The following is a 54,030-nucleotide window of genomic DNA, read 5'->3' as shown; positions in this document are numbered from 1 at the left end:
CGTCTCGCCCTGTCGTAGACCGAGCGCGAGCGCCAGCATCCAGCGAGCGCTGTTCCGGCGCTTGTTGACCTCGATCAGCAGGCTCTGCACTTCTTCCAGCGAGTAGGGCTCAACCTCGTCCTCCGCCTCTTCCATGCGTGGCGGCTTCGCCAACGCGGCGGCGTTCTTCGCCACGTGACCGCGCCGTGCTGCCTCTCCGAGGGCGGTTCGGATGGTGCGGTGTGCCTGGTGAGCCGTGGCGGGCTTGCTGCCGCCTTTCTGCATCCGGCGGTACAGGCTTTCCAGGTGTTCGGGCTCCAAGCGGTCGATGCGGTGCTTGCCCAGACCGGGCACGAGGTGCACACGAACCGCCACCTCGTAGCCGTCATACGTGTTCTCGCTGATGACCGGCTTGGCGATGTTCTCGACCCAGTGCAAGAGCCACTTCTCGACCGTCCACGGCTTGCCGGGCTGTTGCGCCGAACCCTCGTCACGCTGTTTCTCCAGCTTGCGGACTTCGTCGACCAGGTCCTTACGCGTCGGCCGCGTCAGGTGCCGGCGGTAGGGCGTCCCGTCGTCCTTGTAGCCCATCGGCACGCGGGCGTGCCAACGGCCGTCCTTCCCGTAGTAGATGGCCGATTCGCCGTTGGCCCGGCGGGTGCGCTTCTTCTCTTCTGCCACTGGCAGACTCCTGTTTCTCGGTGCCGGGGTGGGGATAGGGGCGGCGGACTGCCCTGTCCGGGAGTGCCGCCGCCCCGGGCGTCGTCAAGCGGCTCGTTGGGCCGCGCGTCGGCGGGCGACGTATTCGGCGGGCGCGTCTGCGGGGACGCGGCGGAGACGGCCGACGGGGATGGACTCCAGCTCTCCAGAGCGGATGAGCCGGTAGCAGACAGTGCGGCCGATCCGGAGGCGGCGGGCAGCCTCCTCCACGGTGAGCAGCACGAGAGTGTTGTCGAATGTGTCGACGGGGGCCGTGTCCATGCAGAGATCTCCCTAGGACCGTAGGAAGGGACTTGGGGGTCTTTCGGAGGTTGCGGATGCGCGCGTCTGTCCGAGGTGTGGATTTCTGCGTCATGGCGTCATCAGCGTCACTTGTGGCTTTGACCTGCGGTTTTGCTTGACGCAGTAGCTAGGGCGTGCGTCATCGCAGCGTCACAGCGTGCGTCATCGGATGACGCAGATGACGCAGGATGACGCAGAGCAAACCGCCTGCGTCATGTCTGTTGTCGCAGGTCAGGTGCCGTTTTCCGACTCGCATGACCCACATGACGCAGCGTCTTCCTTCTTAGGACAAAGAAGGGGCTGCCTGTAGTAGTTCGGTGCGCCTCACAGAGCGAAGAAGGAGTCGCTGCGCGGCGCGTCCTTCGGGCGGCGCGTTGCGCCGAACAGCAAGAGGAGCACGCCTGGCCGGTGGTGCTCCTCTTGCTTGTCCGGGCGAGCGCCCAAACGCGGGTCAGAACGCCCGCTGCTGCTGGTGTGGGGCCGGGGGGAGCGTGCGGGTCATTTCGAGGTAGCGGCCCGCGCTGGTTCGGCCCGAGTCGACAAGGACGGCCCGGGCGGCCAGCGTCGGTTGGAGGCGCTTGAGCCGGTCCGAGAGGACTTTTCCTGTCGTCGGCCACCCCTTGGGCAGGGGACGGCCATCCTCGCCGCTGTAGAGGCGGCTGAGGCACGACAGCCACTCGGTGGACGTCATCCGTTGCGCCGTGCCCGGCTCGATGGTGTCGGCGTGCAGGAGGACGGTCTGCGCGAGGAGGTCACCCTCGATCACGTCGTCGTTCAGGTCGTCCAGACTCGCCCGGTACGCGGGCAGCGCCCCGAGCCCGGTCGCCGTGTCGAACTGCGCGCACAGGTGCGCGAAGTCCGCCATCCGCAAGTCGGTGGGAGTCTCTGCCTCGGCCGCGCGGACCCTGACCGTGAGGTCCAGGAGCGAGCCGAGAACGACCGGCAGCACTTCCGCGTACTCCGCCCACAGTTCCGCCTCGGTGCGCCGCACCGTGGGGCGCTCCAACCGCAGGGGCAGGAGCCGGTCCGCGAGGTCGGGCCGGATGACTCCCACGTCGATACCGGTCAGGAGCAGGGGCCGGCGGTAGCCGACGCGGAACACGTCCCCGTCGGTGAACAGGGCACGCTTGACGCTCTCGGCCCCGGTCACGATGCAGCACATCGCGTCCGACAGGTCCGGCGTCACGTGGGAGAGGTTGTCCAGCGCGGTGACCCATCCGGCCGCCACGGCGGCGATCAGGCTCTCCTCATCCTTCGGTGCCCGCCGCAGGTCACCGCTCATCCCCTCAATGATCCGGGTGAGCATCCGCCCACCCGTGGACTTGCCCGCACCCTGCGGCCCGGTGAGGAACGGCGCGGGCACGGGCACCGTCGGCCCGAGGCAGCCGATCAGCCACGCGATGGCCAGGCATTCGGTCTCCGCATTGGCGAAGTTGCACAGCCTCATCAGCAGATCGATGCCCTTGCCGTCGGTGTCCTTGGCCGGCAGGGGCAGTTCGCCGGTGAGCTGGGTCCGCCGCCAGCACACCTCACGCGGGTCGGGGGTGAGGATGTCCCAGCCGGTGGGGTGGATGCGGACGGACTTGCCGTCGTCGCGGCCCAGGTCCAGCCACGTCGCCCCGTCGAATCCGGGGGCCACGCGGATATTCACGGGCTGGACGTTCTCGGTCAGCGCGAGTGCCTCGATCAAGTCCAATGCCTCTTTGATTGCCGACCCGTTGAAGACACCGATGCCGTCCTTGAACAGGCCGACCATGAGTTCCTGTCGGTGGCTGCCCGTGGTGCCCTGGGAACGGATCGGACGGGCGACGGGGTGGCCGTTCTTCTGCGCGTACACGGTTCCGTCGGCAGTGCGGAAGTACCGGAAGTGCTCTTGGGCGTAGTCCGCGATGACCTTGCGGGCGGGATTCTTGTCGTCGTCAGACATGGCTCAGTCCCAACGTGGTCAGGGCGTTGGTCCACGCGTCGGTGCAGTGCCGGGGCGATTCGCCCTTGGCCTGTGCGGCGGTGAACAGGCGCGCGGTATGGGCGTCGGTGAGGCAGCCGCACCGGCCGTGCGTGGACAGCACCGCGAGGAACGTCCGGTAGACGGTGGCGTGCACTGCCTCACGGGCTTCGGTGATGCGCTGTTCCGCCATGGCAATGCCACGGTCCAGATAGGTCGGGGTGCGGTGAGGGCACTCCCCGCCCCCGACCAGTGCGGGCACGGTGACGGGCTGCGGTGCGGGCCGGACCGTGGAGGGTTCTTTCACGACCAGCGCGCGGACGGCGTCCGGCAGGGCCGTCATGGTGCCGGTTCCGAACCCGAGCCAGCGGGCGTAGGCCATGGTGGACTTGATGTCGACGCCGGGCCGTACGGCGTTGGCGGACTGCATGGCGCCCTGGTAGAGCCAGTGCTCACCCCGGGTGGTGCGCACGATTCGGGTGGCGGGCAGGCTCGCACGGGCCCACGCGATCGCGTCGGCGTTGTCGAGGTCGACGACGGTAAGGCCGGCTCCGCCCGGGTGATAGGCCACGGCTGCCGCTTCGCGCCACGCCCGCTGCCACGTGGGCGAGTTGATGACGTCGGGGTTGGTGGTCGCGGCGGCCCACGCGTGGCAGGGCCCGGGGCAGGCGCACGGCCCCGGCGTCTTCATGTTCGGCCGGCCGCCGCACGCGTTGTCGGCGCAGGCCCGGCAGTTGCCGAACGGCACCTTCCCCGCTCGTAACGGCAGTGTGGGCACGCCGTGGGCAGCGAGGCTGAGGGCGGTTCGCAGGTGCTCGCTCATGCGGCCACCGCCAGCCGGGGGGCGAGGGTGGTGAGGTAGGCGGCCCCGATCCACTCGGTGTAGGCGGGCGGGAGGGCTTCGCGTAGGCGCAGGTGGTCGGTGGACCAGTCGATTTCCTTGGCCGCGCGGATCTCCTCCACGGTGGCCTTGCCTCCGCCCTTGCCGTACGCGGCGACGTACGGGCCGTCGCGCCAGACGCCGTGGCGGTAGCCCCGGACGTAGCCCCGGTGTTGAGGGTGGGGCGGCTGGACGGTCGTCCAGCGGCCGAGTTCGAAGTAGCGGTGCATCAGCACCGCGAGCCCGAACTGTTCCCCGCACAGGCGGATGTCCTTGCGTACGTCGGAGCCCGCCACGTTCTCCATCACGTACGGCTGGCCAGTCGCTTCCAGAGCGGCGCGGGTCGGGGCGATGAGCCGGGGGTAGGTCCGGCCGATGGCGGCGTTGCGGGCGGCGTTGGTGCCCTTGGTCGGGGCTCCTTCTCCCTGGCAGGGCGGGGAGGCGTGGATGAAGTCGAACTCGTGGCCGTGCGCGCGGATGTACTCGATCGCGTCGCCCTGGTGGAAGGTGTCACCGCAGTAGTCCGGCTGTGCCTGGATGTCGACGCCGGTGATGTGGCAGTTGGGGCCGAACGCGCGCCGGTAGCCGGTGGTGGCGCCGCCGATGCACGAGAACGCATCGAGCACGCGGACAGGTTCGAGCCGGGCGAGCAGTCGCCCGATGTCGGTCGGTTGAGTCATGCTGGAGACCTCCACAGGTCTGTTGATGGCAGGTGGGTTGGCGGCGGCCCCGGTTCATTGGCGTGAGATGGGGGCCGCCGTTGTCGTTCGTTGGAGTGGTCAGGCCGCTTGCTGGCCGGGCAGGAGCCTGCCGTCTGCGGTCCTGTGCAGGGCTCCGCCGGCGGTGAGGGTCTTGATCTCGCGGGAGACGGTGCCCTTGTTGATGCCGGTCGCGTCGGCCACGTCCTTGGCGGTACGAGCCCCGGACTGCACAGCGGCCAGCACCTTGTCCCGGTTGGACGCCGTCCCGGACGGTGCGGCCGTCTCCTTGACCAGGTGCAGCGGCATGCGGGATCCCTGGCCGCTCGCGGTCTGCGCGGGGGTCCAGATCGACTTGGGCAGTGCGCGTACGCCCGCGTCGTCGAGGGTCCAGGTGCGCAGCATGCGCGGCCCGTAGCCCTTGAGGTAGCCGTGTCCTCGGTACTCGCGGCCGTCGGGGATCTGGTGCGGGGCGTAGTGGGCGCAGTCGTCCAGCGCGACCTGGGCCTGTGTCGTGCCGGCCACCCGCAGCGAGAACCGCGTGAGGAGGTTCGGCGCGATCAGCTTGTGCACGCCCGGCGCGCCGCCATCGGTCAGCGGGTACTGCGTGGCCCACCACAGGACGACACCGCGCGAGCGGCCCAGCGAGGACAGTTCGATCAGTCGTTGCAGACGGTCCTTGTCCTTGGTGATCAGGGCCAGGATCACCTGGCCCTCGTCCACGACGACGGTGAGCTGACGGCCGTCCCACACGCTGATCCCGCGCTTCTTCATGTCGACCTTGCGGCGGGTCATCTCAGCGTGCGCCTCGTCCACGGCGTCCGTGATCTCGTCGCGTTCCACGGCGACGCGGCAGACCGGCTCCCAGATGTTGGCCTCTTCGCCCTTGCCGTCGATGAGCAGCAGGTCACCGCGCAGGTGGGCGGTCCCCATCAGCGGACGGAACGACCAGGACTTGCCGGTGCCGGACGCGCCGGACACCAACAACCGCTCATCGAAGGGGATCAGGACCTCATCACCTGTCTCCGTGTCCAGACCGAGGCTCATCGAGAGCGGGTCGGACGGGATGCGGTCCGGGGTCCACAGCGAGGAAACCCCCGCGGCTGCCGACCGGGTGGCCAGGGTCAGAACCGCCCACCCGCCGCGCGAGGCAGAGGTGATCCGTATGCGCAGCGCGGTGCGGGCACCGAGCAGCGCACGGATGGAGTCGGCCTTGTCCGCGAGCGTCTTGACCGTCCACGTCCCGTCCAGACGGATCTCACACCGAATGCCGCCCGGCTCGATGGCCGGGGGCGTGGTCACCGTGCCCGACAGGCCACGATCACCGGCGTGCTCCACCCAGTACGACGGGTCAAGACGCTCCATGAGCTGACGCTCTTCCAGCGACAGCGACTCATCCATCGGCACCCGCAGCCTGCGACGACCGAGCGCGAGACCGGCCACGTTCGACCCGATCAGCAGAGCCGAGGTGGCGGCCGGCCAGACGGTCAGGTGCGAGGTGGACATGAGCGCGGACGCGACGACGCTGGGCACGGCGTGCACCGAGTGCGCCTGAATCGCGCGAGCCTTGAGCGTGCTCGGATAGTTCACCCGCGCGGCCTTGAGCTTGGCGCGGGTGTCACGCTCGTGCCGCGCGGCTGCCTTGCTCGCCACCCGGGCGGCGCGGCGACCGGCCGCCAGCGGATTGCGGGACGCGGCGCGCGCCGTGAGTTGCTGCGACTTGGCCGTGGCGTGCGTGGACCGCGCGGCGTTGTGATCCTTCTGCGCGGCCATGAGTGCCTTGAGGTGCTCCGCGGTGCGCAGCTTGTTACGCCGGTCCGCCTCAAGGTCCCAGCGGGCCGCGAACGGCACGCACACCGGGGCGAGTGAATCCAGTGCGCTGTTGGTGGTGTTGGTGGTGGTCGACCATGCTTGCTTCCAGTCCACGAAAGGGTCCTCCAAGACCGTGGATGAGGGCCGGTGCGCCGTTGCGTGGCGTCACCGGCCCGCCCGAGTTGCAGGGGGCGGCACTGTCGGTTGCGTCAACAGCACCGGTTGAACCCCCGCAACCACATCTGACCTGCGACGTTGCAGAGTTGAGCGATGGGGAGGGGTGGGGACCCTACGCGCACGCGCGCGAAGGGGAGCGGAAAATGCCGTCACGCAGCGTCTCCGCGAGGCCATGGGCGGCCGTTCACGACCCGGGGGGTCTCGACCCACACCGGAGGGGGGTTGGACGCCCTGCGGGCCGTCTAAGGCTTCCGTCGTTCAGGGGGCGGAAGAGGTCAACGCCCCTTGCGTCCCGCCCTCTTGGCGGCGGCCTTGCCGTCGCTGCCGCCCACCGAGCGAACGACGGTGACGATGCCCCAGACGCAGACGGCGGCGATCAGGGCGAGTAGCGCGAGGTTGGCGGCCATCGCGGTCAGCACGCCGACCAGCAGCGGGCCGAAGTAGACCCCGGCTGCCACAGTGCCGGCCCCGACGCCGGAGCCGAGTGCGATGCGCTGCACGGTACGGTCCGGCGGGGCGTGGTGGATGTGCTGGTGAACGATCTGCGGTGCGACCTGCTGCACCTGCAGAGCAGCCGGGTCGGCGTAGGTGTAGGTGCCGTCCGGGAGTTGGACGACAGTCAGCGTGCGGGAGGCGGGGAGCTGGTCCATGCCGTTCCTTCCGTAGGGCTGTCGCGGTAGGTGGTCAGAGTTGGTTCGGCGCGATGGTGAACAGCAGGACCGCCACCCGGTCCGCGCCCATCTGCTGCGCGGCGTAGGCGCGCACCTGCCGGTAGATGTCCTGGCGGGTGGCACCCGGCAGACTCGTGTCGAGGTCGACGGTGGCGCTGAACGTGCCCTGCGTCCCGTCAGCGGTCTGGACGGTCATGACGTAGTGGAACGCCGACGTCGCGGTAGCGATGCTCACAGCGGATCTCCTTGACGAGTTGGGGTGTTCAGGCAGCGCACAGAGCAGCGGGATACGCGCAGGTCACGCACATGCCGACCGAGCGTGGGATGCAGTACCCGTGATCCGTGCGGCAGACGGGACAGGTGCGGCGGGCGCGCATCATCGCTTCGTGCGCGCGCCACATGCCCTCGCTCATCGGCCGGACCGGCCGGGCGAAGTCGACGCAGTACAGGTAGGCGGTCAGCGGCTCGCGCCGGCGACGCGGCCGCAGGGTCTGCGCGGCGACTTCCTGACCACCGGGCTGCAGACCCTGTCCCCGCAGTTGGCGACGCGTCGCGTAACCGTCCGGAGCACAGCGCCAGGGGAAGGTGGGGATACCGAACCGCTCGCCGGTCGGGTCGAAGCAGTCGGCAAGCGTCAGCCGCTTCACGCAGCCACCGCCTCACGCTCCCCGTCGCCCCTTCCGGCGCGCTCGGCCTTGAGCGTGTCGCGCAACGTGCGGGCCTTGACCGGGGCAGTGCGAACCGCCTTACGGATGGCTTCTGCCGTCAGCTGCGCATCCGACCAATCGGCCGTCTTCTCACGGGCCTCGACAAGCAGTTCGTCCGCCGTGCGCTTCGGTCGCGCCGATCGAGCCGCGACGGGCACCCGACCAGTCGACCGACGCGGCGCAGGCCCGACCGGAGCCATCGGCTCGTTCGGCAGACCGAGACCAGCGAAGCCAAGCTTACGGGCGACCGCTTCCGAATCCGCGGACTCGGCGACCACCGGGGTCGGGTCGGCCGGGGTCGATTCCGACAGTTCAGAGGGCGACTGATTTACGGTAGCCTGCTGCACTTCCCCCTGGTTTGCGGCAGCGGTCGCAGGAGCGCGGAACATGGCTGCCAACGCGGCATCCGCACCGCTGGCGACCCGCTCTCGCTGGATGTCCAGCAGCCGCATGCCGAGCGAGTGGTCACCCAGCCCGACCTTGCGGGCCAGCTCCCACGACGTTCGCTCCGACCGGCCCCGAACCTTCTCATCCGGATGGTTCGCGGCCACGGCCCGGTGATACGCCAACTCCCGCACCACAGCAGCGGCGCGAGCCTCAGCCTCGGCATCACGGCCGTCGGTGTGGACCACGATGCGGCGGGCCAGGAACGCCATGCCCTCAGCCGAGACGCACATGCCCATCGGGGTCACCGCGTAGATCACGGTCCGGCCGGGGTCGTCACCGGCCATCGCGGCCATCGCCGACGCGGCGGCAGGAAGTGCCCACAGCCCGATCCGGATGATGCGCGGGGAGGACTGCCCCAGCATGGTCAGCCCCAGCAGGACCAGGGCCAGAACGGCGGTCGCGCCCTCACCGGCCGCGACCGCACCCAGCGCAGTTCCCTCACCGTAGGCACGGCTGATGTTGCTGAACGTCCCGATGCCACCGGCCACGCCGGTGGCGAGCATCGGCACGAACGCCGTAGCCAAAACGGCCTTCTGTACCTTCGTCAACGCCCTGCGTGTCTGCGTCATGCCGCATCCCCGGCAGTGGCCGTGCCGGCGGACCGGTTGGCCAGCTCCCGCCGCGCGGCAAGGACCTTGCGGCGGGCCCGGCGGATACGGCGCTGGTCCAGCTCGGTCGGGATCCGGTCGAGGGTCATGATCTGTGCGTCCAACAGCTCGACTTCCGCCCTGATGACGGGCATCTCCAGCTCGATCGCGTCCAGCTCGGCATCCGACGGCTCACCGTCGAGCGACGCGGCCGTAACAAGGGCCTGAAGTGCAGCGATGGTCTTCATGGGTCGTTGTCTCCTCACAGGGTTGGACGGCCCAAAACAGCGGCCCCGGTGTTCGAGCACCGGGGCCGCGCGCCGTTTGTTGGGGCGAAGCAGGAAGAATTCCGGCTCCCCTCAGCCCCGTCCGTACGACCTGTGGCCGGACGGGCGGGGGAGGCAACCGGCCGCAGCGCCGAAGCGCATGCGGTGTGGTTGAACGTGCGTGCGTCTCCTTCGGGGGCGACTCCCGTTTCACGGAAGAGCCGCTAGCCCGTTGTAGGCAGAGACATGACCTTTCGGTCTCGTGCCATCCGGTTGACCAGGGATCCGGTTCCCTCGGCCCCACCTGTCCGAGGCCCCTTCGGCGGGAGTCTGGGCAGCCCAAAGAAGGGCCTTCCCTCGCTGTCCTAGGACTGCGACCGCTTGGTAAGACCATGGCTCACAGTCCCAGGACTGTCAACAGTCCTGGGACTGTGTTTGACTGGTCCCATCGAGAGGAGCACTGAATGGCACCGAAGTGGCGAGAGCTGGCGGACAAGCTGGCCGCTCGTATCGCGATCGGGGAGTACGTACCGGGGCAGCAACTGCCGCACATTCGGGACCTCGTCGAAGCAGGCGAAGGGTCCAAGTCCACGGTTCACGCGGCGTACAAGGCGCTGGAGGCGGAGGGGCTGGTCACTTCCTCTCGCGGGCATGGCACCGTCGTCCGGCAACAAACTCCGCTCAAGCGGCTCGGTATCAGCCGGTACGACAAGGCGAAGTGGCGAGACGGTGACGAGGTGGCGTTCATCGCCGACCGTGTCGCGACAGGTCGCGCGTACCGTCGCGGTGAGCAGACGCAACAGGTCAGTCGTGTTGCGGCTCCGCCGGCCGTTGCCGCAGCGCATGGTCTTCCTGCTGGTGCTGAGGTGTATGCCCGCGCACGCCTCGTTAAGGAGGGCGAGCAGCCCACGCACACCCTGACCAGCTACTACCGACCGGAGCACGTCGAGGGAACACGGCTGGTTGATCCGACGCCGGGGCCGGCCGGACGTGGTGGTGGGTACCGGGTGCTGTACGACGCCGGGTACGAGATCGACCATATGAAGGAAGAGCTCTTCGCCCGCATCCCGACGGCCGACGAGGTGAAGCTGCTGCAACTCCCTGGAGGTGAGCCAGTGGTCGAGTTGCACCGCACCACGTACACGGCCGATGGCACCGTGGTGGAGTACGCGATCGGTGTCCACGCAGCATCGCGCTTCGCGTGGGAGTACGACTTCAAGGTGCCTGATTCAGCACGGGACGGAGGGGCAGAGCAGTGATCTCGACAGAGTCATGGGCGGACGCGCGCCGCCTGTGGGACTTCCACCAGATGCACCACGAGCCACGGCCGTGCTCGGTCGCGGTCGGCTTGGGCAGTCACGACCTGGGCGTAGCCGATACTGCGGTCGACCTCTACAAACGTGGCATGGCGCCGCTCATCGTCTTCACGGGGGCAACCAGCCGCACTACGCGGGAGCGGATGCCGCGCGGCGAGGCCGTCCACTATCGCGAAAGGGCGTTGGCGCTGGGGGTGCCGAGCGCCGATGTGCTTGTTGAACCGAACGCGCGCAATACCGGTGAGAACATCCGCTTCTCCAAAGCCCTTCTCGAAGAGTCCGGCGTGGACGTCTCGTCCGTCCTGCTCATCAGCAAGCCCTACGAGGAGCGGCGCGCCTACGCGACGGCTCGCAAACTGTGGCCTGGGGTCGAGATCGTGAGCGCTTCCACTCCGATGACATTCGACGACTACGTCGAGTCCATCGGGGATGCTCGCCTGGTGCTCGACATGCTTGTCGGCGCACTCCAGCGACTGCGTATCTACCCAGAACAGGGATTCATGGTCAGCCAGCCGGTACCGGACGATGTGGCGGCAGCGTACGAGCGGCTGTGCAGCGCAGGCTTCACGAGTCGGCTTGTGTCGGACGGTGCAGGGACGCGTCGTTGAGCCCCCCGGAATTTGGGGGTCGCGGTCCACCTGCGGCCAAGGTGGTTGCACCCTCGGGTCTGCGGACAGAGTACGACCAGCTCAGAGCCGGTTTCGTGCTCGCGAACCAACCGGTCTTGAGGACCGCCGGTGCCGGCGCGGTAGAACTTTCCCTACTTCATCGAGCAAGACCAAGGGGCCACTCGAGCGCATTGCGGGCAGGTCCAAACCTGCCCGAGTTGCCAACCAGCGTACGGCCCCATGATCATGCTTGACCCCTCACTGGGCAGGCCACCGGCCAAACGTGCTCCGCCGACCTAGCCCAGGAAGCCTTTACAGGACTCGTTCACCTGGCACCATGAAGAACCGAGCCCACCTTCCGCAGCGGAGCAGGAGTATGACTACACCGCCTGGTCAGGGACCCATCAGCGCTGAAGCAATTAAGCACCTTGAGTTGATCCAAGCAGTCGTTACTCGGCTCGCCAACGGTTCATTCTTGATTAAGGGATGGACGATGACCGTGGCTGGTATCTTTTTTGGTATCGCGGTCAACAACCTGAGTTGGAAAATTGCTACGACGGGATTGATCCCCATCGTAGGATTTTGGTTGCTTGATAGCTACTATCTACGCCAAGAGCGGCTGTTTAGAAAGCTGTATGACGGTGTACGGAGATCAGATCCATCCGTCGAGCCGTTCTCAATGAATATCACCCCGTATCATCAGGATGTTCCCTGGGGGAAGGTAATTCGCTCTCACACCATGGTCAACTTTTACGGAATGCTCTTCCTTGTGGCTAGCGCTTTTGCTATCGGGTCCGCAATCAAAGCGGCCCACGGCCGTTAAGCGTGTCCGGCCCCAAAAAGAATGATTGAATACGCCAGTTGCAGCTCAATGCCTAGCGCGGATTTCTATCGCTTCTTCGACCCAAATCGCCAAGCGGTCTTTGATGTGACCGTAAACATACTGGCTAGAGGTGAAGGGAGGATCATATGTCTTGACGATGGAAGACATGTTCGCGCCGCCAATCGTGAAATCCGAGAAGGGGTTCCTACCTTTAGCGGACTGAAGGCCTTCACGATTGAGAAGGTTGTGAATGTGGATACCCATCACACCCTTGCCATCATTCCACGACTTCTCGATCTCGTACTTAATCCACTTCCGTCCTACGGTTCCGCTTCCGATCAGCACGACCGTGCAGGATCTACCTCGGAGCTGCGAGTCGATCCAGTTCCTGATGGCCGACTCGCCGGCTTTCTTCACTTGCTCCCAGTCATTGTCTGAAGCAGGCCGGTTCCCTTCCAGGACGCCCATGTTCCTCACTTGGGAAACCCGCCAGTTGTCCGGAATGTAGTGGAAGCTGTAGAAGACGCTACGTGCCATATGGCCCTCCCCTTGCACCTGTGAAACGGAAGCAGGATACAAGAGTAGTGGCCGGAAGTACATGAATTGCTGACTGGTGGCCTTGGGAGTTTCGAGCGAGCCCAGCGGTCAGGCAACACGAAATGTTCTTGACGGTCGATACCTATCAGTAGTCTAGAACAAAAGCTCACATATCGAACGGAAGTTCACTAGTGGTGTCGCACCCTGATTCGACGTGCCCCTTCTGCGAGATTGCTAACGGGCGAGCGCCGGTGGTTCGAATTTACGAAACATCGAAAGTGCTCGCCTTCCTGCCCCTAGCTCCTGCCACGACGGGGCACACTCTCGTTATTCCCAAGGCGCACATTACTGATCTCTGGCATGCGGATATGCGCTCCCTGACGCCAGTGATGGAGGCGTCTCTGGTAGTGTCCCAGGCTTTGAAGAAGGCCTTTTCTCCCGACGGGCTGAACCTTATTAACTCAGCCGGAAGAGCGGCATCACAAACTGTGTTTCATCTTCACATCCATTTGGTCCCTCGGTGGAACGATGACCAAGTGGGTGACTTTTGGCCCGAGAGTGCTCACTGGGGAGAGTCGAAGAGAGCTACCGTAGCTGAAAGAATTAGGCGCAATATCGGAGGGGCTTGACTGTAGGTTTCAGGGCTTGTCGCGCGGGCGTCTGGTGGCTGCCAAGCGAGGGCGGTAAATCACTACATGAGGCCCAGGCCGGATTGGTTAAACCTATCTCCCCAGCTCATCTCTTGGATTTTATATTTCCGGCATACTGCCTCGGTGATCGTCCTCGGCACATCGACATTGAAGGGCCTCACACGGATGGACTCCAGCGTCGGAATCTCCAGTTCGTTGTTAAATGCATCCGAAAGCTCATCGTCCGTCCATGAAGATGAAACCCACTCGCCAAAGTAGGGCTGAGCTGTCTTCTTAACCGGTAGTTTTCTTTTCAGGAGCTCCTGAAGAAGACCTGTCACTGCGCTGTGATCGTGTTCGGTCTTGAATCGAGCAACTTGGTAGCGGCGGAGAACCTGGTTAACGCTCTCCAGCGCCATCTGATTAATATAGTTGCTCTGCATGGATTCCAGGCTATCCCTGACTAGATTCCTGGGAAATGGCGGCTTTGTGGCAGCCCAGTTACGAAGAGAAACCAAAGCAGGGTCCTGAATCTCATCACACACAGTAGCGTTCTTTAGCGAAGCGGTGATGTACTCGTAAACACACCATCCTCGAGTGAGGTAGTCCGGCGAGTCTAGGATGACAACGTTCTGAATCAGTTCATCCATGGACCGGAGAATCTGCTCAAATTCCGCTTCCTCCTGATTACTCCTAGGGAGTTGCGGGAAGGAGCTGTAGTCGTAGATCACCCAGCAGTTCTGTAATGCCTGAAGCCGTATGAGTTGATCCCCGGAAGGATCGGGATGTTCCTCTGCTTCCCATCTGTGCGAGATAAACACTACCGGGTGCGAGTAGTTACTTGTACTCACCTCGTGCACTATATTCCTCTCGCTACGCGTCATCGACTCTAGCTGCTGGCGAATGCGGTCGATCTCGTCTTTATGAACTGCGCGCGAAGGGCCTTTGTAAGTTACGGCAATAGTTCTCTTCCACCACCTAGCCGTGACATTAAGCGCGCCTTGCACTATGTTGCCTTCTTCGGTTTCAATCCATGTTTCCGGTATGAGCTCATACTTCAGTGGGATGCGGATCCTTCGGGCAAACGCGGACCTTGGCACAGAAACCCATTCCTCATGGTACTCAACAACTTCAGAGCAATCGATCTCCTTCAAGCGTTCCTGTGCCTGAAGAAGGTGCGCTACAGAGTCTCTCAGGAGACTGATTCGCCCGGCTCTCGTTTTGTACTCACGATATGTGACGCCTTCTGCTTCCTGACACCTCTTGAATCGACTCCACTGACGCAGCTCGTCGGCGTGAATCAGCTTGACGGAAGTCCAGAATGCGTTCGGCTGCTCATAAGAGGCGCCAAGTAACGCCTTCAACCCATGGGCAAGTAATAGTGCAAGGGGTCGAAATTTAGAGTCACCGCTGCGTGATGACATGGCCCCCTCAGTCGGCGGGTGTTATGGCGAACAGCGCCGCTGTTGAACGGACACAGTCGCTGGCAATCTGACGCGTTACGGTCGCTAGGGTATGTATTCTAGGCAAACTGGATTGATCCAGTACCGACTTTCGCCGAGTCCGCCCAGACTGGGCGGACTCGGTCTTCTGGTAGCGAGCGTTCCACCACGCGCGCCAGCCTTGATTGATCACGGCGGAGTCACCGCTGGTGTGCAGACCGCCGCGACCGCATCCAACCGCCAACGGCGCATGACGGCCCGAACGACCAGCCCACCAGACCCTCAATGACCAGCTAGCCAGTAGTTCGCATTGTGGGGGTCGTGGTGCCTACGCGGCCCATCGTGGCCAACCTCTGGCCAGGAAGACCGGTGATGAGGGCGACGCGGCTCGTCTGACGAGGTCAGTGCATTGCTGGGACGGTAGCTGGACTGGTCTTGAAAACCGCTCCACGCCCGGCTCTGGGGCGAACCTGAAGGGGCGACCCGAGCACCACTGACAGAGCCCAGGGCTCCGAGGCTAGTCCTCGGGGCCCTAGTCGGCTCCCGTACCTGAACCGGGTCATCACCCGAGGCCATGCGGCTGCACCACACCGGATGGCTCGTCACCCGCCGCACCGCCACGCAAACCCGCATCGGCCAGTGGACCCTGCCACCCGACCCCGAGCTGGCCTACTGCCAGCACGCCCTGCGCCGCGATCCCGAACACTTCCCCGACCCCCTGACCTTCAACCCAGACCGCTGGGTGGACAGCGCTCCGCCGGAGTCGCGCTTTCCCTTGGGGCAGGCAAGCACACGTGCATCGGAGACCGCTTCGCGCTCACCGAGCTCGCCACCGCCATCGCCATCGCCATCGCCATCGCCGTCGCCATCGCCATCGCCATCGCAACGATCACCCGGGAAGTGCGTCTCGAACTCGCCCCCGGCCAGACCGTCCGGCCTGTCGCCCAGGCCACCGTCCGGCCCAGGACGCTACGCATGACCGTTCAGCTGCGCAGCGGCTCCGATCGCCCGCCAGCAACCCCGCAGACGTAACTCGGCTTACTCGTAGCCGAATTCTGGCCGCGCACGGGCGTGAACTGGCGTTCCGGCGGTCTGGCCGGGGAAGACACTGCCCTCCGGAACTCGGGCGCCCCCGCGGACCGCTGTTGTCCGTGGGGGCGCCCCTGTGGCTGCTGCCGAGCGTGCAGACCAGTAGATCGGCGGGTCAGCGGGCCTGGGCAGCTGCTTCCGCCTCCGAGTCGGCGATGCCGAGGTTGGCGTAGGCGACCGGGTTGGCGTACTCCCACACCTTCACGATCTGACGGTCGGCGACGTCGATGCGGAAGATGTAGACGTTGTGGTAGACGAGCTTCTCCGCGCTGGACAGGATGTCGCCGCCTGCCTGCAGGAACACCGAGCGGGCGTCCTCGCTGACCGTCCAGACCTTGTCCAGGAAGGCGACGTGGTCGAACTTCGCCGCGACCGACTCGATGTAGGCGAGCACGGCGGCGGGGCTGTCGAAGACGTACCAGGGCTCCGGGGTGCCCGCGAGCGACAGCGGGATGACGAAGGTCGCCTCCTCCGACAGCAGGGCCGCCACTGCGGCCGGGTCGCGGTTCTCGAACGCGGTGATGAACGCCTGGGCGGTCTCGAGGGACTTCTGATGCGTGCTGTTCATGATCTTTCTTTCGTGGAGGTGCGGTACGGCCGCGGGACACGGCCGCTGGGGAAGGAAGTTCGAAGGGGTCACCAGGGCACGGGGCCGGTGGCGCCGAAGAAGGAGGCGCTGGGCGCGTCAGGGCCGGCGCTGACGGCTGCGACGATCACCGCCGCGCCTTCCTCGACGCTCTGGGTGCCCTGGTGGCCGTTGAGGTCGGTCGCGGTGAACCCGGGGTCGACCGAGGTGACGGTGATCTGCGGGAACGCCTGTGCGTAGACGGCGGTCAGCATGTTCAGCGCGGCCTTGGAGGAGTTGTAGGCCAGCAGCGGCGCCCAGGCGGGGAGAATGTCGGTGTGGGCGGCCGGGTCGGCGTTGATCGTCAGCGAGCCCAGGCTGCTGGAGACGTTCACGATCGCGGGACGGGCCGCGGCCTGCAGCAGAGGCAGGAAGGCGCGGGTGGTCCGCACGGCCCCGAAGACGTTGGTGTCGAAGACCTGCTGCAGATCGGCGGCGGTCAGCTCACCGGCCGGCTCGGCCGGCCCGGCGATGCCCGCATTGTTGACCAGCACATCCAGACGGCCGGCCTCGGCCCGCACCTTCTGTGCGGCTGCGGCGACCGACGCCTCGTCGGTGATGTCGATCAGCAGCGGGCGGGCCCCGAGGGCCTTGGCAGCCTGCTCGCCGCGGTGTGCGTCGCGGGCGCCAGCGTAGACGGTGTGGCCCTGCTCGATGAGGCGGCGGGCCGTTTCGAAACCGAGGCCCGTGTTGGCCCCGGTGATCACGGTGACTGTTGTCATGCCACTGAGCCTGCGCGCCGCGGAAAAGGACAGGGAGAGCTCTCCTCAGCGGGGGGTCGGCCAGTACCAGGCTGTTTGCACCATGCCCGGCGGACAATGGATGCGTGACCGACGATCCCGTAGCCCTCGGCCAGGCCCTGCGCCACTGGCGTGACCGCACCAGTCCTAAGGACCTGGGACTCCCCCTCGGCGGTGTCCGGCGGGCCCCCGGGCTGCGTCGCGAAGAGCTCGCCCAGCTCGCTGGACTCTCCGTCGACTACGTCGTCCGCCTGGAGCGAGGCCGCGCCACCTCACCCTCCCCGCAGGTCCTGGCCTCCCTCGCCCGCGCCCTGCGCCTGACCGAGACCGAACGCGACCACCTCTACCTCCTCGCCGGCCAGGCACCGCCCACCACAGGGCAGGTCTCCCCGCACGTCCCGCCCAGCGTCCAGCGACTCCTCGACCAGCTGAACGGCAGCCCGCTCAGCGTTCACGACGCAGCCTGGAACCTCATCTCTTGGAACCCCCTGTGGGCCGCGCTCATGGGCGACCCCTCACCCTGGCGCGGCAGGGAGCGCAACATCGCCTGGCGCCACTTCACCCACCTGCCCACCCGCGTCACCCACACCCCCGAACAGCAGAAACGGTTCGAGACAGCCCTCGTCTCCGACCTGCGCTCCTCCGCAGCCCGCTACCCGAAGGACGCGCACCTCACGACACTGATCACCAGCCTCCGCAGCGCCAGCGGACGCTTCGACGATCTGTGGGACTCCCACGCCGTCGGGTTCCATACCACCGACAGCAAGACCGTCCACCACCCCGACCTCGGCCCCGTCACCGTCGACTGCGACACCCTCACCGTCCCCGGCAACGACCTGCGCATCGCCATCTGCTCCGCACCACCGGCAACCACCACAGCCGCCCAGTTCGCCCTGCTCGGCGCCATCGGCACCCAAGCCCTGACCTGACCTGACATACCTCACAGGCTGAACACTTCAGACCAGAACCCGTACGACAGTCCACTCAGGCAGAGGATCGGCCTACGGGTAACCCGCTGGCGATCAAGGCGGTCCGGACCGCCTACCGTTCGAGGACCCGACTCCTTGGATGGGTGCCAGCGGGTTCACTGTGTTGTGCCGGGGTCAGTCGTTCAGCGTGGTGGACGGTGTGCCCAGCCGGCAGGTGCTTGCGGCGATGCCGTCCCGATGTGCGGCTTGGGTGCCGAATGCCCGGGTTGCCGCCCAACTGGCAAGCAGGGCGAGCTTGTCGGCGGACTCGGACTCTTCTTCGACGCTGCAGGCGCAGATGGACAGGCCCGCCTGCCGGGCATCTCGAACATGTCGATCGTGACCTCGATCTCGCCGACCGCTCGCGCTGGCCGACCACGACAGGCACCGGGCGCTGGTACGGAGCTCGGTGTGCGCCCCCTGATCACGCGTCGCAACACCGAGCACGGTTCGAAAAGGATCAGCTGAACGCGGCGAACTGCGCGGTGCGGCGGCGGCGTGCCGTGGCAAAGGGAACCACCTTTGAAACACGCCCTAGTAGCCCCGACCCCGCGCCAGTGGATCCCAGGTGAATCTGGGCGCCGTACCCACTGATTGGCCCTTCGCCAGCTCCGCTCGTTGTCCTGGTCTTTGTCCAGTGCACTGACGGACACTGTGGTTCACCTCCGTACACGCACCCCGTGTGAGCTGCCGCGCGAACTTCATTGAACGCTCGTGGACGGCCATGCGGACAGTTGGAAAGCGTGTTGGGGACAACCCCTCACGAGTTCGAATCTCGTATCCTCCGCCAGTGCCTCACCGGGCACGATGTCGAAGGGCCCCACCGTTCGCGGTGGGGCCCTTCGTCGTCCGTAGTCTCATCTACAGTCTCAACGCGCTTCCTCGGAGCCCGCCGGACCGCCCTCGTCGGTGGCCTTCGCCACCTCCCGGATGAGGCCGCCGACCCGCTGCGCCACGTCGGCCAGGATCCCGCCCGTCACATGCTCGTAGCGGGCCGCCATCGCCGTGGACGACCACCCCGTGATCTGCATCACGACCCGTTCCGGGACGCCGAGGATGAGCCTTGGTACAGCTGCTCAAGGGCTCGGCTGCGGGCCTGGCCTCGACCCGCACAGGTAGCGGGCCGCTCTCCACAGGTTCCGGACTTCGGCGAGGTCGCTGTCGGTGCGGAACTTCGGGGGGCCGGGAGGCGTTGGCACGAGGCCGGGCGGAAGGCGCGCGGACGACCGGAACGACACGGGCAGAAGCCGAGGTGGCACGAGTGGCGATGTGGGATCGGATCAAGGACCAGGCCAAGAATCTGCAGCAGCAGTCACAGGGGACGCGGAGCTCTGGCGGACACACGCGGCCGGGTTCGGGGTCCGCCGGCGGATCGCGGGCTCAGCTGGTGAAAACGCTCAAGTCCCAGCTCACCTCCCTCAAGACGGAGCTGAAGAGCGGCGCCTACCGGGACGCCAGCATGGCGATGTGCGCCCTGGTCGCCGCCGCCGACGGGCATGTCGACCCCGCCGAGCGGCAGCATGTGGAGTCGCTGATCCTGAACAACGACGTCCTGCAGAACTTCCCCTCCGATCAGCTGCGGCAGCGGTTCAACAAGCACGTCGACCAGCTGGCGTCCAACTTCCAGCAGGGCAAGGCGGAGGCCATGCAGGAAATCGCCAAGGCGGCGAAGAAGCCGACGGAGGCCAGGGCGGTCGTGCAGACCGGCTTCGTCGTCGCCGGTGCGGACGGATTCGTCGCGCCGGCCGAAGAGCAGATCCTGCGAGAGGCGTGCTCTGTGCTCGGCCTGTCCCCGCAGGAGTTCGGCATCTGACCACTGCCCACCGCGTCGCCTGTCGCCGTCGGCCGGCGGAGTCCAGGCAACGGGCAATTTGACGAAGGCCCCGAACCGTCCGCGGTCGGGGCCTTCGTCATGCTCCGTCCACGCCCTCCCCGTGCGGCTCAAGGGCCTCCCCCGGCCGGAGTCCGAGCGCCGGGGTGACATTCCGCGAGCAGGGGTAGGGCGGGCGGCCTATTCGCAGAGCGCGGTGTCGAGGGCGGCCTCGACGTGTTGGGCGGCGGGCAGCGTCGTGGGGAGTGCGGTGACGACGACCGTGGCCGCTCGCCCATCCGCGGTTACGGCGTTGCGGGTGGTGTAGCCGGGGGCGTTGCCGCCGTGGGTCCACGCGAAACCGCCGCAGCTCAGCTTGAAGGTGGCGAGGCCGAGCCCGTATCGCCCGTCGCCGACGGTGTCGAGGTCGGGGGCTTCGACCGTCGTCTTCATCTCCTTCAGCTGCTGCGGCTTCAGCAGCTTGCCGTCCAGCAGGGCGGTGAGGAAGCGGTTGAGGTCGCTCGGAGTGCCGATCAGCTGCCCCGCGGCCCAGCCCGCGGAGGGGTCGTTCTCGGTGACGTCCGTCCAGGGGGCGTCCGGCCCGGTCGCGAAGTAGCCATGCGGATGCGGCCCCTTGATCGTCTGGTCGCCGACGCCGGGCCAGTACGTGTGCCGCAGCCCGATGCGCTTGATTATCCGGCTGGTGATCTCCTCGCCGATCGGGCGGCCGGTGACTTTTTGGACGAGCAGGCCGGCCAGAACGTAGTTGGTGTTGCTGTAGCTCCAGCCGGTACCGGGAGCGAACAGGGACTTCTTCGCCAGGGCCAGGTCGAGCACTTCACGCGGCTCGAAATAGCGGTGCTGCTGCTTCGTGAGGTAGTCCTGCGCGACCTCCTCGTCGTAATCGGGCAGTCCGCTGGTGTGCTGGAGCAGTTGACGAACCGTGATCTTCCGGCCGTCGATGCCGTCGCCGCGGACCAGACCCGGCAGGAACTTCTCGATCGGCGCATCGAGGCCGATCCTGCCCTCGCCGACCAGTTGCAGGACGACGGTCGCGGTGTACATCTTGCTGGCACTCGCGATACGCACCTGACCATCGACCGGAACCTTGGACCCGGTCTTCAGGTCGCCCACTCCCGCGGTGTAGTTGCGGGTGTGACCGTTACTGTCGCGCAGCGAGGCCAGCGCCGCGGGGAAACCGTCGTCGCGTACGAGACCGTCCAGGCCCTTCTGCACCGCCGTGCGGGTCTTGGCGGTGCCGTGGTCGGCGTTCGCCGAGGGCGCGCCCGCCACGACGAGCCCGGTGAGCACCGCGAGCGCGGAGGCCACCAAGGCGCTGTGACGGCGAGTGCGGGACTGCGGTGTGCGGGGATGCGAGACAAGCTGAGACACGGACAACTCCCTGCTGGACGGCTCTTGTTGACTGCCTCCAGCTTGTCTCCGGCAAGATCACGCATCGATCCCGCGCACTGCCCAGCGAAGGTACAGCTGGCACTACCACCGCACTGGGGGGAGCGTCAGGCCCGGCGTTGGGCGTCGTCCAAGTAGTGCAGTACGGCGGCCACGCGCCGGTCCGTGCGGTCGGTGGGCGCCAGTTCGAGCTTGGCGAAGATGCTGCGGATGTGCTTGTGCACAGCACCTTCGGTGACGACGAGCCGCTCGGCGACTGCTGTGTTGCCAAGACCCTCGGCCATCAGCGCCAGGACGTCGCGTTCGCGGGGGCTGAGGCGGTCGAGGCGGGAGTCGGGCCGGGTGCGGGCGAAGAGCTGCGCGACGACCTCGGGGTCGATGGCGGTGCCGCCGTCCGCGACCCGGTGCAGCGCGGTCAGGAACTCCTGTACCCGGCCGACCCGTTCCTTGAGGAGGTAGCCGAGCCGGGCGCTGCCCTCGGCGAGCAGATCGGTGGCGAAGGCCTGCTCGACGTAGGCTGACAGTACGAGCACGGCCAGGCCGGGCTGACTGCGCCTGGCCTTCACGGCCGCGACGATCCCCTCGTCCGTGTGGGTCGGGGGCATCCGTACGTCGACGATGGCGACATCGGGCTTGTGCATCTCGACGGCGTCCAGGAAGCCGGCCGGGTCGCTGGCCGTGCCCACGACGTCGAGCGACTCCGCGCGCAGCAGCAGCGCCAGCCCTTCGCGCAGCAGCGGGTCGTCCTCGGCTATCACAACCCGCATGGCAGGCTCACTTCCAGGGTCGTCGGCCCGCCGGGCGGGCTGGTCAGTTCGAGTGTTCCGTCGTGTGCTTCGGTACGCCGGCGAATGCCGACGATCCCGGATCCGCTCTCGTCCGCTCCGCCACGGCCGTCGTCGGTGATCTGAAGCAACAGCCGGTCGTCGCGGCGGCGGACCCTGACGGTGGCGTGCTCGGCCTGGCTGTGCTTGGCGATGTTGGTGAGCGCCTCGGCCACCACGAAATAGGCCGTGGCCTCCACGGACGCCGCGCACCGGGTTGGCACGCCGGCGTCGATCCGGCACGGTACGGGACAGTCGGCGGCCAGGCCGGCGAGCGCGTCGGTCAGGCTCCGGTCGGCCAGCACCGGCGGCAGGATGCTGCGGACGACCTGGCGCAGTTCGGCGAGGGCCTGTTCGGCGGCGCCCTGCGCCTGTTCGAGCATGGCGTCGGCGCCGGCCGGATCGCGTTCCACGGCACGGCGGGCAGCGCCGAGCAGAACGTTCACGGCGACCAGGCGGTTCTGGGTGCCGTCGTGCAACGACCGCTCGATGCGCCGGAGTTCGGTGGCGTGCGCGTCCAGGGCGGCGGCCCGGGTCGCGGTGAGCTGGGTGACGCGCAGGGCGAGGTCGGTCCCGGCGTCGGGTGACAGCAGCCGACGCCCCGGCCACGCCTGCAGCCAGGCCAGGACCGGTTCGCAGCTCACGGCGACGGCGACCCAGCCGAGACCCAGCAGGCTGACGGAGAAGGCACTGGGCCAGTCGTGCACGGTTATCACGCCGAGGGAGTCCGTCGCCTCGCCCTCCGGCAGAAGCCGCCACCACAGCGGGAACGTGGCATTGGTCGCCGCGGTCAGCGGCAGCGTCAGACCGACCAGCCCGAGGAGCAGACCGACGGAGGCATGGCTGACCAGCCAGCGCAGCTCCCGCCGGGTGGTGCGATCCGCGATGGCGTCCCGCAGCCGGGTCGGTCCCGTGCCCGGCTCAGGGCCGATGACCTCCGGGCCCCACTGGGACAGCCGTGCGCGTTCCCGGTCGGTGACCGCGCGCAGGCCGCGCAGCGCGCTGGGCACCAGAAACAGGCCCACCCCCACGAGGCACGCCACCGCGGTGGCGGTCACCCACAACAGCATGATCAGGGAAAGGATGGCGGTGCCGACCCCGCCGACGAGGTGCTCGAAGGCGTCGAGGGCGAGCCGAGGGCGGGCGAACGCGTCCCACGGACGGGTCGGCCGGGTCTGCTTCGGGACGGCCGCTGTGGCGTCGTGCGTGGGCATCCGGACCTCCTGGACCGCGACGATAAGGCACACCGCGCCGCGCCGTCATGTCACCAAGGCGGCGGACCGTGCATGGAGTTGGCGGGCGCGGGGTGGAGGTGGAGCGGGGTGGAGGTGGGGTACAGCCTGCTGTACCCGGGCTGTCTCGCTGGCCGGATCGTTCCGGGCGGTGATCGTTCGTAGCGTCGACGCATGCCGAAAGGCACTGCGCCAAAGGCCCTACGAACCAAGGAGCTTCCCGTGTCCGACCCCTACCGCGGCCTCGTGGCCCCCGAGACCTCCCGGACGCAGCCGTCCGCCGGCGCCGAGGGCGGGGTCGTACGTCCTCTGCTGTGGACGCTGCTGCTGCTCGGCGCCGTCTGCAACATGGTGAGCTCGTCGGTCGGCGGTGCCGCGATGCCCGTCGGAATCGGCTTCGGCGTCGTCACCCTCGCCTGTGCCGCAGCACTCGTCGCCCACCACCGCCTGCGGGGGCGGTCATGAGGACCACGACACTGCATGCGCCCGCCGTGGAACTGGCCGGTGTCACCAAGACGTATCCCGGAGGCGTCCGGGCGCTCGACGAGGTGTCCCTCGCCGTGGAGCGCGGCACGTTCCTCGCCGTGATGGGACCGTCGGGGTCGGGCAAGAGCACACTGATGCACTGCGCGGCCGGTCTGGACTCGCCTACCGGCGGACGTGCCTTCATCGACGGCACGGAGATCGGCGGGCTCGACGAGACCCGCCGCACCGAACTGCGCAGGCGGAGCGTCGGCTTCATCTTCCAGTCGTACAACCTGGTGCCGTCGCTGAGCATCGAGGACAACATCATGCTGCCGCTGCGGCTCGCCGGCCGGAAGCCGGACCGGGAGTGGGTGCGCGGCCTGGTCGAGCGGGTCGGGATGACCGGGCGGCTGTCGCACCGGCCTGCCGAGCTCTCCGGCGGCCAGCAGCAACGGGCCGCGATCGCCCGGGCGTTGGCGGCCAGGCCCGCAGTCGTCTTCGCCGACGAGCCGACGGGTGCGCTGGATCTGCGGACCGCCCGCGAGGTGCTCGCGCTGCTGCGCGACCTGGTGGACGGCCTCGGCCAGACCGTTGTGATGGTCACCCACGACCCGGCCGCGGCCGCGCGGGCCGACCTGGCGATGGTCATGGCCGACGGGCGGGTCGTCGACACGCTCAAGCGGCCCACCGCCGCCGAGCTGGCCACCTGCATCACGACGCTGGAGACGGAGTAGACGATGCTGTATTTCGCGTGGCACATGGCGCGCCGCAGGATCGCCGCGCTACTGGCTGTGGTGTGCGCGACGCTGGGCGGCGCGGCGATGGTCACCGGCATCGGCGTCCTCGCCGAGTCGGGATGGCGCTCGCACGGGCCGGTCGAGCGGCTCGGCGGCGCCGATGTCGTCGTCTCGGCCGGCCAGACCTTCCATCCCGACGGGGACCTGCCGATCACGCTGCCGGAACGCGCCAAGGTGCCGGGCGACCTCGCCGGCCGGCTGGCGAAGCTGCCCGGTGTCGCAAGCGCGGTCGGCGATGTGAGCTTCCCCGCCGCGGTCGTCACCGAGGGCGGTGCTGCCGCGCCGGCGGTCGATCCCAGCGTCAACGGGCACGGCTGGTCCTCGACCGCCCTGCTCGCAGAGCCGCGCGTGGTCGGCAACGCACCGGCCGGTGCGGGCGAAGTGGCCCTGGACGACGGCGCCGCCGCCGCGGCGGGTGCGCGGCCCGGCGACCGGATCAAGGTCATCGCCTCCGGTCGCTCGGCCACCTACCGGGTCTCGGCCGTGGTCGAGGCCGAAGGCAGCGGCGTCTACTTCGCCGACGCCACGGCGGCGAAGCTGGCCGACCACGGCTCCGGCTCCGGCTCCGGCTCCGGCTCCAGCTCCGGCTCCAGCTCCAGCTCCAGCTCCAGCTCCAGCTCCAGCTCCAGCTCCAGCTCCAGCTCCAAGAGCGTCGACCTCGTTGCCGTACGAGCCGACGAGGGCGCCGATGTCTCGGCGGTCGCCGCCGAGGTCCGCAAGGCCGTCCGGGGCGGCGGCTCGACCGGGTTGACCGTGTCCACCGGAGCGGCCCAGGGCGACGCCGAGTCGCCCGGCACGACGGCCGCCCGGTCCCTGCTGCCCGTCATCGCGGGGTCGCTGGCCGGAGTCACCCTGCTGGTGGTCGGCTTCATCGTGGGCGGCGCGCTGTCCGTGTCGATCGCGGCCCAGCGCCGGGAACTCGCCCTGATGCGTGCCGTCGGGGCCACGCCACGGCAGATCCGCCGGCTCGCCGCCGCCCAGGCTGCCATCGTCGCCCTCGCCGCCGCCGTGCCCGGTGTCGCCCTCGGCTACCTCCTGGCGGAACGGTTCCGGGAGCTGCTGGTGTCGACCGGGATGCTCCCGTCCGCCCTGCCGCTGACCCTCAGCCCGCTGCCCGCGGTCGCGGCCGTGCTGCTGCTGGTCGGCGTCGTCACCGTCGCGGCCCGGTGCGCCGCGTGGCGTACGTCCCGTATGCCGGCCACCGAGGCGGTCGCGGAGTCGCGCAGCGAACCCCGTGCCCCCTCGAAGCTGCGCGCCCGCATCGGTCTGGGACTGATCGTCGTCGGGACCGGAGTCTCCGTCACACCTCTCCTGGCCCGTTCGCAGGCCGGGGCGGCGGCCACCGCCCTGGCCGGGATCCTCGCGGCGATCGGCCTCGCGCTGGCCGGCCCGGTCCTGGTCGGAAGCGTCAGCCGGACGCTGGCGCGGAAGCTGCCGGCGAACACGCCGGCACCGACCTGGCTGGCTGTCGCCAACAGCCACGGTTACGCGCTGCGCGCCGCCGGGGCCATCAGCACCCTCGCGATGGCCGTGGTCTTCACCCTCACCTACACGCTCACCCAGACCACCGTGCTCGCGGCAACGTCCGGCGACCTCCACGACGGCACCCGGGCGCAGCTCGGCGTGAGCGCACCCGGACTCGGGGGTGTGCCCGACGACCTGCTCGGCGCCGTGCGGTCCACGCCCGGCGTGCAGGCCGCCGCCCCGGTCACCACGACCACCGCCCTGTGGCCGTACAAGATGATGGGCGAGAACGAGATCGAGAGCAGCTCCGCGCTGGTCCTGACCCCGGAGGCGCCGGGCGTCCTCGACCTCGACGTGCGGACCGGCAGCATGGCGGGGCTCACCGGCGAAACCGTCGCCGTCGGAACCGACGTCGCCAGGTCACGCGACGCGCAGGTGGGCCGCCAGGTGAAGCTGGTCCTCGGCGACGGCACTCAGGTCACCGCCCGCGTCGTGGCCACGTACGCCCGTGAACTCGGCTTCGGTCCCCTGGTGCTCTCCCGGGACCTGGCCGCCGGCCACACCACCACGGGACTCGACCAGTCCGTCCTGATCCGTACCGACGGCACCGACGCGGCTCAACGCAACGTCGCCGAACTGGCCGCGTCCCGGCCGGGCCTGGCTCTGGACGACAACGGAGCCGAGCCGGGGGGCGTGGGCGGCGCGTCGCCCGAGTTGTGGATCAACATCGCCGTGCTTGCTGTGCTGCTCGGCTATCTCCTGCTCGGCATCGCCAACAAGCTCATCGCCACCACCGCCGCGCGGCGCAGCGAACTCGCCACGCTCCAGCTGATCGGCGCGACTCCGGCCCAGGTCCGAGTGATGATGCGACGCGAGGCGACACTGATCGCCGGCCTGGCGCTCATCACCGGCCCGCTGCTGTCCGTAGTCCCGCTCGCGCTGCTGTCCGTCGGCTTCCTCGACCGCCTCTGGCCCGCGGGACCCGTCTGGCTGCTGCCCGCCATCGCGGTCGTGGTCGCCGGCATCGCCTTCCTCACCATCGAACTGCCCACCCGCCAGGCACTGCGCACCCCGCCCGCCCAGGCGCTCGCCCGCGCCTGACGCCGGGTCGCCCACGGAGGACACCGGCAAGGCCGGGACCCGGCCGGACAGGCGGGTGGGGACTTGGAAGGCGTGTTGGGGTCACCCCTCACGAGTCCGAATCTCGTATCCTCCGCAATTGCTCTCGCCGGGCAATGCGTTGAAGGGCCCCACCGTTCGCGGTGGGGCCCTTCGGCGTTGTGCGTCGTCATGGGCTTTCTGCGGCTCCCGGCCCATGCACGGTCGCCGCGGTGTTACGTGCGCCATGCATGCCTCCGGCCCGTACGCTGAGACAGGTGACGCGCTTGATCGTGGCAGCCGGAGGAGGGGGCGACGCAGTCGCCGCCGCAATGCTCGATGCCGCCCTGTACGGCGGCCGGAGTCCGGCGGTGATCCTCACGTACGCGTGGGACCGACTCTTGATCGACCCTGTACCGGGCCCACGGGGGCCGGCCGACTTCACCGGCCTCCACCCCCTCACCAGAAGCGTTCAGACCGTCCCCGCCGACGCGAAGCCGGTGGCCCCCGCAGGCTCGACACTCCCCCTGCTCGCCGCCGAACTGCCGCACACCTTCGCCCTGATCGACCCGCACCACGGCGCCGAGGGCATCACCCGCCAGCTCGAAGAACTCGTCCAGCACCTGGCCCCCGAGTCCATCGACCTCCTGGACGTCGGCGGCGACGTCCTCGCCCGCGGCGGCGAACCCACACTCCGCAGCCCTCTGGCCGACGCCCTCACGCTGGCAGCGTGCTGCCAAGTCAACGCATCCGTAAGGCTCTTGATCGCCGGTCCGGGCCTCGACGGAGAGCTGGCCGCCGCCGATCTACGCGACCGCATGGGCCCATCCGTCCTGACACTCACAGCCGAGCACGTCGAACCGGTCAGCTCGGTACTGGACTGGCACCCGTCGGAAGCCACGGCCATGCTCGCGGCCACCGCCCGAGGAATCCGCGGGCTGTGCGAAGTCAGGGGCGCAGGCCTGCCAGTGCCGCTCACCGACGAGGGCCCCACCGTCCACGAAGCCGACCTGGACGATGCCCTCAACCGCAACGAGCTCGCCCGCGCCCTCCTCGCGACGGAAACGCTCGACGAGTCCGAGCAGCACAGCCGCGAAATCTGCGGCTACTCGGAGATCGACTACGAGCGCGACAAGGCCAGTTGGCTCGGCGCCCAGCCGGAACAGGAGCTCGACCCCGAGACCGCGCTCCGCCGGCTCGAGCAGTTCGAGGCCGAAGCCCGCGGCCGCGGCATCAGCCACACGACGTTTCGCCGGATCACCGAGGCCCTGGGCTTCAACGGCAAGCAGCGCCAGGACCTGCGAGCTCTCCTGATCAACAGCCGCCCGGAGCAGTACACAGCGCCGCTCTGGCGCATCCGCGCCGATGCCTGAATAACCACTCTCTCCACGGGCGCCGGCCCCACAGAGCCTCCTCCGACAGCCTGGCCCGGACCGGACCTCAGCGGGGGGCCAGCCCGTGGACCAGGTGACGGACGACGTCGTCAAGATCCTCCAGGACGGCGTCCGGGAATGAGCGGTGTGCCGCGAGGGCCGCGATGCCTTGCAGGGTGGCGATCGCGACGAGCGAGACCCGGGCAGGATCCCCCGGGACGACTTCGCCCCGGTCCTGCCCGTCCGCGACCATCCGCAGAAAGGCCGCCATGATGCGGTCGACTGCCGCGGTCAGCTCCTCCGGGGCGTTCGGGTCGTACTTGCGGGTCTGCATCACGTCCAGCAGTTCAGCGTTGTGGAGCGCGAAGTCCATGTAGGTCCTGGCGAACGTGACGAGCCGGCGCTCGAGCGTTTCTTCAGCGTCGTCGGCTTCTTCCAGGGAGCCCGCCAGGCGTTCGAAGCCGACCACCGCCAGCGCGTCGAGCAGCGCCTGCTTGTCCTTGAAGTGGCGCCCCGGTGCGGCATGGCTCACCCCGATCTCGCGGGCGAGTTCCCGCAGGGCAAGCGCGGCGGCGCCCTTCTCCCGCAGGGTGCGCTCTGCGCTGGTGAGCAGGGCGGAGCGAAGGTCTCCGTGGTGGTAAGGGCGTTTGACCATGTCCCTCAGCATATCCCGAATGTTGCCGTCGCCATCATTGTTGCCGTCGCCACCATTGTTGTCGTTGACAGCATTGTTGTCTACGTCTACATTCAAGGTGTGAGTACTGACTGGAACGCCACCCACCTCCCCGACCTCTCCGGCCGCACGGCCGTCATCACCGGAGCCAACAGCGGGCTCGGGATCATCACCGCCAAGCCCTCGCCCGGGCCGGCACCCGCTGGCTCGACTGTCCCTGCTCATCGGCAACAAGCTGATGGCCCAGGACTCCGAGGCCGGCGCGCTCCCGACCCTGTACGCCGCCACCCAGGACCTGCCCGGTGCCTGCTACGTCGGCCCCAAGGGCTTCGCTGAGCTGCGCGGCGCCCCGACACTGGTCGGTCGCACCCCCGCGGCCAGCGACCCCGAAGCCGCCAAGCGCCTGTGCACGATGTCCGAGGAACTCACCGGCACGACGTTCCCGCTCACCCTGGAGCACTCCCGACCGTCCTGAGGCGCCGAAGCCAGGCATGCACCCCGCGGGCACGCTCACCCGCAGCACGTCCTGATTACAGCCCCCTTCATTCATCCCTCTGTTCATCGTCTCCTTCTTCTGGAGCAGTCATGCGTGTGGTCATCTTCGGTGCGTCCGGCATGGTCGGGCACGGTGCGCTGCGCGCCTGCCTGCTGGACGAGGGCGTCACCGAAGTACTGGCGGTCGTCCGCAAGCCCTTGAACCTGGGGCACCCGAAGGTCCGGGAGATCGTCCACACGGACTTCACCGACTACTCGGCCATCCGGGAGGAGTTGAAGGATCTGGACGCCTGCTTCTTCTGCCTGGGCGTCTCCGCCGTCGGCCGCGGCGAGGACGAGTACACCCGTATCACCTACGACTACGCACTCGCCGCCGCCCGAGCCGTGAGCGCTGCCAGCCCTTCACTGACCTTCGTCTACATGTCCGGGCAGGGCACCGACAGCACGGAAAAGGGCCGTTCCATGTGGGCGCGGGTCAAGGGCCGCACCGAGAACGCCCTGCTGGCGATGCCGTTCCGCGCGTACATGTTCCGGCCCGGCTACATCCAGCCCGTGAGCGGCACCGTCTCCAGGACACCTCTGTACCGGGCTTTGTACCGGGTCACGGCACCTTTGTACCCGCTACTGCGTCGCCTGGTCCCCAACCACGTGACCACGACCGACGTCCTGGGGCGCGCGATGATCGCCGCCGTCCGCCTCGACGGCAGCGGCCCGTCGGTCCTGCACAACGGCGATATCAATCGTCTCGGCGCCGCCTGAGGACACCGCGCGCGGCAGGTGCGCGCGCTGCCCGACGGCAGCCCGGGATATGCGTGGACCCCAGAACTGGAGGTTCCGGGGTCCTGGCGACAACGCCTTGCCGTAAACGGGCTGAACGGCTGTCAGATGCCGGCGGTCTGCACCGTGACGAGGCTCGAGAGCTGCGAAACGGGCAGCGCGGGCGCGAGGGACTGGACAGTCCCGACGACGTCGCCGACGCTCACCGAGGCGCCGCGGCCGGCGACATCGGCACTGGCGCCGGCCATACCACCGGCAATGCCGTCCAGCTCGCTGTCGGAAATCTCGCCGGTCTCGACCTGAGGGGTGAAGTCCTTACGCATGACTTTCCCGTCCTTTCAATGCTCTGGGGGTTCATGAACTGGCGCCGGCCGGATTTAAAGCAAAGCAAAGGCCGGTTGAACGGTCGCCTGACACCCGAAACCGGGCTCCAATAATCAGGCTCCCGTGCTCGCCGATGCAATCACGCCAACGGACCGCCCGGCAACTTGCTGTCCGGTCTTTTCCCGGTGCACACCTCGTCACCACAACATGCCCTGAAGTGCAGCTTTACCTCCGCAAGGCTATGTCTGCATTTACCGCTCGACGGATACCCAGTGAGGCGAGATGGCATGAGATGTCTGCATCTTCTGCTTATCGATGCACAGGTGAATCAAAAACGGCATTTAACAGCTAGAGCCCCTGTGACCCAGAAGAAATGACTGCGCTGCGCGGAAAAACGCACGCACGAGAATGACCCCCACAACTGGACGAGAGGGCAATTTCGACAGCCTTCCGCCGGTTCTGCGGGAGTACGTCCTTCAATTCGGCGACCGGGGCCGCCTGTCCTGACCCGGTGTGACATGCCGCCTTTGGCGCAATGGGGGCGTTGGGCCGGTTGGCGGTGTCAGGCTGTGCGGGTTGAGCCGAACATCCGGCCGCCCCAGTGGAAACCTCCCGGAGACAGCCGCCCGTAGGTCCCTGACCAGCGGAACGAAGGGATACAGGCAGAGACGATGGAGGGTGAGCGAAAGCCGAGCACGGTCGAGGTGGACCGATCGGAGGGATTCGGTGAGCGGTTGCTGGGTGTGCTGCTGGACCGGGCTCACGAGATGCCGCCACGGCTGATCGCCCCGCTCGTCGCCGAAGAGGTGGCCAGGATCGGTGGCCGGGACCTCTCCATCCTCCTGCAGGACTACGAACAGATGCTCCTGGTGCCGCTGCCTGGCCGACGGCTGACGGTCGGTGGCCCCGAACCGATCGAGAACTCCTCCGCCGGCACGGCGTTCCTGAGCCGCAGAGCCGTAGAGGTGCCACAGGACGGCAGTGTGCGGATGTATCTGCCGCTGCTGGACGGCAGTGCCCAGATCGGGGCGATGGCCGTCACCCTGGACGGCGTCGACGACGACGGCCGGCGGCTGCTGCGCAGACTCGCCAGTCTGGTCGCCGACATGATCGTCACCAAGGGCGCCTACACCGACGAGTTCTTCCAAACCCGCCGGCGCGCACCGATGAACGTGGCCGCCGAGATCCAGTGGTCGCTGCTGCCCCCGCTGTCCATGACCGTCCCGCAGGTTGAACTGGCCGGAATTCTGGAACCCGCCTACGACGTGGCCGGTGACAGCTTCGACTACGCCCTCAATGGCGACATCCTGCACGTGGCCATGATCGACGCGATGGGCCACGGGCTGAACGCCGCGACCATGGCGACGGTAGCCATCGGCGCCTATCGCCATACCCGACGCTCCAACACCGATCTGCCCCAGGTCTACGAGTTCATGGACAGAGCCATCAACGAGCAGTTCGGGCCTGACCACTTCGTCACCGCGCAGATGATGTGCCTCAACGTCGCCACCGGCCATCTGCAATGGGTCAACGCCGGCCACCCGGCACCACTGCTGATCCGCGACCACGCCGTGGTGGACCGGCTGGAGAGCCCGACCACGTTGCCGGTCGGCTTCGGCGGGGAGCAGCCGCAAGTCAGCGAGCGGATGCTGGTACCCGGGGACCGGGTGCTGTGCTTCACCGACGGGCTGGTCGAGGAGCACGAGGTCGGCGGGGAACCCTTCGGTGAGGACCAACTCATCGAGTTCACCGACCGGGCCGTCCGTGAGCATGCCGCGGTGCGGACGGTAGTGCGCACGCTGTCCCACGCGCTGAAACTGGAACGAGGCGGCATCACCAGCGACGACGCGACCATCCTCCTCATCGAGTGGCGCGGCGGCGACGCCGGTCATCTCGCCACCCTCGAGTGACCCGAAGGCCACTTCGACCGGTGCATGCTCAGACAGGAGAGCGCATGATCCAGGCAGCCGACATCCGCGAGTGGCGCAACCAGGATGTCGTTGACCCGAAAGGCCACAAGATCGGCGTGCTCGAAGCGGTCTACGTGGACACCACCACCGACGAACCGGCGATGGCCACCGTCCGGACCGGGATGCTCAACCGCCAGCGCCTGGCCTTCGTCCCCCTCGACGAGGCGATCCTCGGGCCCGGCTACGTCAAGGTCTCCTACGCAAAAGGACTGGTGAGGAAGGCCCCTTCGATCGGCACGGACGACGTACTGCCCGCCGAGCAGGAGGAATCGATCTTCCAGCACTACGGCATCCCCTACCGGCTGGGCGCCAAGGGTGAACGGCAACTCGCGCGGCGCTGACCGCCCGTGCTCGGTACAGCTCAACACAGTGGAGGTGTTCGGGTGATGGCGCTCTTCCTGCTTCTCGTCCTGGTGGCCGTCGTACTGGGAATCATCGGCGTGGCGGCAAAGGGCCTGGGTTATCTGTTGATCATCGGCATCGTGCTCCTGGTGGCCGATGTGGCCTTCATCGCCGTGCGATGGTCCCAGCGCGCCGGGCGGCGTCCCATCCGCTGACGGGGCTGACCGGTCGTGCCATGACCAAGGGTTATGGCTGCGGTAGAAAGCAAGTCTTGGACGTATGGGCGAAGTGCGGCGCAGAGTCGTGGCATCAGGCCGTACGCAGCTCAGAGCGGCGGCCGCACCGCAGCCGAAGGACGCTCCATGACCACCATCGCGACCGCCAAGGACGCCCTCGACGGGCGGAGGCTGATCGTCGTAGGCGCCGGCTCGCACGTCGGGAGGCAGCTCGCCGGGGCCGCATCGGCGGCGGGGGCCGAGCTGGTCCTGGCAGGGCCCGATGCCGCGAAGCTGGAGGCGACGGCGGCCGGTCTCGCCGGGCCGGCGCGGGTACAGCCGGTCGATCTGGCCGACGAGGACTCGATCGCCGCCCTCGCCGCGCAGGCGGGCTCCTTCGACCATCTGGTCTCCACGGCGGCGATGCCCGCCAACGGTCCGGTCGCCAGGCTTGAACTCGCCGCAGTACAGCGCGCGTTCGCGGCCAAGGTGATCGGTCCGCTGCTGCTCGCCAAGCATCTGGCGGGGCAGGCGAACGAGGGCGGCTCCTTCACCTTCTTCTCCGGCGTGGCCGCCTGGCGGCCCGCCCCGGAGCGGGTGGTGATGGCCACGACCAATGGCGCACTGTCCTTCCTGGTCGAGGCGCTCGCGGTGGAGCTCGCGCCGGTCCGGGTCAATGCCGTATCGCCCGGCATCGTGGACTCGGGGGCCTGGGACGGTCTCGGTGAGCGCAAGGAGGCCTTTCTGCAGGGCATCGCGGAGCGCAATCCGGCGCGGCGGGTCGGCACCCCCGACGACCTGGTCCGGGCCGTGCTGTACGCGATCGCCAATCCCTTCGTTACCGGCACCGTCCTGCACGTCGACGGCGGCGGCCGGCTCGCCTGACGCTCAATCGAGGAAACGGCACGTGACATCGGTCGTTCGGCCACGGCCACCGCCACGGCCGCGGGCCCGGACCGCATCGCGGTCCGGGCCTTGCCTGCGGAAGGGGGCGGCGGGACGGCGGCCCCGTGTCCAGTCGGCCGCCAGGTCCGGGGCCTACTCCGCGCGCGGGGAACTCTCGGACCAGTCCGCGCACAGCGCCCAGATCACGAAGATGCCGATCGCGATGCCGATGAGCCCCCAGAGCGGCAGGTACGGCAGCCAGATGAAGTTCATGATGATGATGAGGCTCGCCAGCACCACACCCACCGCGCGGGCCCAGCCCGCGTGCCTGAGGATGCCCACGCCGGTGACGGCAGCGATCGCGCCGATGATCAGGTGGATCCAGCCCCAGGCGGTCAGGTCCCACTCGAAGACGTAGCTGCCGATGCGCGTGTAGACGTCGTCCGCGGCTATGCCCGCGATGCCGTTGAGGATGCCGAGGATGCCGTCCACGAGGAGCAGGACTCCGGCGAACATGGTGCCGCCGGCCGCCCGTGCGTGGCCGCCGCCGGGAGCGGCGGTGGACCGGGTGGTACCGGACGAGGTCGATGCCTGCTGTGCCATGAGAGCTCCTAGGTCGGGATGACACCGAGCCTGAGCTGGGGCCTCCCGGACGACCACACGGACGCGTCCGTTCGGGTGAATTACCGGCACTTGCGTGACCCTGCGAGTACAGAGCGCATTCGCAATTTCGACCACGCGGGCACGCCTGTCCGGCTGGCCGCGCTGCGCGCGAGGTCGCCGAGGAGACCGGCGCGACCGTCAATCAGGTGGTCCTCGCCTGGCTGATCGGCGGCGAGATCCCCGTGATCGCGCTGGTCGGCGCCTCCTCGGTGGCGCAGCTGGACGAGAGCCTGGCCGCGGTGGACCTGGAGCTGACCCAAGACCAGCGGGCAAGGCTCGACGCGGCGGGGTGACACCCCCTCAGGCGGGCTGCTGCCAGGCAGGGCGCTCGGCGTCGTGCAGCAGTCCGACCAGGGAGCTGCGCGCCCGCGCCACCCGGGAGCGGACGGTGCCCACCGGGCAGCCGCTGACCAGGGCGGCCTCGGCGTACGGCAGTCCCAGCACCTGCGTGAGGACGAACGCCTCCCGTCGCTCGTCCGGGAGGGTCGCCAGGAGTTCGGCGAGAGCGATGCCGTCGTCGAAGCCCGGAAGATTCCGGGACTGGGCGCGCTCGGCAGCCAGCTGCCAGTCGTCCGTGTCCGCGAGCCGGGGGCGCGCGGCGGTGTAGCGGAGGCTGTCGATCACCGCGCGGCGGGCTATCGAGAGCAGCCAGGTACGGGCCGAAGAGCGCCCTTCGAAGCGGTGCAGGCTGCCCAGCGCCCTGAGGAAGGTGTCCTGGGTCAGATCGTCGGCGGCTTGCGGATCCGCGCTGAGGTAGGCGACGTACCGGCGTACGTCGCGGTGCAGTGCGCGCACGAACCGCTCCACGGCCAGCGGGTCACCGCCGCGGGCGGCGAGCGCCCACTCGGTGATCGCGTCGTCGTGACCGGTCGTACATCGCGGCATGGTCGAGGTGAGGGCAGCGTTCATCGCTTGTCGTCCTTCTCGGGAATCCGGGATCCGGACCGGCAGGTACGCGGGTCCGGTGAGTGGTACGGCCGCACGCGAAGGGCGCGGCCGATGCCCGAGCGCCGGGGCGGTCGGCCCCATGGCGGCATCGGGAAGCCGGCTGTCAGATGACAGCGGTCCCGGCGGGCGGACCCCGAGAAGTGAGGACGTGAACGAGCAGCAGTTGCCGGAGCGTAGGCGTGGCACGGTTTCGGCGGGCGCGGACACGTGGCCGGTGCGGCATCACGGGGACGCGGACCGGCAGACACAGCGGTGCGACGAGCCATCCGGCGACGGCGCGCAGGATCCGGAACGCGGCCCGCTCGCCGTACGCGAGCCAGAGGCCGCTCAGCAGCCCGGCCAGCAGGTGGGCGCCGAGCATTCCGGTCGACGACATGCCGCTCAAGTCGTGGCTGGTCGACGCCATGGACTCCATGGCGGAGCCGGCGTGGGAGCCCGCGTGGTGGTGCATGGGCTGTGCGGGCTCAACTGCCGTCTGGGAGAAGGAGAACGCGGTGTGCAGTGCGCTCTGGGCGACCAGGGCGAAGGCCACGACCGGGAACAGACCGTATTCCCGCCCGGCCAGGCACCACGCCGCCGCGCCCGTCACCGTGACTCCGGCGACCGGCGCCCACCAGGGAAGACCCGCATCCGACATGAGTACGTGGCCGATGGTGGCGAGCAGCACGCAGACGGCCGCGAACACCGCAGCCCGTACCGCGCGTACACCCCGTCCAGCAGTCATGGCGGGCTCATCCTTGCATTCGCCGCGAGTTCTTCAAGGGTGGGTACGCAACTTCCCGCGCCCTGCTCGTGGTTCGGCATGTGATTCAAGCCATAGAAATCTGCGGGAACTTGAGGGGCCGTCCGGCCGACTCCTGGCACGACTGGGACCCGGGTGGAACCGTCCGGGGCGCAACGGGCCCGGGTCGGCAACAGGATGGAGAGGTGCCTGTGGGGGCGGAGCAGAAGGTGGTGGACGCCGCGGCGGGCACCAGCCGTCGGACGAGTGCCACGACGGCGCTGCTGACCTGTGCCATGGCGTTCTCGATGATGCAGCTGTTCCTGCTCGGGGCGCTGGGCCCGCGGCTGGTGAACGAGCTGGATGTATCGCCCACCGTGCTCGGTCTGACGACGACCATCGGCTTCGGCGCCGCGGCCGTGCTCTCGCCGGTCGGCGGCCGGGTGGTCGACCGGGTGGGGCCGCGCCGCTGTCTGGTCGCGCTGCTCATCGTCTCCGCCGTGGCGCTGGCACTGATCGGATCGGCGCCCGGCGTCGGACTGCTGCTGGCGGCGGTCGCGCTCGGCGGGCTGCCGCAGGCGCTGGCCAACCCGGCCACCAACAAGGCGATCCTGGCCACCGTGCCGCCCCAGCGGCGCGGCTCTGTGACCGGGATGAAGCAGTCGGGCGTACAGCTCGGGGCGTTCGCCGCGGGTCTGCCGCTCGCCGCGCTGGCCGGGGTCGCGGGCTGGCAGGGCGCGGTGTGGACGGCAGCGGGGGCGGCGGCGCTGGCGGCCCTCTGGGCGGCGCGTGGACTGCCGGCCGATCCGCCGCCGGTCCTCGCCGGACCGCACTCGTCGCTGGTGCCCCGGGGTGCGATCGCCTGGCTCGCGGTGTTCTCCCTCCTGCTCGGCTGCGGAATCGCTTCGGTCAACACGTATCTGGCGCTGTACGGCGCGCAGCGGCTCGGCCTCGGCCCCACGGCCGCCGGTGCGCTCGTGGCCGTACTGGGTGTCGCGGGTGTCGCGGGCCGGGTGGGCTGGTCGAAGGCGGCCGGGCATCCCGGCCGCGCCGTATGGCTGCCGGGCGTTCTCGCCGCGGGGTCGGTGGCGGCGGCGCTGCTGCTGGCGGCCGCGTCGTTCGTGCACCCGCTGGCGTGGGTGGCGGCGGTCGCCGTCGGCGTCTTCGCGGTCGCCGCCAACGCGGTGTCGATGGTGCTGGTCATGCAGCGTGCGACGCCCGGGCGGGCGGGACAGGACTCGGCGCTGGTCTCTGCGGGGTTTTTCGCCGGGTTCGCGGTCGGACCGCCGCTGTTCGGCCTGCTGGCCGAGTCCGGGCACTACGGGACCGGGTGGCTGCTGGTCGCGGGCGAGTTCGCGGGGGCGTGTGCGGTCGCGGTGTGCTGGGCCGTACGGGACCGGCGCGAGGCACGCGCATGAGTACGCCGCGCTGGGCCGAACCCGCCCTCGCCACGGTCCTGGACCGGGTGGCGGTCACGCGGGCCGAAGTCGGCGACCGATTCCCGCTGTTCGCGGACCCGGACAGCGGGCGCTGGACGACGACCCGGCGCGGCTCCTGGACCGGCGGTTTCTGGGCGGGGCTGCTGTGGCTGCGGGCACGGCACACCGGTGACGAGGACGATCGCAACGCCGCCACGGAGTGCACCGCACGGCTCGCCGACTGGGTGGCCGCCGACACCGCGACCCGCGGCCTGATCCTCTGGTACGGCACCGCTCTCGCGGACGATCCCGGCGCGGCAGCACTGCGGGATCGCGCCGCCCACGCCTGTCTGGACGCCTTCGACGCCGAACTGGGCCTGATCCCCTGGGGATCGGCCTTCGGCGGCCCCAGGCTCGTGGCGCGCGCCGACGCGGTGCCGGGGATGGTGCCGCTGCTCGCTCCCGTGGACAGGAAGGCGGCCGAGGCCCATCTGCGTACGCACCTCGAACTCTGCGCCGGTCCGCCGCCCGGGTGGAGCCGGGGCCGGGCCTGGCTGCTGCTCGCGACGGCCGACGCCCTGCACCATCTCGACGTCCCTGATCTGCACGACACCGCCGCCGAGTTGACCGATTGCCGACTGGTCCCTCCCGCCGACGACGGCAGACCCGAGGGGCCACTCGACACCTCCGCCGCCGCCATCACGGCCGTCGCGCTGCTCAAACTCGGCCGGCGCGAGCGTGCCGTCGCGATCCTGGAGGAACTCGTCCGCGTGCATCTGTCGGGCAACGGCGCGCTGCTGGACGGCTGTTACGACCTGGGCGAGGGCATCGCCACGCGGCATGAGCTGGTGTGGGGCGACTTCTTCCTCGCCTTTGGGCTGGCGGTGCTCACGGGGTTGGCCGGCAGCTACGACGTCTAGCGTGGGCTGGGGGTCTCCCGCGGGCCCGATTTGAGCACCCGCCGCGCCACGGACGTGATGTGCAGCTCGTCCGGGCCGTCGAGTATCCGCGCCATCCGTCCCGTACGGAACAGCGCGGGCAGCGCCGTGTCGGGGCCGAGACCCGCCGCGCCGTGCACCTGGATCGCCGCGTCCGCGACCTGCTGGAGCATGCGGGCCGCCGCGACCTTCGCCAGGCCCACCTCCACATGGGCGTCGCTCCCGGCGTCGAGGTGCGCCACCGCCTCGTACACCAGCGGACGGGTGGTGCGCAGGGCGAGCAGCGCCTCGAAGACATGACGCTGGACGAGCTGGAGGTCACCGAGCGGTCCACGTGACCGGGTACGGGTGATCGCCCGCTCGCGCATCAGGTCGAAAGCGCGCGTTGCCTGGCCGAGCCAGCGCAGACAGCGCAGGGTGCGACCGAGCTGGAGCCGCTCGCCGGCGATCGCCAGGGCCTTGCCGCGCTCGCCGAGCAGATGGTCGCCGTCCACAGGCACCGCGTCCAGGGCGATCTCCCACTGACCGCCGGCCCCCAGCACGGGCAGTTCCCGCACCACCCGGAAGCCTGGTGACTCCGTGCCGACGAGCAGCAGCGAAAGACCTTCGCGATCCGGCGCCACCCCGTCGGTGCGGGCGAGGACGGTGACCAGGTCGGCGTCGGCGGCTGCGCTGGTGAACCACTTGCGGCCGCTGACGCGCCACGTGCCGTCCGCGGCGGGCTCGGCGCGGGTTTCTGTGAGGAAGGGGTCGGTGCCGGGGGTGTCGGGTTCTGTCATGGCGTAGCAGGAGCGGATCTCGCCCGCGACCAGCCGCTTCAGATACTGGTCGCGTACGCGCGCGCTGCCGTGCCGCCGCAGCATCAGCGCGTCCAGCAGGGACGCGGAGCCGAGTACGACCGGCCCGTGGTCGCTGGCGCCCTCGGCCTCTGCGATATGCGCGTACGACAGGAGGGGCAGCCCCTGGCCGCCGAGTTCGACGGGGAGGGGCAGCGCCCACAGGCCCTGCTCCTTGGCCTCGTCCCGGAGCCCGCCCAGCACTGCGGCGGCGTCCGGGCCGCCCAGGTCGAGCACGGGCTCCCGCGGAATGACCCGGTCCCGTACGAAGTCGCCGACGCGGTCCCTCAACTCCCGTACACCGGAGGGACATGGGGGAAGTCCAGCCGTCGCCGACGCCTCGTGGTGCACCACTTTCCTCCGCCTTCCGGGAACCCATGGGAACGGCTGTCCGACTGCCTCTCACACGGAACTGGTCGGGCGCGACGGCTCCCGGGTTCCCACCACTTCGGGAGAGGAGAGGCATGGCATCAGGCACGGCATCGGACACGGCATCACCGGCGACCACGCGCGCGGCCCGGCCGCTGGACGGACTGCGGGTGCACACATCGGGGCCGCCGGGGCCCGGCGACGGGCTCGTGGCGGACCATCTGCGGCTGCTGGGCGCGGAGCCCCCGAGCGCCTCGGGCTCCCGTGTCGGGGGCTCCCGCGTCGGGGGCTCCCGCGTCGGGGGCTCCCGCGTCGGGGGCTCTCACGCCGCCGGCTCTCATATCGGCGGCTCTCATATCGTCATCGAGGGCGCGGAGTTCGAGGGGCTCACCGCCCGGGCCGTTTGGGGCGAGGCGGCGGGCGACCTCACCGACGAGGCCACCGTTCAGGCCGCCACCGGGATCATGGCGGTGCACGGGCGGCGCGACGGCGGCCCGCGCGGCATCGCCGCCGACTACGCCGCCACCGCCACCGCCGTACTGACCGTGCAGGGCGTCCTGGCGGGCCTGCTGGCCCAGGCCCGGGGCGGACAGGTCGCGCAGGTGTCGACCAGCGCCGCCCGGGCCGGGCTGCTGGCCGTCTCGCAGTATCTGGCCGCGGCCGGAGCGGAGGAGGGCGAGGCGGCCGAACTCGCACCGGGCGGGCCGCCCTTCACATCCGCCGAGGGGACCGTCTTCGAGCTCGAGACCCTGGACCCGGGAGCGTGGGCCGCGTTCTGGCGCGCGCTCGGCGCTCCGGAGGAAGCGATACGAGCGGGCTGGCGGCCCTTCCAGTTCCGTTACGCCACGGCCTGCGCGCCCTTCGCCGAAGTGCTGCACACCACCGTCAACGGATGTTCCTGGGAGCGGATCCGGCACGCCGCCGAGGCGTCCGGCGCCGAAGTGTGTCCCTTGCGCTCCCTCGCCGACAGGGGCATCGCCGACGCGCCGCCGTGGGCGCTGACCTCGTACGAAGCGTCATACTCCGGGAGAAACCCCGCGGACACACCCCCGCTCGGCCTGCCGCTCGCCGGGCTGACCGTCCTGGAGGCCGGACGGCGTATCCAGGCCCCGCTGTCCGCACACCTGTTGGGCCTGCTCGGCGCGGAGGTCGTACGGATCGAGCCGCCGGGCGGCGACCCGTTGCGCGGGATGCCGCCCGCCTGCTCCGGGATCTCGGCACGCTGGCTGGCGCTCAACCGGGGCAAGAAGGCCGTCGAGGTCGACATCAAATCGGACCACGACCGGCGGCGGCTGCGCGAGATGGCGGCCGAGGCCGACGTCTTCCTGCACAACTGGGCCCCGGGCAAGGCCGCCGAGCTCGGCCTCGACCGTCAGCAGCTGGCCGCCGCCAACCCCGCACTCGTCTACGCGTACACCAGCGGCTGGGCGGACCGGCTGCCCGGGGCGCCGATGGGCACCGACTTCATGGTGCAGGCCCGTACGGGCGTCGGCGAGGCGGTCCGGCCGGCCGACGAGCCGCCCGCGCCGTCGCTGATGACCCTCCTCGATGTGCTCGGCGGGCTGCTCGGCGCACAGGCCGTGCTGGCCGGGCTGCTGCTGCGGGAGCGCACCGGCCACGGCGTACGGGTGGACTCGTCGCTCCTCGGGGCGGCCGACGTCCTCACCGCGCCCGCGCTCCGTCGTCTCGCGGACGGCCGGGGCGCGCGCCGTCCCGCCGGATTCCGCCGTCCCCTGCCCACCGCCGACGGCTGGATCGCGCCCGCCGACTCCTGCGCGGCCGCGGCCGCGGCGTACGACCTGCGCGGGATGCCCACCGCCGAGGCGCTGGCGCAGCTGCGCACGCACGGACTGACCGCGACCGCGGTCACCGCCGATCTGGCGGCTCTGCACGACGACCCGCGCTTCGCCGGCTCGATCAGCCGCGACGCGCATGGTGCCCCTGCCGTTCCCGACCCCTGGAGCTTCCTGTGACCATCGTTATGCACGATCTGCTGCCCGCCGAACTGCGCCGCTCCTGGACGATCGACGGCACCTGCCCCGACCTCGACGTGTACAGCCTCTACCGGGCGCGCCAGATCGCCGACCTGCATCGCACCGCGGTGATCGACGCCAAGGGGAAACTCTGTTACACGGCGCTCGACCGCAAGGTGCGATGTCTGGCCGCGGGCCTCACCGGCCTGGGCATACGCCCGGGCGATGTGGTCGGCGTACAGCTTCCGGGCGGCCGCAACGCCGTCATCGCCGACCTGGCGCTGGCCGCGATCGGCGCGGTCGCGCTGCCGTTCCCGGTGGGCCGGGGCGGGCGCGAGGCGGCGTCGCTGCTGAGGAGATCCGAGGCGGTCGCCGTGATCGCCGCCATCGAGCACCGGGGCTGCCGGCACGCCGCGGATCTGCTGGCCCTCGCCGGTGAGCCCGGTGAGCCCGGTGATTCGGTTGAGTCCGGTGAGCCCGCTGGACCCGGTGGCGACGGAGAACCCGGTGGACCCGGTGGACTGCCCGCCCTGCGCACGGTGATCGCCGCCGGTCCGGGCACCGCGCCGGAAGGCTCCGTATCGCTGTCGCAACTGCTGCGTACGGATTCGAACGCCTTCGTTCCGGCCCGCCCGGACCCCGAGTCCGCCGTACGCATCCTGGTCTCCTCGGGCTCCGAGGCCGAGCCCAAGATGATCGCCTATTCGCACAACGCGCTGGCCGGCGGCCGCGGCAACTTCCTGGCATCCCTGCTGAAGGACGGGCAGCCGCCGCGCTGCCTCTTCCTCGTCCCGCTCGCCTCCGCCTTCGGCAGCAACGGCACGGCGGTCGCCCTGGCCCGGCACGGCGGAACCCTCGTCGTGCTCGACCACTTCACCCCCGACGCGGCCCTGGACGCCATCGCCGAGCACGAGCCGACACATGTGCTGGGCGTGCCGACGATGATCCGGATGATGCTCGACCGGCTGGCCGAGCAGCCGCGCGAACTCCCGGCGCCCACCGCGCTGGTGCTCGGCGGCTCGGTCCTCGACGCGGCCACCGCGGACGAGGCGCGCCGCGTCTTCGGCTGCCCGGTGGTCAATCTGTACGGGTCCGCGGACGGCGTCAACTGCCATACGGGGCTTGGCGACGACGCCGTACAGGTGGCCGGCCCGGGCGTGCTCGCGGGCCACCCGGACCCGCGCGTGACCGACATCCGGATCGCGGTCCCCGACACCCGCGAGATGAAGGAGATGCCCTCGGGCGCGGTCGGCGAGATCGTCGCCCGCGGCCCGATGACCCCGCTCTGCTATGTCGGCGCGCCCGAGCTCGATGCCCGCTACCGCACGGCCGACGGCTGGGTGCGCACGGGAGACCTCGGCATCCTGACGGAGGACGGCGCGCTGCGGGTCGTGGGCCGCCTGAGGGACGTGGTGATCCGCGGCGGCGCGAACATCAGCCCCGCCGAGGTCGAGATCGAACTGGCAGCGCATCCGGGGATACGGGACGTGGTGTGCGTCGGCGTCCCGGACCCGCGGATGGGCGAGCGGCTCGCGGCCTGCGTGGTCACCCGGGACGGCCACGCGCCCACGCTCGACGAGCTGTGTGCCCACCTCGACGGTCGCGGCCTGGAGCGCCGCAAGCATCCGGAACGCCTGCTGGTGGTGGCGGCGATCCCGCTGACCCCGGCGGGCAAGCCGGACCGGGCGTCCCTGCGGGAACAGTTCGCCGATCCGTCGGTTCAGGGGGTCTGACCCCCGGGTCCGCCCTCATCAGGGGGTCTGGCCCGCGGGTCCGCCCTCATCAGGGGGTCTGGCCCGCGGGTCCGCCCTCAACCGCCGGACAGGCTTGAGAACCAGGCCCGTCCGGCGCAGGCTCAGGCGGCCCCGGCCATCGCGCTCTTCAGCGCCGACGCCGCGTCGCGGTACACCGGCAGCAGATCCAGGTCCTTCCCCGGGAAGTTGACGATCTTCACCTGCTTCGCGCCCGCGTCGGGCAGCACCGTCCCCGTCGACATATGCGCGTTGTCCAGAACCAGCGCGGGCTTCTTCGCCGACAAGTCCGAGAGCTGCTTCGCGGTCACGGCCTCGGGACCGTACGTCCCCACCACCTCCGCGCCCGCCAGCTTCGCCGACCACGCGGTGAAGACCTGGGTGACGACAGCCGGGGCCTTGCCGCCCGGCCACGCCGCCTTCAACTCCCGCTGCAGATCCGCGTACTGCGTCTTGAACGTCTTCTGCCACGTCGCCGCCGCGTCCTGCGTGCCGAACAGCTTGCCCAGCCGGGCCACTTCCGCCGTCGCCTTGTCCGCGTCGTTGTCGAGATTCACCTCGACCAGCTCGGCGTCCGAGCCCGCGGCCTCCTTGATCTTCTCGGCGTACGGCTCGAAGGGCGCGTAGAGCACGAAGTCCGCGTCGGCCACCGCCGCGAGGTCGGACGGCTTCGGGTCGTAGTCGGGGGCGTGCTGCACCGACTGCGGAACGATGACCTTGACGTCCTTCGCACCCGCGGCCTTGGCGAAAGCGCCCTCCCACGTCGTCGTCACCACGACCACCGGAGCCCCGTCGTGCGGGTGCCCGCCGTCGCCGGACGAGGAGTCCGAGGCGTCCGAACTGCCGCAGCCGGCCGTCAGGGCGAGGGCCGCGGTCAGTGCGAGGAGGGGTGCGGCGAGGGAGGGGAAGCGGACGCGGACGCGGTTGCGCGCCATGGGCGGTTTCTCCGTTCAGGTACGAGATGGACGCCGAGAGCCACCGCCCCGGCCGTCAGGACGAGCACAGGACCGGGCGGCAGGTCCAGGGAAAGGGCGACGAGGAAGCCGGTCGTGTTGACGGCGACGCCGATCGCCACCGCCCACGCGGTGATCGACTTCAGCGAGGTGCCCAGGCGGCGCGCGGCGAGCGCGGGCAGCAGGGTCAGCGCGTCGACCAGCAGCGCGCCGGTCAGTTTGATCGCGCCGGCGACGGCCACCGCGACCAGGACGAGGAGGAGGAGCGTCAGACGCTCGACCCGCACGCCTGAGCAGAGGGCGAGTTCACGGTCGTACAGCAGCATGGCGATGTCACGCCGCCGCCACCAGAAGAGCCCCGGCACCAGGACGGCGAGCAGCCCCAGCACCCACAGATCAGCCGTGCCGACGGAGAGGATCGAACCCCACAGGAGCGCGAAGGCGCCCGCGGCGTTGACCCCAGAGACGGCGAGCACCAGCAGCGCGGCCGCGATCGCGAGACTCATCAACAGGCCCATCGCGCCGGACAGTCCGTCCGGTGTACGGGCGAGCGGCGCGACTCCGGCGCCGGCGAGCGCACACGCGAGAAGCGCGCACAGCATGGGGTCGAGGCCGGTCAGCAGGCCCACGGCGATCCCCAGCAGCGCCACGTGCATCATCGCGAAACGCACCGGCATGATGTCGAGCCCGACGATCACCACGCCGATGACCGGGAGTCCGACGGCGGCCAACAGCAGGGCGACGCCGGCCCGTTGCACGGGTACGAGCTGCAGCAGATCGCCGAGATCGGCGGCGAGGTCGGCGGCGAGAGTCATCCGGCCTCCCGCAGCCGCCCGGCGGCCATCTCGAGCACCCGCTCACAGAGGTCGGCCAGCGCCCGGTCGTGGGTCACCACGACGAGGGTCGCGGGCAGCGACAGCAGTACGTCGGCCGCCTCTTCCTGACCGGCGAAGTCGAGCGCGGCAGTGGGCTCGTCGGCGAGCAGCACTCCGGCCCCGGCGGCGACGGATCCGACTGCCCGGGCCAGGTACATACGCTGCAACTGCCCCCCGGACAGGGTGTGCAGTGGCCGCTGGGCAAGCTGCCCCACGCCCAGCTTCTCCGCGGCGTCCGCCGCCTCCACGGGAGCTCCGCTGCTCGCCAGCAACTCCGCTGCCTGCAGCGGGAACCGTCCGGCCGCGGGTTTCTGCGGGATCCAGGCGCACGCCCGGCGCCGCCAGGCCCACTCGGCGGCGGTACGCGCCTCGCGCCCGTCGACCAGGATCTCGCCGTCCGCCGTGCGGTGCAGGCCGAGCAAGGCCCGCAGCAGCGTGGTCTTGCCGGATCCGTTGGTGCCGGTCAGCGCCACGCGCTCACCGGCGGCGACGTCGAGATCGACGCCGAGTACGGCATCCACGCGGCCGTGCCGGCAGCCGACACGGCGCATCCGGACGTCCAGCCCGCCCATTCCACCTCCCAGGTCACGGGAGAGGAGTCGGACGACGGGGCCGGTCGGTTCCCGCGTTTTCGCCTCGCGTTCGCGGGTCGGGCCGCCGGGTCGGGCCGGCGACACGGGCCGACGGGGTCAGGCCGCCGGGGTGCCCGTCAGCAGGCGGGGCGGCGTGGGCACGGTCCACCGGCGGTTCGGCGCCAGGTCACTCCCCGGGCCGCACCACCGCCGCCACCGCCCGCACCGTACTCCCGTCCCCGAACCGCAGAACGAACTCGACCCGCTCGCCCAGCTCGAGCTCGGGCGGGTTCTCGACCATCACGTCCCCCACCGTCGGGGACATCCTCAGCTCGCCGCCGGCCGGCACCTTCAGCGCGGACACCGCCTCCATCCGGCCCGCGCCGTCCGTCTCGACGTCCCGCGCCAGCATGGTGGGGGAGCCGAGCAGCGGGGCGTCGGCCGAGACCAGGGTGGCATCGGTGCCGCCGGTGTTGCGCAGGTCGATGTAGGCCACCGTGTCCCGGTCCGGGAGCGGCTGGACGAGGCGGGCGCGGGTGACGGCGATCTCGGCGGGCGGGGTGCCGGCCGCGCCGCTCGTCACATAGGCCGTGAGCAGGGCGAGCGTCACGGCACAGGCCGCCACCGGGACCAGGACTGCCGCGACCACGGCCGCCCGGGTCCCGGGGAGGTCGGCGGAGCCTTCACCGGAGGGTGAGGTCATCGGAGCCTCTCCTGGCGTCGGCGGCGGAACGGTGGGTGACTCGCGCGGGGTTCGCCGGCCGGGTGCGTGGCCGGGCCCTGTGGGTACGCAGCCGCAGGCTGTTGCCGACGACGAGCACGGAGCTGGCGGACATCGCGAGCGCCGCGAACATCGGGTTGAGCCAGCCGGTCGCGGCCAGCGGCACGGTGACCACGTTGTAGCCGAACGCCCAGACGAGATTGGCCCGGATCGTGGTGAGCGTGCGGCGGGTGAGGAGCACCGCCGCGACGACCGCCGCCATGTCCTCCCGTACGAGAGTGATGTCGGCGGCACCGATCGCCGCGTCCGTGCCGCTGCCCATGGCGATACCGAGGTCGGCGGATGCGAGGGCGGCCGCGTCGTTGACGCCGTCGCCGATCACCGCGACGTGCCGCCCCTCGGCGCGCAGCGCGGCGACCAACTCCGCCTTGCCCTCGGGGCTGACGCCCGCGTGCACGGCGGTGATGCTCAGCTCACGGGCGACCGCCCGCGCCGCGGCCGGTCCGTCGCCGGTCACCAGGACCGGCTCGATGCCCAGGCGTTTCAGCTTGGTCACCGCGGCGCCGCTGGAGGGCCGCAGGGTGTCCCCGACGGCGAGCAGAGCGACGGGCCGGGAGTCGGACTCCACGACGACCGCCGTGTGCCCTGCCTCCTCGGCGCGCAGCAGACCGGCGTGCAGGACGTCCGGGAGCGGTCCCGCCACGCGTGGACTGCGTACGGAGACCTCCTGGCCCTCGACCCGGCCGTGCACACCCTCGCCCCGCACGGCCCGGAAGCCGGCCACCCCGGGCAGCACATCGTCGCCGGTCTGCTGGCGAGCGGCCGCCACCAGGGCGCGGCCGATGGGGTGTTCGGAGCCGTACTCCACCGCACCCGCGAGACGCAGCACGGCCGCGGCGTCCACACCCTCGGCCACCACCGTCTCCACGAGCGTCATACGGCCCGTGGTGAGCGTGCCCGTCTTGTCGAAGACCGCGGTGTCGACGCGGCGCAGCCGCTCCAGAGCGCCCGGCTCCTTGATGAGCACGCCGAGCTGCGCACCGTGCCCGGTCGCCGCCAGGAACGCGGTGGGCGTCGCGAGGCCCAGCGCACACGGGCAGGCCACGACCAGGACGGCGACCGCGGCGGTGACGGCCGCCTCCGGCTCGGCACCGGCCCCGAGCCAGAAGCCGAGCACGCACGCCGCGACCGTCACGATCGCCGGGACGAACACCCCGGCGATCGCGTCGGCGAGCCGCTGGATGCGCGCCTTGCCCGCCTGGGCATCGGTGACCAGCCGGGTGATACGGGCGAGTTGGGTGTCGGCTCCGACAGCGGTCGCCCGGACGACGAGCAGCCCCCCGGAGTTGACGGCACCGCCCACCACACGAAAGCCGGGCCCCACTTCCACCGGTGTGGACTCACCGGTCACCAGGGAGAGGTCCAGCGCCGAACTGCCCTCGGTCACCACCCCGTCGGTGGCCGTCTTCTCGCCAGGCCGGACCATGAACTCCTGCCCGGTCCGCAGCTGGGACACCGGGATACGGCGGCTTCCGCTTCCCTTCAGCTCCACGTCCTTCGCACCGAGTTCGGCGAGCGCCCGGAGTGCGGACCCGGTGCCGTGCCTGACGCGCGCCTCCAGATACCGGCCGGCGAGGACGAAGAGCGGAACGCCGACCGCGGCCTCCAGATACACATGCGCGGTTCCGCCGTCCGCGCTGGGCAGCCAGCTGAACGGCATCCGCATGCCCGGATCGCCCGCGCCGCCGAAGTACAGGGCGTACACCGACCAGAGGTAGGACGCGATCACGCCGAGGGAGACGAGGGTGTCCATGGTGGCCGTGCCGTGCCGCAGGCCCCGCAGCGCCCGGGCGTGGAAGGGCTGGGAGCTCCAGACGACGACGGGGCCCGCGAGGGTGAAGCAGAGCCACTGCCAGTAGTCGAACTGGAGGGCGGGGACCATGGACAGGACGAGGACCGGGAAGGCCAGGACGGCGGTGATCAGCAGCCGCTCGCGGCCCTCGGCCCGCTCCTCGTCGTCGTCGGAGGTCTCCTCGGCCGGCGGCGGCAACTGGGCGGTGTAGCCCGCCCGTTCCACCGTGGAGATCAGCTCGTCCGCGCCCACCTCGGGCGGATGCGCGATCCGGGCGAGGCCGGTGGCGAGGTTGACGGTGGCACTCACCCCGTCGATGCGGTTCAGCTTCTTCTCGACCCGGGACACGCACGCCGCGCACGTCATGCCGCCGACCAGCAGGTCCGTCATCGGCCCTCCCCCGCGCCGCGCATGCCGTGCATGCCAGGCATGCGGTCAGGACCCTCCTCGACGCGGTGCAGCCCCGGCGCCACCGGACCGACGGCACGCCCCACCGCGTACGAGACGGCCGTCAGCGCGAGCACCAGGAGCACGAACCCCGCCAGAGCCGGGGGCACGGGTATCCGTGAAGTCCTCATGCGTCCATACCGTAAGGGGGTATGGACGCGAGGCGAACCCCCCGGCGCTGTGAGGAAGAACAGCGCCCCCGCCGGGAACCCGCGAGGGCAGCGCTCCGACTACATCCGTCCGGATCCGGCCGGCGGTCGGCTGCCGATTACTGGCGGCGCGCCCACGGTGGGGCGATCATCGGGACATGAGCCCCACGATTCATCTCGCCCAGCAGCCAGAGGCCGACGAACTGCTCGGCCGCAGTCCGCTCGCCGCCCTCGTCGGCATGCTGCTCGACCAGCAGGTCCCCATGGAGTGGGCGTTCTCCGGCCCGTACACCATCGCGCAGCGCATGGGCGGCGACGATCTCGACGCCGCCCAGATCGCCGCCTACGACCCCGACGCCTTCGCCGAGCTGCTGAAGCAGAAGCCCGCCGTCCACCGCTATCCGGGAAACATGGCCAAGCGGGTGCAGCAGCTGTGCCAGTACCTGGCCGCCGAGTACGGCGGCGACGCGACCGCCATCTGGCGCGATGTGGCGACCGGGGGCGAGCTGCTGGCGCGGCTGAAGGCGCTGCCCGGCTTCGGCGAGCAGAAGGCGAAGATCTTCCTGGCGCTGCTGGGCAAGCAGTTCGGGGTGCAGCCCAAGGGCTGGCGCGAGGCGGCCGGGGCGTACGGCGAGAAGGGCTCGTACCGCTCGGCAGCCGACATCACCGGGCCCGAGTCGCTGGCCAAGGTGCGCGCGTACAAGCAGGAGTCGAAGCGCGCAGCGAAGGCAGCCAAGGAGACCTGACGTTCCGCTGTGCCCGCCCGGCGTGTTGAAGTGGATGGGTCACGTCCTGGTGTCAATGCGATGAAATGCGCCGTGAGTTGAGGCACATCTGTTCACAGAACCCGCAGAGATCGCTAACTTCCCCTCAACCTTGTACACACCGGGAAGGATCTCTGTGAAGGCAACCCATCGCAGAGCCGTGGCCACCATGGCCGCCGCCGCACTCGCGACCCCGCTCCTGCTGGCATCCGCCTCCCCCTCCGCCGTGCACCGCCACAGCCCTGGCGAGCAGGCGGCGAAGGACGCATCGAAGCTGGCCAGGAAGCTGGTCGACAGGTCGTCCGCCACGGACGCCCACAAGCACCTGCAGAAGTTCCAGCAGATAGCCGACACGACGGGCGGCCACCGTGCCGCGGGCACGCTCGGGCACGACGCCTCGGCCGCCTACGTCTACCAGCAGCTGAAGAAGTTCGGCTACGACGTCTCGTACCACCAGTTCGACTTCATCTACACCGAGACACAGGCCGAGAAGCTCTCGGTGCTCGCGCCCGCGCCGCGCGACATCGAGATCAAGGCGATGACGTACACCAAGTCCACTCCGGTGGGCGGCGTCAAGGCCGATCTGGCCGCGGTGCCCGTGGACGCGACGACGGGCTGCGAGCCCGCCGACTACACGTCGGGAACCTTCACCGGCAAGATCGCGCTGATCAAGCGCGGCGGCTGCACCTTCGGCGAGAAGCAGGCAGCCGCGGCAGCGGCCGGCGCGGCCAGCGCGATCATCTACAACAACACCGACGGGGCGCTCTCCGGCACCCTCGGCGACCCGGCGACCGGCAAGATCCCGACCGGCGGGATCACCAAGGCGGAGGGCGAGAAGCTCGCCGCCGACCTCGCCACCGGCCCGGTGAACATCTCCTTCGAGATCCGCCAGCTGCAGCAGAAGCGCGTCACCAACAACGTCATCGCGGAGACCCGCGGCGGCAACGCGGCCAACACCGTGATGCTGGGCGCGCACCTCGACTCGGTGACCGCGGGCCCCGGCATCAACGACAACGGCTCCGGCTCGGCCGGACTCCTCGAAGTCGCCCAGGAACTCGCCAAGTCCAAGTCGAAGCCCGTCAACAAGGTCCGCTTCGCCTGGTGGTCGGCGGAGGAGAACGGCCTGCTCGGCTCGGAGGCGTACGTCGCGCAGCTGAGCTCCCTGGGCAAGAAGGAGATCAAGCTCTACCTGAACTTCGACATGATCGCCTCGCCGAACTACGGGCTCTTCGTCTACGACGGCGACGACTCGGACGGCGTGGGGGCGGGTCCCGGCCCGGTCGGCTCCGCCCAGCTCGAGCGCGACATCAACGAGTTCCTGGACAAGCAGGGCAAGCCGCACGAGGGCACGGACTTCACCGGCCGCTCCGACTACGGCCCGTTCATCGAGGTCGGCATCCCGTCCGGTGGCACGTTCACCGGCGCGGAGGGCATCAAGACGGCCGCGCAGGCGGAGAAGTTCGGCGGCACGGCGGGCGTCGCGTACGACTCCTGCTACCACGCCAAGTGCGACACGATCAGCAACATCGACATGAAGGCGTTCGCCGTCAACATCGGCGTCATCGCCAACGCGGTGGGTACGTACGCCCATGACCTGAGCTCGCTGCGCAAGCCGGTGGTCACGGTCCCGACGGACGGCGACGCGGGCAGCGGCGGCGGCCTGCACGACGGTCACGACCACGACGTGACCGAGTAACCGGGCCCTCGTCCGGGGGACCCCCAAGGGGCTGAAAATCGTGAGGACACTCCCCCTACGCCGTGCGGGCGTAGGGGGAGTACACGTTCGGCGCCGTCCCGCCCCGGCCCCGGCCCAAACCCCGCCGGGCCCGGCCGCAGGGGCGGTCGTGTCCGTTTCCGGCGGGATCATCAGCTGCTCGCCGACGCGCATCACAACCCTCTATTCCGGGTTCGCGGCATTTTGTTCAGCATTGCACCGACGCTGCGTGGCTGCGCCGAGAGCCGCTTGACCGGTAGGCTTTCCGTGTGATCTTCAAGCGCATCGGTAACGGGCGGCCGTATCCCGACCACGGCCGGGAAAGCACCCGGCAGTGGGCGGATGTCGCGCCGCGCCCGGTCCGCCTCGATCAGCTCGTGACCACCAAGGGCCAGCTCGATCTCGAAACGCTGCTCGCGGAGGACTCCACGTTCTACGGCGACCTCTTCGCCCATGTCGTGAAGTGGCAGGGCGACCTCTACCTCGAGGACGGTCTGCACCGCGCCGTACGCGCCGCGCTGCAGCAGCGCCAGGTGCTGCACGCCCGCGTTCTCGAGCTGGGCTGAGCCGGAGCGGCCACGGTCGCCGACTGACCCTTTCGGGCCCTTTCGGGACCGTACGGACGCAACCGGTTGATCATTTAGTAGGCATCGGCACCGGGCCGCACTACGCTGCGCCCATGAGCATGCTCACTCCCCCCGGCATGGGCGGAAAGTACCGCATCACGGGCGACAAGTACCCGCGAATGCGACGCCCGCGCAACCGCGGCAGGATCGTTGTGGCAGCCGTTGCCGCGGTGGTCGCCCTCGGCCTGGCCGGGTGGGGAACGCTGCAGCTCATCGACGTCTTCACCGGCGACGGCAAGAACACGTCCGCGGCCGTCCGCACGACGGACTGCGAGCCCTCGCCGAAGCCGTCCGACGCGCCCGTGCGGCCCGTGACTCTCAAGCCGGGCCAGATCACGGTGAACGTCTACAACGCGACCCCCCGCAGCGGCCTCGCCAAGGCGGCCGCCGACGAGCTGAAGAAGCGCGGCTTCGCCATCGGCAAGGTGGGCAACGCCCCGGCGGAGTACGACAAGAAGATCCCCGGCGCCGGGATACTGCTGGGCGCGCCGGCGGCCACCAACGGCCCCTTCTCGGTGCTCGGCACCCAGCTGAAGGGCGCCACGACCAAGACCGACGCCCGCACGACGCCCGACGTCGACCTGATCCTCGGCACGGCCTTCAGGACCCTGGACGCGCAGAAGGACGCGGATGCGGCCCTGGCCACGTTGGCCAACCCCGCTCCCGCGCCCTCCAGGAAATGCTGAGCTAGTCCGCCGTGCCGTACATCCGGTCGCCCGCGTCGCCGAGCCCCGGCACGATGTAGCCGTGGTCGTTGAGCCGCTCGTCGACCGAGGCGGTGACGACCGTGACCGGCGTGCCCGCAAGCTCGCGCTCCATCACCTCGACGCCCTCCGGCGCCGCCAGCAGCACGACCGCGGTCACATCGTCCGCGCCGCGCTTGATCAGCTCCCGGATCGCCGCCACGAGCGTGCCGCCGGTGGCCAGCATCGGGTCCAGGACGTACACCTGGCGGCCCGAGAGGTCCTCCGGCATCCGGGTCGCGTACGTCGACGCCTCGAGCGTCTCCTCGTTGCGGATCATCCCGAGGAAGCCCACCTCGGCGGTCGGCAGAAGCCGCACCATGCCGTCGAGCATGCCCAGGCCGGCCCGCAGGATCGGCACGACCAGCGGGCGCGGGTGCGAGAGCTTCACGCCCGTGGTCCTGGTGACCGGGGTCTCGATGTCCACCTGCTCGGTGCGCACATCCCTGGTGGCCTCGTACGCGAGCAGGGTCACCAGCTCGTCGGCGAGCCGCCGGAAGGTGGGGGAGTCGGTGCGCTTGTCGCGCAGCGTGGTGAGTTTGTGCGCCACCAGCGGGTGGTCGACGACATGAATCCGCATGGCGCCAACAGTAGCCCGGGCTCGCATCAAGGCAGGGTCCGGAGGGAAGGTGGTGGGGGTACCCCCAGGCCGCAGGGCCGAGGGGGACTACGGACCCAGCCGTGGGGTGGTGTGTGGCCGATGACGGAGCCAGAGCCAGAGCGTGAGCAGTACGAGATAGAAACCGAGAGCGACGTGGAGCGCAGGCGGCGACGCGCCCAGTTCCTCCGCGAACTCAACGAGGCCAAGGCCCTGCGCGACCGCGTCCAGCCACGGCGGGCCCGAACGGCCCGGATGCGCCAGCAGATGCGCATGCGGACCTTCCGCTGGTAACCG

At 69.6% G+C, this 54,030-nt stretch carries 57 protein-coding genes and 2 pseudogenes (1 of these 59 only partly in view); 27 read left to right on the top strand and 32 right to left on the bottom strand.

From position 1 onward, the window contains the following. The 11 genes from ACFYWY_RS06220 to ACFYWY_RS06170 form a co-directional block, all read right to left on the bottom strand. Positions 1-660, bottom strand: partial view of a tyrosine-type recombinase/integrase gene (locus ACFYWY_RS06220; protein WP_389180450.1) — the 5' portion only. Its footprint begins 618 nt before the window's first position; 660 of the gene's 1,278 nt are visible here — the first part of the coding sequence; the start codon lies at positions 658-660; its stop codon lies off the left edge, out of view. A gap of 84 nt (positions 661-744) precedes the next feature. Then, entirely contained in the window at positions 745-960 is a 216-nt protein-coding gene (locus ACFYWY_RS06215; protein ID WP_175255477.1) for an excisionase family DNA-binding protein, read from the bottom strand. A gap of 472 nt (positions 961-1,432) precedes the next feature. Next, entirely contained in the window at positions 1,433-2,908 is a 1,476-nt protein-coding gene (locus ACFYWY_RS06210) for an ATP-binding protein (protein WP_389180446.1), read from the bottom strand. Continuing rightward, positions 2,901-3,749 carry a bifunctional DNA primase/polymerase gene (locus ACFYWY_RS06205; RefSeq protein WP_389180443.1) on the bottom strand — a complete coding sequence of 283 codons (849 nt, stop codon included), beginning with the start codon at positions 3,747-3,749 and terminating at the stop codon, positions 2,901-2,903. Before ACFYWY_RS06205 ends, ACFYWY_RS06210 begins: the two co-directional genes overlap by 8 nt. Beyond that, positions 3,746-4,486: a DNA methylase gene (locus ACFYWY_RS06200; RefSeq protein ID WP_389180440.1), complete on the bottom strand. Its 741-nt coding sequence runs from the start codon at positions 4,484-4,486 to the stop codon at positions 3,746-3,748. Before ACFYWY_RS06200 ends, ACFYWY_RS06205 begins: the two co-directional genes overlap by 4 nt. A gap of 99 nt (positions 4,487-4,585) precedes the next feature. Beyond that, positions 4,586-6,430, bottom strand: a complete 1,845-nt coding sequence (locus tag ACFYWY_RS06195; RefSeq protein ID WP_389180437.1) for an ATP-binding protein — start codon at positions 6,428-6,430, stop codon at positions 4,586-4,588. Positions 6,431-6,768: 338 nt separating this feature from the next. Continuing rightward, positions 6,769-7,143 carry a DUF6251 family protein gene (locus ACFYWY_RS06190; RefSeq protein WP_389180434.1) on the bottom strand — a complete coding sequence of 125 codons (375 nt, stop codon included), beginning with the start codon at positions 7,141-7,143 and terminating at the stop codon, positions 6,769-6,771. Positions 7,144-7,177: 34 nt separating this feature from the next. Beyond that, entirely contained in the window at positions 7,178-7,399 is a 222-nt protein-coding gene (locus tag ACFYWY_RS06185; RefSeq protein WP_389180431.1) for a hypothetical protein, read from the bottom strand. Between the two features lie 28 nt (positions 7,400-7,427). Further along, the gene (locus tag ACFYWY_RS06180; RefSeq protein WP_389180429.1) at positions 7,428-7,811 is read right to left on the bottom strand and encodes an RRQRL motif-containing zinc-binding protein; all 384 of its coding nucleotides are present in this window, start codon (positions 7,809-7,811) and stop codon (positions 7,428-7,430) included. Further along, a complete protein-coding gene (locus ACFYWY_RS06175) occupies positions 7,808-8,887 on the bottom strand; it encodes a conjugal transfer protein (protein WP_389180426.1) in 1,080 nt (359 codons plus the stop codon). Before ACFYWY_RS06175 ends, ACFYWY_RS06180 begins: the two co-directional genes overlap by 4 nt. Next, a complete protein-coding gene (locus tag ACFYWY_RS06170) occupies positions 8,884-9,153 on the bottom strand; it encodes a DUF6284 family protein (protein WP_389180423.1) in 270 nt (89 codons plus the stop codon). Before ACFYWY_RS06170 ends, ACFYWY_RS06175 begins: the two co-directional genes overlap by 4 nt. Positions 9,154-9,635: 482 nt before the next feature. Here ACFYWY_RS06170 and ACFYWY_RS06165 point away from each other — a divergent pair, with 482 nt between their 5' ends. From ACFYWY_RS06165 to ACFYWY_RS06155, 3 genes are all read left to right on the top strand, one after another. Then, the gene (locus ACFYWY_RS06165; protein WP_389180420.1) at positions 9,636-10,430 is read left to right on the top strand and encodes a GntR family transcriptional regulator; all 795 of its coding nucleotides are present in this window, start codon (positions 9,636-9,638) and stop codon (positions 10,428-10,430) included. After that, on the top strand, positions 10,427-11,095 hold the full coding sequence (locus tag ACFYWY_RS06160) for a YdcF family protein (RefSeq protein WP_389180417.1): 669 nt from the start codon (positions 10,427-10,429) through the stop codon (positions 11,093-11,095). Before ACFYWY_RS06165 ends, ACFYWY_RS06160 begins: the two co-directional genes overlap by 4 nt. A 376-nt stretch (positions 11,096-11,471) precedes the next feature. Further along, positions 11,472-11,918 carry a hypothetical protein gene (locus ACFYWY_RS06155; RefSeq protein ID WP_389180414.1) on the top strand — a complete coding sequence of 149 codons (447 nt, stop codon included), beginning with the start codon at positions 11,472-11,474 and terminating at the stop codon, positions 11,916-11,918. A gap of 45 nt (positions 11,919-11,963) precedes the next feature. On the opposite strand, the gene ACFYWY_RS06150 is transcribed toward ACFYWY_RS06155, so the two are convergent. Continuing rightward, complete coding sequence (locus ACFYWY_RS06150; protein ID WP_389180411.1) at positions 11,964-12,455, bottom strand: TIR domain-containing protein; 492 nt, start codon at positions 12,453-12,455, stop codon at positions 11,964-11,966. A gap of 191 nt (positions 12,456-12,646) precedes the next feature. On the opposite strand from ACFYWY_RS06150, the gene ACFYWY_RS06145 reads away from it, so the two are divergent. Then, entirely contained in the window at positions 12,647-13,084 is a 438-nt protein-coding gene (locus ACFYWY_RS06145) for an HIT family protein (protein WP_389180408.1), read from the top strand. A 62-nt stretch (positions 13,085-13,146) separates the two neighbouring features. Here ACFYWY_RS06145 and ACFYWY_RS06140 read toward each other — a convergent pair whose 3' ends face one another. Beyond that, positions 13,147-14,238: a hypothetical protein gene (locus tag ACFYWY_RS06140; RefSeq protein WP_389180405.1), complete on the bottom strand. Its 1,092-nt coding sequence runs from the start codon at positions 14,236-14,238 to the stop codon at positions 13,147-13,149. Positions 14,239-15,100: 862 nt separating this feature from the next. Here ACFYWY_RS06140 and ACFYWY_RS06135 point away from each other — a divergent pair. Then, on the top strand, positions 15,101-15,505 hold the full coding sequence (locus ACFYWY_RS06135) for a cytochrome P450 (RefSeq protein ID WP_389180402.1): 405 nt from the start codon (positions 15,101-15,103) through the stop codon (positions 15,503-15,505). A gap of 225 nt (positions 15,506-15,730) precedes the next feature. Here ACFYWY_RS06135 and ACFYWY_RS06130 read toward each other — a convergent pair whose 3' ends face one another. Together ACFYWY_RS06130 and ACFYWY_RS06125 are read right to left on the bottom strand one after the other, a co-directional pair. Further along, positions 15,731-16,183 (bottom strand): nuclear transport factor 2 family protein, encoded by a 453-nt coding sequence (locus ACFYWY_RS06130; protein WP_389180399.1) that lies wholly within the window; start codon positions 16,181-16,183, stop codon positions 15,731-15,733. Between the two features lie 68 nt (positions 16,184-16,251). Beyond that, on the bottom strand, positions 16,252-16,962 hold the full coding sequence (locus ACFYWY_RS06125) for an SDR family NAD(P)-dependent oxidoreductase (protein ID WP_389180396.1): 711 nt from the start codon (positions 16,960-16,962) through the stop codon (positions 16,252-16,254). Between the two features lie 104 nt (positions 16,963-17,066). Between ACFYWY_RS06125 and ACFYWY_RS06120 the strand changes: the two genes are divergently transcribed. After that, the gene (locus ACFYWY_RS06120; RefSeq protein WP_120986739.1) at positions 17,067-17,909 is read left to right on the top strand and encodes a helix-turn-helix domain-containing protein; all 843 of its coding nucleotides are present in this window, start codon (positions 17,067-17,069) and stop codon (positions 17,907-17,909) included. A gap of 908 nt (positions 17,910-18,817) precedes the next feature. On the opposite strand, the gene ACFYWY_RS06115 is transcribed toward ACFYWY_RS06120, so the two are convergent. Next, a complete protein-coding gene (locus ACFYWY_RS06115; protein ID WP_389180392.1) occupies positions 18,818-18,982 on the bottom strand; it encodes a hypothetical protein in 165 nt (54 codons plus the stop codon). Between the two features lie 227 nt (positions 18,983-19,209). On the opposite strand from ACFYWY_RS06115, the gene ACFYWY_RS06110 reads away from it, so the two are divergent. Then, on the top strand, positions 19,210-19,761 hold the full coding sequence (locus tag ACFYWY_RS06110; RefSeq protein ID WP_389180389.1) for a tellurite resistance TerB family protein: 552 nt from the start codon (positions 19,210-19,212) through the stop codon (positions 19,759-19,761). 198 nt (positions 19,762-19,959) lie between these two features. Here ACFYWY_RS06110 and ACFYWY_RS06105 read toward each other — a convergent pair whose 3' ends face one another. From ACFYWY_RS06105 to ACFYWY_RS06095, 3 genes are all read right to left on the bottom strand, one after another. Continuing rightward, positions 19,960-21,150 carry a serine hydrolase domain-containing protein gene (locus ACFYWY_RS06105; protein ID WP_389180386.1) on the bottom strand — a complete coding sequence of 397 codons (1,191 nt, stop codon included), beginning with the start codon at positions 21,148-21,150 and terminating at the stop codon, positions 19,960-19,962. A 125-nt stretch (positions 21,151-21,275) separates the two neighbouring features. Continuing rightward, entirely contained in the window at positions 21,276-21,935 is a 660-nt protein-coding gene (locus tag ACFYWY_RS06100) for a response regulator (protein ID WP_389180383.1), read from the bottom strand. Next, entirely contained in the window at positions 21,923-23,206 is a 1,284-nt protein-coding gene (locus tag ACFYWY_RS06095; protein WP_389180380.1) for a sensor histidine kinase, read from the bottom strand. Before ACFYWY_RS06095 ends, ACFYWY_RS06100 begins: the two co-directional genes overlap by 13 nt. Positions 23,207-23,446: 240 nt before the next feature. On the opposite strand from ACFYWY_RS06095, the gene ACFYWY_RS06090 reads away from it, so the two are divergent. From ACFYWY_RS06090 to ACFYWY_RS06075, 4 genes are all read left to right on the top strand, one after another. Beyond that, complete coding sequence (locus ACFYWY_RS06090) at positions 23,447-23,689, top strand: hypothetical protein (protein ID WP_389180377.1); 243 nt, start codon at positions 23,447-23,449, stop codon at positions 23,687-23,689. Next, the gene (locus ACFYWY_RS06085; RefSeq protein WP_389180374.1) at positions 23,686-24,423 is read left to right on the top strand and encodes an ABC transporter ATP-binding protein; all 738 of its coding nucleotides are present in this window, start codon (positions 23,686-23,688) and stop codon (positions 24,421-24,423) included. The genes ACFYWY_RS06090 and ACFYWY_RS06085 overlap by 4 nt, the downstream gene beginning before the upstream one ends. 3 nt (positions 24,424-24,426) lie before the next feature. Continuing rightward, a complete protein-coding gene (locus ACFYWY_RS06080; RefSeq protein ID WP_389180371.1) occupies positions 24,427-27,051 on the top strand; it encodes an FtsX-like permease family protein in 2,625 nt (874 codons plus the stop codon). A gap of 329 nt (positions 27,052-27,380) precedes the next feature. Beyond that, entirely contained in the window at positions 27,381-28,421 is a 1,041-nt protein-coding gene (locus tag ACFYWY_RS06075) for a DUF1152 domain-containing protein (RefSeq protein WP_389180707.1), read from the top strand. 67 nt (positions 28,422-28,488) lie between these two features. Here ACFYWY_RS06075 and ACFYWY_RS06070 read toward each other — a convergent pair whose 3' ends face one another. Then, positions 28,489-29,076: a TetR/AcrR family transcriptional regulator gene (locus ACFYWY_RS06070; protein WP_389180368.1), complete on the bottom strand. Its 588-nt coding sequence runs from the start codon at positions 29,074-29,076 to the stop codon at positions 28,489-28,491. Between the two features lie 244 nt (positions 29,077-29,320). Here ACFYWY_RS06070 and ACFYWY_RS06065 point away from each other — a divergent pair. Both ACFYWY_RS06065 and ACFYWY_RS06060 read left to right on the top strand, forming a co-directional pair. Next, positions 29,321-29,569, top strand: a pseudogene (locus ACFYWY_RS06065) (oxidoreductase); the annotation flags it as partial. Positions 29,570-29,679: 110 nt separating this feature from the next. After that, complete coding sequence (locus ACFYWY_RS06060) at positions 29,680-30,348, top strand: NAD(P)H-binding protein (RefSeq protein ID WP_389180365.1); 669 nt, start codon at positions 29,680-29,682, stop codon at positions 30,346-30,348. Positions 30,349-30,470: 122 nt separating this feature from the next. Here the strand turns inward: ACFYWY_RS06060 and ACFYWY_RS06055 are convergent, their stop codons facing one another. After that, positions 30,471-30,689: a hypothetical protein gene (locus tag ACFYWY_RS06055; protein ID WP_389180362.1), complete on the bottom strand. Its 219-nt coding sequence runs from the start codon at positions 30,687-30,689 to the stop codon at positions 30,471-30,473. A gap of 672 nt (positions 30,690-31,361) precedes the next feature. On the opposite strand from ACFYWY_RS06055, the gene ACFYWY_RS06050 reads away from it, so the two are divergent. The 4 genes from ACFYWY_RS06050 to ACFYWY_RS06035 all read left to right on the top strand — a co-directional run bounded on the left by ACFYWY_RS06050 (position 31,362) and on the right by ACFYWY_RS06035 (position 34,102). Beyond that, positions 31,362-32,600: a PP2C family protein-serine/threonine phosphatase gene (locus ACFYWY_RS06050; protein WP_389180359.1), complete on the top strand. Its 1,239-nt coding sequence runs from the start codon at positions 31,362-31,364 to the stop codon at positions 32,598-32,600. 44 nt (positions 32,601-32,644) lie between these two features. Further along, the gene (locus ACFYWY_RS06045) at positions 32,645-33,001 is read left to right on the top strand and encodes a PRC-barrel domain-containing protein (protein ID WP_389180356.1); all 357 of its coding nucleotides are present in this window, start codon (positions 32,645-32,647) and stop codon (positions 32,999-33,001) included. Positions 33,002-33,046: 45 nt separating this feature from the next. After that, positions 33,047-33,217 carry a hypothetical protein gene (locus tag ACFYWY_RS06040; RefSeq protein WP_389180353.1) on the top strand — a complete coding sequence of 57 codons (171 nt, stop codon included), beginning with the start codon at positions 33,047-33,049 and terminating at the stop codon, positions 33,215-33,217. A 147-nt stretch (positions 33,218-33,364) separates the two neighbouring features. Continuing rightward, entirely contained in the window at positions 33,365-34,102 is a 738-nt protein-coding gene (locus ACFYWY_RS06035; protein WP_389180350.1) for an SDR family oxidoreductase, read from the top strand. Between the two features lie 153 nt (positions 34,103-34,255). Here ACFYWY_RS06035 and ACFYWY_RS06030 read toward each other — a convergent pair whose 3' ends face one another. Continuing rightward, complete coding sequence (locus ACFYWY_RS06030; RefSeq protein WP_389180347.1) at positions 34,256-34,705, bottom strand: hypothetical protein; 450 nt, start codon at positions 34,703-34,705, stop codon at positions 34,256-34,258. A 123-nt stretch (positions 34,706-34,828) separates the two neighbouring features. On the opposite strand from ACFYWY_RS06030, the pseudogene ACFYWY_RS06025 reads away from it, so the two are divergent. Then, a pseudogene (locus ACFYWY_RS06025) lies at positions 34,829-35,058 on the top strand (aldo/keto reductase); the annotation flags it as partial. A 7-nt stretch (positions 35,059-35,065) separates the two neighbouring features. Here ACFYWY_RS06025 and ACFYWY_RS06020 read toward each other — a convergent pair. After that, positions 35,066-35,674: a sigma-70 family RNA polymerase sigma factor gene (locus ACFYWY_RS06020; protein ID WP_389180344.1), complete on the bottom strand. Its 609-nt coding sequence runs from the start codon at positions 35,672-35,674 to the stop codon at positions 35,066-35,068. A 142-nt stretch (positions 35,675-35,816) separates the two neighbouring features. Continuing rightward, a complete protein-coding gene (locus ACFYWY_RS06015; RefSeq protein WP_389180341.1) occupies positions 35,817-36,437 on the bottom strand; it encodes a hypothetical protein in 621 nt (206 codons plus the stop codon). A 293-nt stretch (positions 36,438-36,730) separates the two neighbouring features. Here ACFYWY_RS06015 and ACFYWY_RS06010 point away from each other — a divergent pair, with 293 nt between their 5' ends. Both ACFYWY_RS06010 and ACFYWY_RS06005 read left to right on the top strand, forming a co-directional pair. Beyond that, complete coding sequence (locus ACFYWY_RS06010) at positions 36,731-37,852, top strand: MFS transporter (protein WP_389180704.1); 1,122 nt, start codon at positions 36,731-36,733, stop codon at positions 37,850-37,852. Further along, positions 37,849-38,772 carry a sugar ABC transporter permease gene (locus ACFYWY_RS06005; RefSeq protein ID WP_389180338.1) on the top strand — a complete coding sequence of 308 codons (924 nt, stop codon included), beginning with the start codon at positions 37,849-37,851 and terminating at the stop codon, positions 38,770-38,772. Before ACFYWY_RS06010 ends, ACFYWY_RS06005 begins: the two co-directional genes overlap by 4 nt. On the opposite strand, the gene ACFYWY_RS06000 is transcribed toward ACFYWY_RS06005, so the two are convergent. Further along, positions 38,769-39,977, bottom strand: a complete 1,209-nt coding sequence (locus ACFYWY_RS06000) for an acyl-CoA dehydrogenase family protein (protein ID WP_389180701.1) — start codon at positions 39,975-39,977, stop codon at positions 38,769-38,771. The two genes, ACFYWY_RS06005 and ACFYWY_RS06000, sit on opposite strands and share 4 nt — an antisense overlap. 113 nt (positions 39,978-40,090) lie before the next feature. On the opposite strand from ACFYWY_RS06000, the gene ACFYWY_RS05995 reads away from it, so the two are divergent. Both ACFYWY_RS05995 and ACFYWY_RS05990 read left to right on the top strand, forming a co-directional pair. Next, a complete protein-coding gene (locus ACFYWY_RS05995; protein WP_389180335.1) occupies positions 40,091-41,968 on the top strand; it encodes a CoA transferase in 1,878 nt (625 codons plus the stop codon). Next, the gene (locus tag ACFYWY_RS05990; RefSeq protein ID WP_389180332.1) at positions 41,965-43,701 is read left to right on the top strand and encodes a class I adenylate-forming enzyme family protein; all 1,737 of its coding nucleotides are present in this window, start codon (positions 41,965-41,967) and stop codon (positions 43,699-43,701) included. The genes ACFYWY_RS05995 and ACFYWY_RS05990 overlap by 4 nt, the downstream gene beginning before the upstream one ends. Positions 43,702-43,823: 122 nt before the next feature. On the opposite strand, the gene ACFYWY_RS05985 is transcribed toward ACFYWY_RS05990, so the two are convergent. From ACFYWY_RS05985 to ACFYWY_RS05960, 6 genes are all read right to left on the bottom strand, one after another. Further along, the gene (locus ACFYWY_RS05985) at positions 43,824-44,654 is read right to left on the bottom strand and encodes a metal ABC transporter solute-binding protein, Zn/Mn family (protein WP_389180329.1); all 831 of its coding nucleotides are present in this window, start codon (positions 44,652-44,654) and stop codon (positions 43,824-43,826) included. Then, positions 44,594-45,487, bottom strand: a complete 894-nt coding sequence (locus tag ACFYWY_RS05980) for a metal ABC transporter permease (protein ID WP_389180325.1) — start codon at positions 45,485-45,487, stop codon at positions 44,594-44,596. Before ACFYWY_RS05980 ends, ACFYWY_RS05985 begins: the two co-directional genes overlap by 61 nt. Beyond that, a complete protein-coding gene (locus ACFYWY_RS05975; protein ID WP_389180322.1) occupies positions 45,484-46,119 on the bottom strand; it encodes a metal ABC transporter ATP-binding protein in 636 nt (211 codons plus the stop codon). The genes ACFYWY_RS05980 and ACFYWY_RS05975 overlap by 4 nt, the downstream gene beginning before the upstream one ends. 187 nt (positions 46,120-46,306) lie before the next feature. After that, positions 46,307-46,822, bottom strand: coding sequence for a copper chaperone PCu(A)C (locus ACFYWY_RS05970; protein WP_389180319.1), 516 nt, complete (start codon positions 46,820-46,822; stop codon positions 46,307-46,309). Next, a complete protein-coding gene (locus ACFYWY_RS05965; protein ID WP_389180316.1) occupies positions 46,803-49,082 on the bottom strand; it encodes a heavy metal translocating P-type ATPase in 2,280 nt (759 codons plus the stop codon). The genes ACFYWY_RS05970 and ACFYWY_RS05965 overlap by 20 nt, the downstream gene beginning before the upstream one ends. Continuing rightward, the gene (locus ACFYWY_RS05960; protein ID WP_389180313.1) at positions 49,079-49,270 is read right to left on the bottom strand and encodes a hypothetical protein; all 192 of its coding nucleotides are present in this window, start codon (positions 49,268-49,270) and stop codon (positions 49,079-49,081) included. Before ACFYWY_RS05960 ends, ACFYWY_RS05965 begins: the two co-directional genes overlap by 4 nt. Positions 49,271-49,446: 176 nt before the next feature. Between ACFYWY_RS05960 and ACFYWY_RS05955 the strand changes: the two genes are divergently transcribed. The 4 genes from ACFYWY_RS05955 to ACFYWY_RS05940 all read left to right on the top strand — a co-directional run bounded on the left by ACFYWY_RS05955 (position 49,447) and on the right by ACFYWY_RS05940 (position 53,078). After that, positions 49,447-50,034: an HhH-GPD-type base excision DNA repair protein gene (locus ACFYWY_RS05955; RefSeq protein ID WP_389180310.1), complete on the top strand. Its 588-nt coding sequence runs from the start codon at positions 49,447-49,449 to the stop codon at positions 50,032-50,034. Positions 50,035-50,221: 187 nt separating this feature from the next. Further along, positions 50,222-51,748: a M28 family metallopeptidase gene (locus ACFYWY_RS05950; protein WP_389180699.1), complete on the top strand. Its 1,527-nt coding sequence runs from the start codon at positions 50,222-50,224 to the stop codon at positions 51,746-51,748. 287 nt (positions 51,749-52,035) lie between these two features. Further along, positions 52,036-52,332 carry a type II toxin-antitoxin system VapB family antitoxin gene (locus ACFYWY_RS05945; RefSeq protein WP_003955420.1) on the top strand — a complete coding sequence of 99 codons (297 nt, stop codon included), beginning with the start codon at positions 52,036-52,038 and terminating at the stop codon, positions 52,330-52,332. Positions 52,333-52,445: 113 nt separating this feature from the next. Next, on the top strand, positions 52,446-53,078 hold the full coding sequence (locus ACFYWY_RS05940) for a LytR C-terminal domain-containing protein (protein WP_389180307.1): 633 nt from the start codon (positions 52,446-52,448) through the stop codon (positions 53,076-53,078). Between the two features lies 1 nt (position 53,079). Here the strand turns inward: ACFYWY_RS05940 and upp are convergent, their stop codons facing one another. Then, complete coding sequence (upp, locus tag ACFYWY_RS05935; protein ID WP_327324636.1) at positions 53,080-53,715, bottom strand: uracil phosphoribosyltransferase; 636 nt, start codon at positions 53,713-53,715, stop codon at positions 53,080-53,082. A gap of 120 nt (positions 53,716-53,835) precedes the next feature. Here upp and ACFYWY_RS05930 point away from each other — a divergent pair, with 120 nt between their 5' ends. After that, positions 53,836-54,027: a hypothetical protein gene (locus ACFYWY_RS05930; protein ID WP_389180303.1), complete on the top strand. Its 192-nt coding sequence runs from the start codon at positions 53,836-53,838 to the stop codon at positions 54,025-54,027. Positions 54,028-54,030 lie beyond the last annotated feature (3 nt).

This window comes from Streptomyces sp. NPDC002870, from assembly GCF_042888505.1.
GTDB lineage: Bacteria > Actinomycetota > Actinomycetes > Streptomycetales > Streptomycetaceae > Streptomyces.
This window is presented reverse-complemented; position numbering and strand designations above follow the sequence as displayed.

Coding starts and splice junctions, on each gene's coding strand:
- ACFYWY_RS06215 (WP_175255477.1), bottom strand. CDS start 960: ATGGACACGGCCCCCGTCGACACATTCGACAACACTCTCGTGCTGCTC.
- ACFYWY_RS06210 (WP_389180446.1), bottom strand. CDS start 2,908: ATGTCTGACGACGACAAGAATCCCGCCCGCAAGGTCATCGCGGACTAC.
- ACFYWY_RS06205 (WP_389180443.1), bottom strand. CDS start 3,749: ATGAGCGAGCACCTGCGAACCGCCCTCAGCCTCGCTGCCCACGGCGTG.
- ACFYWY_RS06200 (WP_389180440.1), bottom strand. CDS start 4,486: ATGACTCAACCGACCGACATCGGGCGACTGCTCGCCCGGCTCGAACCT.
- ACFYWY_RS06190 (WP_389180434.1), bottom strand. CDS start 7,143: ATGGACCAGCTCCCCGCCTCCCGCACGCTGACTGTCGTCCAACTCCCG.
- ACFYWY_RS06175 (WP_389180426.1), bottom strand. CDS start 8,887: ATGACGCAGACACGCAGGGCGTTGACGAAGGTACAGAAGGCCGTTTTG.
- ACFYWY_RS06170 (WP_389180423.1), bottom strand. CDS start 9,153: ATGAAGACCATCGCTGCACTTCAGGCCCTTGTTACGGCCGCGTCGCTC.
- ACFYWY_RS06165 (WP_389180420.1), top strand. CDS start 9,636: ATGGCACCGAAGTGGCGAGAGCTGGCGGACAAGCTGGCCGCTCGTATC.
- ACFYWY_RS06155 (WP_389180414.1), top strand. CDS start 11,472: ATGACTACACCGCCTGGTCAGGGACCCATCAGCGCTGAAGCAATTAAG.
- ACFYWY_RS06150 (WP_389180411.1), bottom strand. CDS start 12,455: ATGGCACGTAGCGTCTTCTACAGCTTCCACTACATTCCGGACAACTGG.
- ACFYWY_RS06135 (WP_389180402.1), top strand. CDS start 15,101: ATGCGGCTGCACCACACCGGATGGCTCGTCACCCGCCGCACCGCCACG.
- ACFYWY_RS06130 (WP_389180399.1), bottom strand. CDS start 16,183: ATGAACAGCACGCATCAGAAGTCCCTCGAGACCGCCCAGGCGTTCATC.
- ACFYWY_RS06125 (WP_389180396.1), bottom strand. CDS start 16,962: ATGACAACAGTCACCGTGATCACCGGGGCCAACACGGGCCTCGGTTTC.
- ACFYWY_RS06100 (WP_389180383.1), bottom strand. CDS start 21,935: ATGCGGGTTGTGATAGCCGAGGACGACCCGCTGCTGCGCGAAGGGCTG.
- ACFYWY_RS06095 (WP_389180380.1), bottom strand. CDS start 23,206: ATGCCCACGCACGACGCCACAGCGGCCGTCCCGAAGCAGACCCGGCCG.
- ACFYWY_RS06085 (WP_389180374.1), top strand. CDS start 23,686: ATGAGGACCACGACACTGCATGCGCCCGCCGTGGAACTGGCCGGTGTC.
- ACFYWY_RS06080 (WP_389180371.1), top strand. CDS start 24,427: ATGCTGTATTTCGCGTGGCACATGGCGCGCCGCAGGATCGCCGCGCTA.
- ACFYWY_RS06075 (WP_389180707.1), top strand. CDS start 27,381: ATGCTCGATGCCGCCCTGTACGGCGGCCGGAGTCCGGCGGTGATCCTC.
- ACFYWY_RS06070 (WP_389180368.1), bottom strand. CDS start 29,076: ATGGTCAAACGCCCTTACCACCACGGAGACCTTCGCTCCGCCCTGCTC.
- ACFYWY_RS06060 (WP_389180365.1), top strand. CDS start 29,680: ATGCGTGTGGTCATCTTCGGTGCGTCCGGCATGGTCGGGCACGGTGCG.
- ACFYWY_RS06055 (WP_389180362.1), bottom strand. CDS start 30,689: ATGCGTAAGGACTTCACCCCTCAGGTCGAGACCGGCGAGATTTCCGAC.
- ACFYWY_RS06050 (WP_389180359.1), top strand. CDS start 31,362: ATGGAGGGTGAGCGAAAGCCGAGCACGGTCGAGGTGGACCGATCGGAG.
- ACFYWY_RS06045 (WP_389180356.1), top strand. CDS start 32,645: ATGATCCAGGCAGCCGACATCCGCGAGTGGCGCAACCAGGATGTCGTT.
- ACFYWY_RS06040 (WP_389180353.1), top strand. CDS start 33,047: ATGGCGCTCTTCCTGCTTCTCGTCCTGGTGGCCGTCGTACTGGGAATC.
- ACFYWY_RS06035 (WP_389180350.1), top strand. CDS start 33,365: ATGACCACCATCGCGACCGCCAAGGACGCCCTCGACGGGCGGAGGCTG.
- ACFYWY_RS06030 (WP_389180347.1), bottom strand. CDS start 34,705: ATGGCACAGCAGGCATCGACCTCGTCCGGTACCACCCGGTCCACCGCC.
- ACFYWY_RS06020 (WP_389180344.1), bottom strand. CDS start 35,674: ATGAACGCTGCCCTCACCTCGACCATGCCGCGATGTACGACCGGTCAC.
- ACFYWY_RS06015 (WP_389180341.1), bottom strand. CDS start 36,437: ATGACTGCTGGACGGGGTGTACGCGCGGTACGGGCTGCGGTGTTCGCG.
- ACFYWY_RS06010 (WP_389180704.1), top strand. CDS start 36,731: ATGGCGTTCTCGATGATGCAGCTGTTCCTGCTCGGGGCGCTGGGCCCG.
- ACFYWY_RS06005 (WP_389180338.1), top strand. CDS start 37,849: ATGAGTACGCCGCGCTGGGCCGAACCCGCCCTCGCCACGGTCCTGGAC.
- ACFYWY_RS05995 (WP_389180335.1), top strand. CDS start 40,091: ATGGCATCAGGCACGGCATCGGACACGGCATCACCGGCGACCACGCGC.
- ACFYWY_RS05985 (WP_389180329.1), bottom strand. CDS start 44,654: ATGGCGCGCAACCGCGTCCGCGTCCGCTTCCCCTCCCTCGCCGCACCC.
- ACFYWY_RS05980 (WP_389180325.1), bottom strand. CDS start 45,487: ATGACTCTCGCCGCCGACCTCGCCGCCGATCTCGGCGATCTGCTGCAG.
- ACFYWY_RS05975 (WP_389180322.1), bottom strand. CDS start 46,119: ATGGGCGGGCTGGACGTCCGGATGCGCCGTGTCGGCTGCCGGCACGGC.
- ACFYWY_RS05970 (WP_389180319.1), bottom strand. CDS start 46,822: ATGACCTCACCCTCCGGTGAAGGCTCCGCCGACCTCCCCGGGACCCGG.
- ACFYWY_RS05965 (WP_389180316.1), bottom strand. CDS start 49,082: ATGACGGACCTGCTGGTCGGCGGCATGACGTGCGCGGCGTGCGTGTCC.
- ACFYWY_RS05960 (WP_389180313.1), bottom strand. CDS start 49,270: ATGAGGACTTCACGGATACCCGTGCCCCCGGCTCTGGCGGGGTTCGTG.
- ACFYWY_RS05955 (WP_389180310.1), top strand. CDS start 49,447: ATGAGCCCCACGATTCATCTCGCCCAGCAGCCAGAGGCCGACGAACTG.
- ACFYWY_RS05950 (WP_389180699.1), top strand. CDS start 50,222: ATGGCCGCCGCCGCACTCGCGACCCCGCTCCTGCTGGCATCCGCCTCC.
- ACFYWY_RS05940 (WP_389180307.1), top strand. CDS start 52,446: ATGAGCATGCTCACTCCCCCCGGCATGGGCGGAAAGTACCGCATCACG.
- upp (WP_327324636.1), bottom strand. CDS start 53,715: ATGCGGATTCATGTCGTCGACCACCCGCTGGTGGCGCACAAACTCACC.
- ACFYWY_RS05930 (WP_389180303.1), top strand. CDS start 53,836: ATGACGGAGCCAGAGCCAGAGCGTGAGCAGTACGAGATAGAAACCGAG.